The 57,671-nt window shown below is 61.2% G+C and carries 52 protein-coding genes (2 of these 52 running past the window's edge); 34 read left to right on the top strand and 18 right to left on the bottom strand.

The annotated features are described in order from the left end of the window. The 3 genes from ACR30Z_RS13865 to ACR30Z_RS13855 form a co-directional block, all read left to right on the top strand. A protein-coding gene (locus tag ACR30Z_RS13865; protein ID WP_434373095.1) for a VWA domain-containing protein crosses the window boundary here: on the top strand, nucleotides 1–675 show its 3' portion. It extends 1,764 nt beyond the left edge of the window; the window shows 675 of its 2,439 coding nt (coding positions 1,765–2,439); its start codon lies off the left edge, out of view; its stop codon occupies nucleotides 673–675. A 234-nt stretch (nucleotides 676–909) separates the two neighbouring features. Next, nucleotides 910–1,863, top strand: a complete 954-nt coding sequence (locus tag ACR30Z_RS13860) for a hypothetical protein (RefSeq protein WP_434373094.1) — start codon at nucleotides 910–912, stop codon at nucleotides 1,861–1,863. A gap of 328 nt (nucleotides 1,864–2,191) precedes the next feature. Next, nucleotides 2,192–3,091: a hypothetical protein gene (locus ACR30Z_RS13855; protein WP_434373092.1), complete on the top strand. Its 900-nt coding sequence runs from the start codon at nucleotides 2,192–2,194 to the stop codon at nucleotides 3,089–3,091. Between the two features lie 638 nt (nucleotides 3,092–3,729). Here ACR30Z_RS13855 and ACR30Z_RS13850 read toward each other — a convergent pair. Beyond that, nucleotides 3,730–4,509: a metallophosphoesterase gene (locus ACR30Z_RS13850; RefSeq protein ID WP_434373091.1), complete on the bottom strand. Its 780-nt coding sequence runs from the start codon at nucleotides 4,507–4,509 to the stop codon at nucleotides 3,730–3,732. Between the two features lie 537 nt (nucleotides 4,510–5,046). Here ACR30Z_RS13850 and ACR30Z_RS13845 point away from each other — a divergent pair. Together ACR30Z_RS13845 and ACR30Z_RS13840 are read left to right on the top strand one after the other, a co-directional pair. Then, entirely contained in the window at nucleotides 5,047–5,580 is a 534-nt protein-coding gene (locus ACR30Z_RS13845) for a hypothetical protein (protein ID WP_434373090.1), read from the top strand. 98 nt (nucleotides 5,581–5,678) lie between these two features. Beyond that, nucleotides 5,679–6,323 carry a hypothetical protein gene (locus ACR30Z_RS13840; RefSeq protein ID WP_434373088.1) on the top strand — a complete coding sequence of 215 codons (645 nt, stop codon included), beginning with the start codon at nucleotides 5,679–5,681 and terminating at the stop codon, nucleotides 6,321–6,323. A 36-nt stretch (nucleotides 6,324–6,359) separates the two neighbouring features. Here the strand turns inward: ACR30Z_RS13840 and ACR30Z_RS13835 are convergent, their stop codons facing one another. Then, complete coding sequence (locus tag ACR30Z_RS13835) at nucleotides 6,360–7,292, bottom strand: hypothetical protein (RefSeq protein ID WP_434373087.1); 933 nt, start codon at nucleotides 7,290–7,292, stop codon at nucleotides 6,360–6,362. A 113-nt stretch (nucleotides 7,293–7,405) separates the two neighbouring features. Beyond that, complete coding sequence (locus ACR30Z_RS13830; protein ID WP_434373086.1) at nucleotides 7,406–7,711, bottom strand: hypothetical protein; 306 nt, start codon at nucleotides 7,709–7,711, stop codon at nucleotides 7,406–7,408. A gap of 185 nt (nucleotides 7,712–7,896) precedes the next feature. Between ACR30Z_RS13830 and ACR30Z_RS13825 the strand changes: the two genes are divergently transcribed. Next, nucleotides 7,897–8,430: a CHAP domain-containing protein gene (locus ACR30Z_RS13825; RefSeq protein ID WP_434373085.1), complete on the top strand. Its 534-nt coding sequence runs from the start codon at nucleotides 7,897–7,899 to the stop codon at nucleotides 8,428–8,430. A 171-nt stretch (nucleotides 8,431–8,601) separates the two neighbouring features. Here ACR30Z_RS13825 and ACR30Z_RS13820 read toward each other — a convergent pair whose 3' ends face one another. Then, the gene (locus ACR30Z_RS13820; RefSeq protein WP_434373084.1) at nucleotides 8,602–9,048 is read right to left on the bottom strand and encodes a recombinase family protein; all 447 of its coding nucleotides are present in this window, start codon (nucleotides 9,046–9,048) and stop codon (nucleotides 8,602–8,604) included. A gap of 96 nt (nucleotides 9,049–9,144) precedes the next feature. On the opposite strand from ACR30Z_RS13820, the gene ACR30Z_RS13815 reads away from it, so the two are divergent. The 4 genes from ACR30Z_RS13815 (at nucleotide 9,145) to ACR30Z_RS13800 (ending at nucleotide 16,068) form a co-directional block, all read left to right on the top strand. Further along, entirely contained in the window at nucleotides 9,145–10,872 is a 1,728-nt protein-coding gene (locus tag ACR30Z_RS13815) for a hypothetical protein (protein ID WP_434373083.1), read from the top strand. A gap of 1,371 nt (nucleotides 10,873–12,243) precedes the next feature. Beyond that, complete coding sequence (locus ACR30Z_RS13810) at nucleotides 12,244–13,302, top strand: iron ABC transporter substrate-binding protein (RefSeq protein WP_434373082.1); 1,059 nt, start codon at nucleotides 12,244–12,246, stop codon at nucleotides 13,300–13,302. A gap of 4 nt (nucleotides 13,303–13,306) precedes the next feature. Beyond that, the gene (locus ACR30Z_RS13805; protein WP_434373080.1) at nucleotides 13,307–14,905 is read left to right on the top strand and encodes an ABC transporter permease; all 1,599 of its coding nucleotides are present in this window, start codon (nucleotides 13,307–13,309) and stop codon (nucleotides 14,903–14,905) included. Then, nucleotides 14,902–16,068, top strand: coding sequence for an ABC transporter ATP-binding protein (locus ACR30Z_RS13800; protein ID WP_208760011.1), 1,167 nt, complete (start codon nucleotides 14,902–14,904; stop codon nucleotides 16,066–16,068). The genes ACR30Z_RS13805 and ACR30Z_RS13800 overlap by 4 nt, the downstream gene beginning before the upstream one ends. A 5-nt stretch (nucleotides 16,069–16,073) precedes the next feature. Here the strand turns inward: ACR30Z_RS13800 and ACR30Z_RS13795 are convergent, their stop codons facing one another. Together ACR30Z_RS13795 and ACR30Z_RS13790 are read right to left on the bottom strand one after the other, a co-directional pair. Beyond that, nucleotides 16,074–17,423: an HNH endonuclease gene (locus ACR30Z_RS13795; protein ID WP_434373078.1), complete on the bottom strand. Its 1,350-nt coding sequence runs from the start codon at nucleotides 17,421–17,423 to the stop codon at nucleotides 16,074–16,076. A gap of 43 nt (nucleotides 17,424–17,466) precedes the next feature. Further along, nucleotides 17,467–18,555, bottom strand: a complete 1,089-nt coding sequence (locus tag ACR30Z_RS13790; RefSeq protein WP_434373077.1) for a PDDEXK nuclease domain-containing protein — start codon at nucleotides 18,553–18,555, stop codon at nucleotides 17,467–17,469. 60 nt (nucleotides 18,556–18,615) lie between these two features. Here ACR30Z_RS13790 and ACR30Z_RS13785 point away from each other — a divergent pair, with 60 nt between their 5' ends. Together ACR30Z_RS13785 and ACR30Z_RS13780 are read left to right on the top strand one after the other, a co-directional pair. After that, on the top strand, nucleotides 18,616–19,107 hold the full coding sequence (locus ACR30Z_RS13785; protein ID WP_144651562.1) for a DNA alkylation repair protein: 492 nt from the start codon (nucleotides 18,616–18,618) through the stop codon (nucleotides 19,105–19,107). A gap of 67 nt (nucleotides 19,108–19,174) precedes the next feature. Next, complete coding sequence (locus ACR30Z_RS13780) at nucleotides 19,175–20,683, top strand: FAD-dependent oxidoreductase (RefSeq protein ID WP_434373076.1); 1,509 nt, start codon at nucleotides 19,175–19,177, stop codon at nucleotides 20,681–20,683. On the opposite strand, the gene ACR30Z_RS13775 is transcribed toward ACR30Z_RS13780, so the two are convergent. Beyond that, complete coding sequence (locus ACR30Z_RS13775; protein ID WP_434373075.1) at nucleotides 20,680–21,651, bottom strand: hypothetical protein; 972 nt, start codon at nucleotides 21,649–21,651, stop codon at nucleotides 20,680–20,682. The genes ACR30Z_RS13780 and ACR30Z_RS13775 overlap by 4 nt on opposite strands. Nucleotides 21,652–21,731: 80 nt before the next feature. Between ACR30Z_RS13775 and ACR30Z_RS13770 the strand changes: the two genes are divergently transcribed. From ACR30Z_RS13770 to ACR30Z_RS13755, 4 genes are all read left to right on the top strand, one after another. Next, nucleotides 21,732–22,220: a DedA family protein gene (locus ACR30Z_RS13770; RefSeq protein ID WP_144651568.1), complete on the top strand. Its 489-nt coding sequence runs from the start codon at nucleotides 21,732–21,734 to the stop codon at nucleotides 22,218–22,220. 31 nt (nucleotides 22,221–22,251) lie between these two features. Then, nucleotides 22,252–23,055 (top strand): thioesterase family protein, encoded by an 804-nt coding sequence (locus ACR30Z_RS13765; RefSeq protein ID WP_144651570.1) that lies wholly within the window; start codon nucleotides 22,252–22,254, stop codon nucleotides 23,053–23,055. Further along, complete coding sequence (locus tag ACR30Z_RS13760) at nucleotides 23,055–23,813, top strand: lipoate--protein ligase family protein (RefSeq protein ID WP_144651572.1); 759 nt, start codon at nucleotides 23,055–23,057, stop codon at nucleotides 23,811–23,813. The genes ACR30Z_RS13765 and ACR30Z_RS13760 overlap by 1 nt, the downstream gene beginning before the upstream one ends. Nucleotides 23,814–23,879: 66 nt before the next feature. Further along, nucleotides 23,880–26,207, top strand: coding sequence for an FdhF/YdeP family oxidoreductase (locus ACR30Z_RS13755; protein WP_434373074.1), 2,328 nt, complete (start codon nucleotides 23,880–23,882; stop codon nucleotides 26,205–26,207). Between the two features lie 10 nt (nucleotides 26,208–26,217). On the opposite strand, the gene ACR30Z_RS13750 is transcribed toward ACR30Z_RS13755, so the two are convergent. The 3 genes from ACR30Z_RS13750 to ACR30Z_RS13740 form a co-directional block, all read right to left on the bottom strand. Then, on the bottom strand, nucleotides 26,218–26,856 hold the full coding sequence (locus ACR30Z_RS13750) for an MBL fold metallo-hydrolase (protein WP_434373073.1): 639 nt from the start codon (nucleotides 26,854–26,856) through the stop codon (nucleotides 26,218–26,220). Then, nucleotides 26,853–27,938 (bottom strand): S-(hydroxymethyl)mycothiol dehydrogenase, encoded by a 1,086-nt coding sequence (locus tag ACR30Z_RS13745; protein WP_434373072.1) that lies wholly within the window; start codon nucleotides 27,936–27,938, stop codon nucleotides 26,853–26,855. Before ACR30Z_RS13745 ends, ACR30Z_RS13750 begins: the two co-directional genes overlap by 4 nt. A gap of 142 nt (nucleotides 27,939–28,080) precedes the next feature. Then, a complete protein-coding gene (locus ACR30Z_RS13740) occupies nucleotides 28,081–28,338 on the bottom strand; it encodes a mycoredoxin (RefSeq protein WP_017197512.1) in 258 nt (85 codons plus the stop codon). Nucleotides 28,339–28,506: 168 nt separating this feature from the next. Here ACR30Z_RS13740 and ACR30Z_RS13735 point away from each other — a divergent pair, with 168 nt between their 5' ends. Beyond that, nucleotides 28,507–29,253: an SOS response-associated peptidase gene (locus ACR30Z_RS13735; RefSeq protein WP_244296785.1), complete on the top strand. Its 747-nt coding sequence runs from the start codon at nucleotides 28,507–28,509 to the stop codon at nucleotides 29,251–29,253. A 4-nt stretch (nucleotides 29,254–29,257) separates the two neighbouring features. Here the strand turns inward: ACR30Z_RS13735 and ACR30Z_RS13730 are convergent, their stop codons facing one another. Together ACR30Z_RS13730 and ACR30Z_RS13725 are read right to left on the bottom strand one after the other, a co-directional pair. After that, nucleotides 29,258–29,647 (bottom strand): hypothetical protein, encoded by a 390-nt coding sequence (locus ACR30Z_RS13730; protein WP_144651580.1) that lies wholly within the window; start codon nucleotides 29,645–29,647, stop codon nucleotides 29,258–29,260. Between the two features lie 47 nt (nucleotides 29,648–29,694). Continuing rightward, on the bottom strand, nucleotides 29,695–30,231 hold the full coding sequence (locus tag ACR30Z_RS13725; RefSeq protein ID WP_144651582.1) for a TetR/AcrR family transcriptional regulator: 537 nt from the start codon (nucleotides 30,229–30,231) through the stop codon (nucleotides 29,695–29,697). A 52-nt stretch (nucleotides 30,232–30,283) separates the two neighbouring features. On the opposite strand from ACR30Z_RS13725, the gene ACR30Z_RS13720 reads away from it, so the two are divergent. The 7 genes from ACR30Z_RS13720 (at nucleotide 30,284) to pdxS (ending at nucleotide 39,832) form a co-directional block, all read left to right on the top strand. Beyond that, nucleotides 30,284–31,345, top strand: coding sequence for an FAD-dependent monooxygenase (locus tag ACR30Z_RS13720; protein WP_144651584.1), 1,062 nt, complete (start codon nucleotides 30,284–30,286; stop codon nucleotides 31,343–31,345). 83 nt (nucleotides 31,346–31,428) lie between these two features. Beyond that, on the top strand, nucleotides 31,429–31,773 hold the full coding sequence (locus ACR30Z_RS13715; RefSeq protein WP_434373071.1) for a DUF6504 family protein: 345 nt from the start codon (nucleotides 31,429–31,431) through the stop codon (nucleotides 31,771–31,773). Nucleotides 31,774–31,776: 3 nt separating this feature from the next. Next, nucleotides 31,777–35,277 (top strand): DNA polymerase III subunit alpha, encoded by a 3,501-nt coding sequence (locus ACR30Z_RS13710; protein WP_434373070.1) that lies wholly within the window; start codon nucleotides 31,777–31,779, stop codon nucleotides 35,275–35,277. A 131-nt stretch (nucleotides 35,278–35,408) separates the two neighbouring features. Next, the gene (gene thrS / locus ACR30Z_RS13705) at nucleotides 35,409–37,418 is read left to right on the top strand and encodes a threonine--tRNA ligase (RefSeq protein ID WP_144651589.1); all 2,010 of its coding nucleotides are present in this window, start codon (nucleotides 35,409–35,411) and stop codon (nucleotides 37,416–37,418) included. Between the two features lie 19 nt (nucleotides 37,419–37,437). Further along, nucleotides 37,438–38,031 carry an HIT family protein gene (locus tag ACR30Z_RS13700; RefSeq protein ID WP_144651591.1) on the top strand — a complete coding sequence of 198 codons (594 nt, stop codon included), beginning with the start codon at nucleotides 37,438–37,440 and terminating at the stop codon, nucleotides 38,029–38,031. Beyond that, nucleotides 38,021–38,650: a phosphatidylinositol phosphate synthase gene (pgsA, locus tag ACR30Z_RS13695; RefSeq protein ID WP_434373069.1), complete on the top strand. Its 630-nt coding sequence runs from the start codon at nucleotides 38,021–38,023 to the stop codon at nucleotides 38,648–38,650. Before ACR30Z_RS13700 ends, pgsA begins: the two co-directional genes overlap by 11 nt. Nucleotides 38,651–38,905: 255 nt before the next feature. Continuing rightward, entirely contained in the window at nucleotides 38,906–39,832 is a 927-nt protein-coding gene (pdxS, locus tag ACR30Z_RS13690; RefSeq protein WP_020608520.1) for a pyridoxal 5'-phosphate synthase lyase subunit PdxS, read from the top strand. A 61-nt stretch (nucleotides 39,833–39,893) separates the two neighbouring features. Here pdxS and ACR30Z_RS13685 read toward each other — a convergent pair whose 3' ends face one another. Then, a complete protein-coding gene (locus tag ACR30Z_RS13685) occupies nucleotides 39,894–41,906 on the bottom strand; it encodes a M3 family metallopeptidase (protein WP_434373068.1) in 2,013 nt (670 codons plus the stop codon). A gap of 82 nt (nucleotides 41,907–41,988) precedes the next feature. On the opposite strand from ACR30Z_RS13685, the gene ACR30Z_RS13680 reads away from it, so the two are divergent. After that, nucleotides 41,989–43,245 carry a CapA family protein gene (locus ACR30Z_RS13680; protein WP_434373067.1) on the top strand — a complete coding sequence of 419 codons (1,257 nt, stop codon included), beginning with the start codon at nucleotides 41,989–41,991 and terminating at the stop codon, nucleotides 43,243–43,245. On the opposite strand, the gene ACR30Z_RS13675 is transcribed toward ACR30Z_RS13680, so the two are convergent. Both ACR30Z_RS13675 and ACR30Z_RS13670 read right to left on the bottom strand, forming a co-directional pair. Further along, the gene (locus ACR30Z_RS13675; RefSeq protein ID WP_434373066.1) at nucleotides 43,246–44,007 is read right to left on the bottom strand and encodes a type 1 glutamine amidotransferase; all 762 of its coding nucleotides are present in this window, start codon (nucleotides 44,005–44,007) and stop codon (nucleotides 43,246–43,248) included. Then, entirely contained in the window at nucleotides 44,004–45,332 is a 1,329-nt protein-coding gene (locus tag ACR30Z_RS13670; RefSeq protein ID WP_144648407.1) for a Mur ligase family protein, read from the bottom strand. The genes ACR30Z_RS13675 and ACR30Z_RS13670 overlap by 4 nt, the downstream gene beginning before the upstream one ends. A gap of 102 nt (nucleotides 45,333–45,434) precedes the next feature. Here ACR30Z_RS13670 and pdxT point away from each other — a divergent pair, with 102 nt between their 5' ends. The 9 genes from pdxT to ACR30Z_RS13625 all read left to right on the top strand — a co-directional run bounded on the left by pdxT (nucleotide 45,435) and on the right by ACR30Z_RS13625 (nucleotide 55,251). Continuing rightward, a complete protein-coding gene (gene pdxT, locus ACR30Z_RS13665; protein WP_144648406.1) occupies nucleotides 45,435–46,136 on the top strand; it encodes a pyridoxal 5'-phosphate synthase glutaminase subunit PdxT in 702 nt (233 codons plus the stop codon). 3 nt (nucleotides 46,137–46,139) lie between these two features. Beyond that, a complete protein-coding gene (locus ACR30Z_RS13660) occupies nucleotides 46,140–46,895 on the top strand; it encodes a YebC/PmpR family DNA-binding transcriptional regulator (protein ID WP_090821706.1) in 756 nt (251 codons plus the stop codon). A 44-nt stretch (nucleotides 46,896–46,939) separates the two neighbouring features. After that, nucleotides 46,940–47,518, top strand: a complete 579-nt coding sequence (gene ruvC / locus ACR30Z_RS13655; protein WP_144648405.1) for a crossover junction endodeoxyribonuclease RuvC — start codon at nucleotides 46,940–46,942, stop codon at nucleotides 47,516–47,518. 79 nt (nucleotides 47,519–47,597) lie between these two features. Beyond that, nucleotides 47,598–48,242, top strand: a complete 645-nt coding sequence (ruvA, locus tag ACR30Z_RS13650) for a Holliday junction branch migration protein RuvA (RefSeq protein ID WP_434373065.1) — start codon at nucleotides 47,598–47,600, stop codon at nucleotides 48,240–48,242. Further along, nucleotides 48,235–49,311: a Holliday junction branch migration DNA helicase RuvB gene (ruvB, locus tag ACR30Z_RS13645; RefSeq protein WP_144648403.1), complete on the top strand. Its 1,077-nt coding sequence runs from the start codon at nucleotides 48,235–48,237 to the stop codon at nucleotides 49,309–49,311. The genes ruvA and ruvB overlap by 8 nt, the downstream gene beginning before the upstream one ends. Nucleotides 49,312–49,456: 145 nt before the next feature. Next, nucleotides 49,457–49,840, top strand: a complete 384-nt coding sequence (yajC, locus tag ACR30Z_RS13640) for a preprotein translocase subunit YajC (protein ID WP_434373064.1) — start codon at nucleotides 49,457–49,459, stop codon at nucleotides 49,838–49,840. A 114-nt stretch (nucleotides 49,841–49,954) separates the two neighbouring features. Beyond that, nucleotides 49,955–51,706, top strand: coding sequence for a protein translocase subunit SecD (gene secD / locus ACR30Z_RS13635; protein WP_144648401.1), 1,752 nt, complete (start codon nucleotides 49,955–49,957; stop codon nucleotides 51,704–51,706). After that, nucleotides 51,706–52,695: a protein translocase subunit SecF gene (gene secF / locus ACR30Z_RS13630; RefSeq protein WP_144648400.1), complete on the top strand. Its 990-nt coding sequence runs from the start codon at nucleotides 51,706–51,708 to the stop codon at nucleotides 52,693–52,695. Before secD ends, secF begins: the two co-directional genes overlap by 1 nt. A gap of 162 nt (nucleotides 52,696–52,857) precedes the next feature. Continuing rightward, nucleotides 52,858–55,251, top strand: a complete 2,394-nt coding sequence (locus ACR30Z_RS13625; protein ID WP_434373063.1) for a RelA/SpoT family protein — start codon at nucleotides 52,858–52,860, stop codon at nucleotides 55,249–55,251. Here the strand turns inward: ACR30Z_RS13625 and ACR30Z_RS13620 are convergent. From ACR30Z_RS13620 to ACR30Z_RS13610, 3 genes are all read right to left on the bottom strand, one after another. Continuing rightward, nucleotides 55,248–55,856 (bottom strand): hypothetical protein, encoded by a 609-nt coding sequence (locus tag ACR30Z_RS13620; protein WP_434373061.1) that lies wholly within the window; start codon nucleotides 55,854–55,856, stop codon nucleotides 55,248–55,250. The genes ACR30Z_RS13625 and ACR30Z_RS13620 overlap by 4 nt on opposite strands. Nucleotides 55,857–55,956: 100 nt before the next feature. After that, nucleotides 55,957–57,516: a DUF349 domain-containing protein gene (locus ACR30Z_RS13615; RefSeq protein WP_434373060.1), complete on the bottom strand. Its 1,560-nt coding sequence runs from the start codon at nucleotides 57,514–57,516 to the stop codon at nucleotides 55,957–55,959. A gap of 66 nt (nucleotides 57,517–57,582) precedes the next feature. Next, nucleotides 57,583–57,671, bottom strand: partial view of a peptidylprolyl isomerase gene (locus ACR30Z_RS13610; RefSeq protein ID WP_208759931.1) — the 3' end only. It continues 706 nt past the right edge of the window; only the last 89 of its 795 coding nucleotides appear in the window; its start codon lies beyond the right edge, outside the window; the stop codon is at nucleotides 57,583–57,585.

The raw sequence follows: 57,671 nt of genomic DNA, 5'->3' as shown, positions 1-57,671 counted from the left end.
ACCCAGCGGGCAATTCCGCCGGGCCATAATCTGTGCTCCTCGGACCCTTGGTTCGTGCCCGTTACGCTCAAGGACCGGGACTCCTCCGAGAATGTTCACCCAAACACGCAGGGTCACCAGGCCATGGCGGCAGCGATCAACACATGGGCCGGCGTGCAGGGAGGTGATCTGAAGCCCGCTGTCACTTCGGTAGGGGAGAACGCAGTGTGGAAGAAGGCAACGGTGCAATGGTGGCCCACCGAATCCAACATCTATGTTGACCTCAACCAGCCGAATCAATCGGCTATTCTTCCAACGTCGAAGGATTCCTACGGTCGCACCGTCATCCACGTCACAGGAGGCGACCCGCTGACAGGAACCACGATCTTCGTGAAGTCGAAGCCCCTCGTTCTGGGCAGTGTCCAACTGGACGAAAACGGCAACGGCACCCTCACCGTGGACCTGCAGGCGACCGATCTTCCACCAGGCGACCACACCGTTAATGTGCTGGGCACCAATGGTGAAGGAGAACCGGTCGTTGCAACTGTGCCCATATCCCTTGAACAGCCATTTCCGCTGCTCTTTTGGGGTGTTGGACTCCTGGCCATCGTCCTGCTGATTGTCGGTCTGCGGATTCTCGCAAGGGATTCGGCCAACAAGAAGCACGGGGTACCCGACACCCCGCCGACCAGCTGATGGCTACCGCCGCTGCCAGCCATTCACTTGAACGCCCCGACTCGTCATCGGGGTCGTTCCTGCCCGTATTCCGAACGATCCGAGGAGAGTTCATTGTTGCATTTCGCGTCAGCCAGTAAGTCGGCCCACTCGCCTAGGACAGCAGAGGTAGCAAAACTCAACGAACTCCTGGGCGATGAAATCTGGGCATTCAGCAATTGCAGGGTCGAAGCCCCAGGCAAACCAATAGCCGAGGTGGACTGGCTGTTCTACAACACAAGACTGGGCACGATACTTGTCAGCGAGTGGAAGCGCTACCCGGACCATGTCGCGGAGGCCCGGGACACAGGTGCACCGTGGCTGCTGGACGATGGTTCCGAGGAACGCAACCCGATTGAACAGGTGTCCCGCCAGCAAGACACCGTCCGCTGGGCACTTCGAGACCATATAGTCGCCCCCTTCTTTCCAACACAGAAGGCGCACGACCTGCGTGTCATGCAATGCGTCTTCTGCCCACAGATTGATGAGGAGACCAAAAAGGAGCGGCTCCGCTTTGGGAAGTTGTTTTCATCACTCGACGCAATGTGCCATGCCATCGGCAGCGTTACCAGCCCCGAGCCGTTGCTGGTCTCCGAACCGGCGCTCCTCAGGGGGCTTGCCGCCGCCTTGGCTCAGCTGTTCAGGTGCACACTGCCTGCGGTGTTCAACGGAACTGTGAAGCCGGACCAACAGCCCGGACACGATTTACGGTTGTTGCAGCAGATGGCCGCCATCCATGGCCAGATAGCAGAACTGCACGAACTGCTCGCCGAACTGATGCTGTCCGCGGCGGGGGAGCCGTCAACTGAGGCTACCGTGCTTGTTGGTCCACCCCAGGAGATGAGCCCGGCCACTACGAAGCCGGAGTCCTTCCACCAGTTAATCCATGGCCATGTCGCCGAGCATCTGGGCCCCGTCAGCGGTGATCATGACAGGGTTTTGCATGGTGTTGAGAGGTCTTTCAAGGCCATCATGGCGGAGTTGCCTGTTGATAGCTGGGCTTCATTAGGTGTCTTCGGCGGGGCAGTGAAACGTCACATCGAGGGTGAAACCACGTTCACGAATCTGCTGGGAACCCAGCTCTGGAAATGGTGCCTCATAACAGCCGAGTCAAACGGAATCACCGCTGAAGTCGACGAGACTCACCAGCGAATCCGGAAGACATGCTGAACGGGCACCCTGTTGGCGAGAACAGCGACTTGCCGGTGATGGACTCGGAAGGGACCAGGTCGACTTTGCCTTACGCCCTCGATGACACAACTGAGAAAGAAAGCTCCCGATGAAAAGAACTGCGTTACTGCTCGTGCTCCTGTCCACCCTCGTACTGTGCGGGTGCAACGGTGGGTCCGGATTCGCCGGCTCTTCTGACGCCAGCGAGTCCGTTGCGGGCAGTTGGGGCAAAACCATCGTGATACAGCGCCCCAGCATGGATCCACAGCGGCAGCCCTCAAGCCTGGGTGAACCCTTTTCGGAATTCGACCCGACGGCCGAGTACGTCATGACTGACGTCGGAGACGTCGCCTGCACCGGCCTTGCATTCGATAAATTCGGCGGAGCCGTCGGTGGTCTTGCGAAACCCGAGAATGGCAGGTTCTACGCCGTCCAGGTCGAGATGAAAGTTTACGATAACAAATGGATGGACAAGGGAATCGAAATGCTGAATGCCAACAGCTTCAGCTACGTATCGCCGTCTGGAAAAGAGCTCCCTCCTGAGAAGATCGCGACGACTCCGGCATACAACTGCCTCTCTAAGGGGTTCTTGAGCATGTACATCTACGAACAGCAGACCGGTTCAGGCAAGATCGTCTTTGATATTCCCAACGAAACCGGGGGCAAACTCGTCCACCAGAGATACGACAAGGAAAACCTGCCTGAGGAGGAATTTCCGCTCGATCGTTCGCCACGATCTCCTTCTGCCAGCCCATCCGTAGCGACCGCTACACCCAAGCCAGGCGCATCTTCGGCACCATCCAAGCAATCTCCGACACCCAGCACGAGGCCCTCCAGCACTCCCAGCAGTATTTCGGCTCCCGCCCCGAGCGCCAATCTGACGTCCTCACCCCCCAACGGCGCCGTCGCTGAAGGTCTGCGAACAAGCATCGCAGGGACATGGACAGGCACAGTCACTGGAGACTCGTCCAAATACAGTGTCGTAGCCACCCTTAGGGAAACAGACGGTTTCCTGGCCGCGGAAGTCGACTACCCCGAACTTAACTGCAAGACGTCCTGGCGAGAAATTCGCGCCAGCGGTTCCTCGGTCTCTCTAAAAGAAAAGCTGGTATCGGGCCCTTGCGCGGACAACGTCGGCATTGCTCTGACCCTTGACAACGGCACCATCTCCGCCGTATTCGCTGGCTCCACGGCCAGAGACATCCGTGCGGTCCTGACCAGGAAGTAGACCGACTACTCAACTACGCGTGATCAAGTGTCGATGCTTCATCACGGCGTGTTCGTCTGATTCTGATGCAGCACTCTAGGGCACGTTGCCACATTCCACGCCACTGTTTCTGAAGCCCGGCCCATTCATCGATAAGCATCAGGTTGATGGTCGCCGTAAACGGCTCCAACCGCCACCCAACTTCCGGTTGTGCATGCTCATCTCCCCGATAAGCATGCTCATCGTTCATGATGCGCATGCTTATCCAAAACCTATGACACTATGCAGCTCTCGTTCCCAGATCGCAGGCTACAACTTCTTGCTCGCCGGCTCGTCCGCTTGCCCGGCTTTCCGTGGACGCGATGGTCGCTGTACCGAGCCCCCTGACGTTTCCCGTGCCGACGATTTTTTACAATTGGCGGTCAGCCTGAGCCAGCTGTTTCTAACAGGGTGCATTCGCATCTTGGGCTCGTCCACAATTTGCGGGCCGGTATTCGGAAATCGATGTCCAGTCTCGGGACTAACGACGGTATTCTCAGGCTGAATTACAGACATCCGTACGCGCCTCGGGTACATTCGCAGTGGGTGCGGGACTGGATTCAGCAACAAGGCGGTAACCGTCCAGGGCAGTTATGTCGCCTGCCAGGTCCATGTCCAAGCTAGTTTCCGCGGATTTCGAGCGGTTCGATGCGAAACGGCGGTTCGCATGGCCAGACAAGCACCCCATTCCCCAGCCGCGAATTCTCCATATCGAGCACATCGACTCGGGTGACGCCCCCATCAGGTCGCGCCAGTTCGTAAATCCGGCGCTGATGCCAGTGCCCGCAAAAAACGTGCGGAACCCCTAGGGTATCGACGACTTGTCTCAGCAACATCCTGGTGCGGCCGGCGCGTTCCGCCAGTTCAGAGGAAAGTTTGAAGTCGCTGACGAGCGGGACACCTGCGGGCGCGTCATGGGTAATGAGTAGGTCAACGGGGCCGCCCGCAACGAGTCGCTCAGCTTCCTCCAATGTAGGTTCTTCATCCGGCCACCAGTCCTTTCCCTCGGTTCTGTGGCGGAAATCCACGCTAAAGGCACCTCCCAAGCCCCCGACGACCAAACCTTCCACCACGGTGCGTCCACCTCTAGGGAGCACTCGGATATTAGATCGCAGCGTAGCCAAACCGTCGGCCTCAACTACCATCTTCCCCAGTGTGTCCCAATTGTCGTGATTGCCTCCCGACACGACCAGCATGATGCCGAGATCTGCGAGGTACTTATTGAGTTTGGATTCGTATCGTCCGCGTTTGGCCCCTGGCCAATCCAACCCGAAATCACCTACATGGAGCGCAGTACGCACTCCAGCACGAGCAGCTGACCGTACGGACGTCAGCGCCCAGCCTGAGTTGCCATGCCAATCGCCAAATATTGCAATGGGCCTGTTGTCATGATCATGCATCCGTCAAGCATACGGAGAACCGACGTGTTGAGCCTCCGCTGCCTGCTCTGATGAGTAGGCAGTCCGGTGTCGGTGAATCCGCCGGGTTCCACGACGGCCTAAACGTTCCGTTGAGAAGCTGTCACGGGTTTCCCGAATGAGGTCCTGACCAGGATCAGCCCGCAGAAACGCGAACTCATCGCGTGACTGAAGAGCCTTGACACGGGTGAGAAGAGTCGACCTGTAGTCGCGGACACGGTTGTTCCCGTGACTCTCTTCTTAGAGGATCGCCATGTCCAGTGCCGTTTCAAGATCTGAGCACCTTCAGGCAGTCCCGTAAGGCAGGTCAATTGCGGTACACGTCATGATTGCAACGCCCATGATGTGACACGACACCAAAAGCGTGTACCCCCCCGGTAGGGCGCCGGAAGCAGTCTGCATCAGCGGGGTCGCGACTCCCGACGCTGCATTCCCTATCCGTCCTGCATAGGTGAGTGACACGCACTCAATCTCGCTACGCAACCCAATCGGGTAACTGTTGCGTGGTAAACAGGCAACGTGAAGCTAACCCTGACCTACCAAGGCCCGCTACCTGCCAAACAGCGCGGTGTATCACCGATCAAGGCTGACCTGCGAAGAGCCTTCCATCCGCAAATCTCGGCCCAAGTGGAACGGCTTCTGGGTGGCAATAGTCGACAGCACGTGACGACATCTATGGGCGAGTACGAGTTTATTTCCCCGGCGCATTCAAACTTTCATACAGCTGTAGAACTTGACATCCTCATGCTCGCCCCGCGTGGCCGACGGCCAGTGGGGGATACTGATAATCGGCTGAAGACCTTGATCGACGGCCTCACTCGTCCGGCCAATTCCAACCAACTCCAGGGCTTCCGTGCGCCGGACGACGGCGGTGCGACCTATTGTTTGATGGACGATGACAGCCTTGTACAGCGCATTGGCGTAGATAGTCGAACATGGCATGTGCCGCCTATTGGCAGCAGTGATGCTCTGGTGGTCGTCACCGCGACAATCGTACTTAGTGAAACCGTAAATATGGATAGCCCGGTAGGGAACATTTTCTTGGTGCTATGAGCCCGCTTTGAGCGATGTATGCGATTCCCAGTGAGTGAAGACGCAGTGAAATCTATGGTCTAGTTGAGATCATGATTCCTCAAGGACTTCACATTGCCTTGCTCATCGACGCTGACGAACAAGCGCAACGTGCTGCGGACGCAGGCTGGGAAACGGCAAGATGGACTTTCTGGCTTGTCGTCGCGACATTTCTGCTAGTGGCGGGCGCCGTCGCAGCTGCAATATATGCGCGGCGCACGTGGATGGCTGCCCAAGGCCAGCTGGAGGCGGCCGTCGTGTCGGAGCAAGAACGCGAGGCCCGAAATGTGTCAGCTTGGCTAGAGATTAAGCGCAGCACTGTGAGCGTTTTTGTAAGGAACGGGAATGGTGGTCCCGTCTATGACGTAGTTTGCACGCTTGAAGCTAAGACAAGCACGGAAACTAACACGCCTTCTGCAAACGTGGAGTCTTGGAGTCAGATGGCATTGGGGCCGGCATCCGTTGATGACGGGCGCGGGCGAGAGCTGAGAATGAATTTCTCAGAAGAGAGTCTCGTCTTTTCTTATGACGACGCGCACGGCAGGAGGTTCTCAGAAAAGGGAACTACGAAATACGTAGTACTCGACACCCACGACGACTTCAAGTTGTGGGATGGAAGTCCAGATACAACCGGTCTAGCTGTTAGGTTGACGTTTCGGGACTCATCTGGCAAGAACTGGCACCGGGCGTGGACCGGCGAGCTGACGCTGCAGCCAGCAGCCTAACTACGTACGCAGCCCTATACCCTCTGCCCTCTAGTGTCACTGACACATTGCGGCTTTTAGGGAAGGTTCGAACAGGTAATGCTCACGGACGATGTCAGCGGCCACCTCAACCGCATCCATCATTTTTTCCTCGGTCGGCAGGTTCGCTGGGTGAGCGACATTGTTTCGGACCGCAAGCAGGCGTTCTTTCGTGTTTTTCGGAAGTTGAAGACCGATCTTCGTGCTCACATCGACCAAGGGTCCAAACGTCTTCCTATGCATTGCCCACTGGTAGAAGTCCGACGACGTATGGGAACCAACGACTGCCCGCTCCAGAGCGTCACTTAGAGCTGTCTCGGCGGCACTTGCGGCGTCAAACACCGCTCGTCTGAGGTCCCCTTCAGCTGCGCTGCGCTGAGCTGCCGCAATCAGAGCTAGCGGGAAGGGTGCTGAGTCACCGGCGCTTGTCCTGTCCAAGGCAAACCGCCATTGTTCGAGGGTCAAAGCGTACTTCGGCTCCAACCACTCAATCGATGATTCCATCAGAGCTTCATGCTGGATGTCGGTGTTTTGCCAAGTCAGACCTTCAGGGCTAACTATGTCGGTCGTTCCATCTGCTAGGACCGCAAGCCAGTCCGCCAGCCGCGAGATCCAAGCTCTCGCAAGCTTGGGAAATCCAATTGGGTAAGTCGGACGCCCGTCATCCATGTAAGTGTGATCAACGTGCAATACGAGGGATTGGATGGTGCAGTTTCCAGCACCATTCCACTTTCCCCATTGTTGTTCGGAGCTTCCGTATGGCGAAGTTTCGTCCCAAAGGGGAGGGCCCGGCGGCGGAGATAGGCGCGACCGGCGGTACACATCACTGCTGGACCGGTTGGGTTCGCCGGGGAGAAGTAATTCTCCTAGGTGCGTCCCCATGTTCATTGGCAAGCGGCCGCCCAGCACGCGGATTTCGGAGAACACGCCGTATGGAAGCCGTGCAGCCACTAGCTCCCAGTCTTGTTGTTGCCTTGAGGCATCAGAGTCCAACTACTTCCTCAGTTCGTTTGGCTGCGTGGCTTTGTCCGGTTGGATGCTGCCGGTCAATATTGCGGTTGAACCTAAAGAGGGGAGATCTCGACGATTTCGGACGTGTCGCGGCTAGTGACTACGAGTCCGCCTCCGACAACGTCCAAGAGCATCATCCCGCGCTGACCCACCTCTAGCTTGATGATTTTGAGGAGCGGTATGGATTCGGCATCTTTCCTCAGCTCGGACACGCTGACCTTTGCATAATCTGGTGTTGGTTCGAGCTCCCCGACGAAACGGACGATGTGACGAGGCTTTTCCAGGCAGATGAGGTAGTTGCTACCCGTCTTGGTGCGCATTCGAAATGAGCCAGTCATGTCATCCAGTACTTCGAGCATGCAGCTATCCTCCCAGATCACGCACCCGGCTTCGGCGACGTAGGGACCCTGTGTTTGTGCTGCCGGATTACGTATTTGTAGTGGTATCGCCACCAATGTGAAATCTCCGAAACGAGGAAACTGGCCCGGCCTACCCCTGTAGAGGGTGGGCCAGTGCTGCCCTGTGGCCCACCCAGGTGAACAGCGTGGGCTCGGAGACTCCCCAGCCCTCAACAGCACAACCCACCATCACGGCCTCGCTTGTCGTCTTGGCTTTTGACCGTCCGAAGGTCACCAAGACAGCATCGCCGCCGGCACCTGCAGCGCACCCGGGTATGTCCCTTTCCATGTTCCTGGCCAAGTACGAGGGCACTTGCACGATCCTGCCCGGCTACACCACAGCCGAATGCATGGCCATTTTTAGTAGTTACCACTACGATGCTGTCCTCGGCAGGCCGTACAGCTCGCCTGGGGCTAAAGACCTGTGGCCTCAGGAATGGGCCGGGTACGAGAAAATCCCAGCCAGTCAGCCTGCCCAACCCGGTGACGTGGTCACTTGGTCAGGCCGGTACGGGTCCTACCAGGGCGGAGGCTACGGACATGTGGCCATCTTCATTCGCGACAACGGCAACGACACCCTGAACGCCTTCGGCCAGAACCCCAACGCAGCTACTGCGCTCACATTGTCGAAGTCGCGCAGACCGGGCGATGCCGATGATCGTGCTGGCGCGCCATTGTGACCCCTTAAGCGCAGGGACCCCGCGGTCATTGAGGTCGTGGGCAATTTCATGGATCCTTCGCCATCCAGGATACGTTGGCAGAATTCTTTGATGATCACTGCCTCGGCCTCAACAACTGTGGCGTCTTTCAGCTGTCCGTAGACTCGCTGCCCCGCCACGCTCCACTTTTGGCTAGGTCCAATTGCTTCGCTTGATTCTCTCTTGGGATTTTTCGCGCTCGTGGGCCGCCACTGCTCCCACGATGTTGGCTCTCAGCCGGCCCGAGGCGGAAGCGAGATCTGCCTCGCCACCATCCGCCACCGAAGCAATCAGCACGTTCGTAGACAAGGAAAGGGTTATGTACTCCTGGAGTTTAGTCATGTTGCGGTGGAGGCGGTCCAGCGAGTAGACGACGACCACATCAACGGCGCAATCTTGCATGAGCTGCCTGAGCTTGAGATACGACGGACGCTTCTTGAGCCCGCTCGCCGAAATGTCGTTGTCTTGGAGTTCTTCTACGACCTCATAGCCATGCTTCTGGGCGTACTCACGGCAGTCTTTCAACTGTCTGTCGACGCCATGCCCACTGTGTTCCAAGTCCTTGGAGATGCGGGCGTACAGGGCGGAGCGAAGGGTCATGAAAACAGCCTAGGTGGAGGTACCGACAATGCTGTCTCAGCCGGGCTTGTCGTGTCGTCGTGGGCCATCGGAGCGTGGCGCACTAGCCTTTAACTCGTGACTGAGAAGAATGCCGCGGCTGCCAAAAAGATTTCCTATCCGGACGTGAAGGATAAAACCGTAAGGGAGTTGTATGGGACAGCCTTTCGTTGCGGTCGCCCTGAGTGTGGCAAACCGCTTTTTCTCCAGGACAATGAAACAGGCTTTCGTATCCTCAATAGCGCGGTGTCACACATCCACGGAAAAAGCTCCGGAGGCCCCAGATTTATCGTTATGGATCCTGAGGCGAATCGAGCATTCGAAAACTTGATACTCCTTTGTTTGGAAGACCACACCCTGGTGGATGCCAATCCCCAGTGGTTTACGGCAGACATGCTTCGTGGGTGGAAGGCGGCCCAGCTCAGTGAGTGTCAGCAACTCAACTACCAACCGTATGGAAGCCTCTCAGATCAAGAAGTGGAAGAAGCCCAACGGCTGTCAGTTGAGTCGGAAGATGTCCGCTCAGACTCACTACTGAGACTTGTGCGTTGCATCGAACAGCTCCGGCTGGTGTCACTCGACGCTAGAAGTAGGCCCGCAAAAGTGGCGCGAGCATGGAAAGCTGCAAGGGACCAGGTTCGCAATTCTTTGTATGCCTGGGACGACGAAGGTGAGCTGGTCTATGCCGAGCCGCCTCGGGCAGAAACAGAGGAGTATCGTTCCTTGCTGATAGATGCGCTCGGGGAGGCCGGTGGCGAGGTCTCAGGGGTTGTGCAAGCCGCGAAGACGGAGCTGGCGGCCGTTCGAGTGAGCCATAGTTCTGTCGCGGCCTACTGCGATTGGATCTCAAGGGCGATTGACCTAGTCGAAGTCGCATCACGGAGGTGGCCAGCCGCACCGCCCTTCGACGACGATGAGCAGCTTGCCGAATCCCTAAACGGCCTTCAAACAGCCCAAGATGCGCTTGTCAAGGCCACTCGTGGTGAAATGATTCCTGTCCCAATGGTCACGCCTGAGCCCCAGCCGCAGGCGGAGGACGCTGTGCAGGTGCGAGTTGACGAGCACAAGTCACTACTTGAGCGTGCTCGGCCTTTCAACAGGGTGAAACACAAGCCATACGATCCGGAACTCCGTGAGGAACTCGCGAGTTCGACAGCACTCGCTGCCCAACTTCCCGAAACCTCTACTTTCGCGCCGTTCGGAATCACTGCAGCCTCCAGACTTGCCGTGGCTGTTGCAAGGAATGCTGATACCGATGAGCTGACGGGCCTGATTGCCAACGACCAGTTGCGTAAGCCTGTCTGCGCGGCAGTATCTCTGCTGGCAGAGACCTATCGGGAATTCAAAGATACCGAGAAGTCTGACGTCGCGACCGCGGCCGGAGCGGCGATTGTTGAACTTGTTCATGGTGAGGATTGGGCTAAAGCTGATTCTTGGAAAGGTAACGAACTCCATGCAAACCGAATCTTTGGCTTTCTCTCTTCGCTGGCTTCGCCCCATGAGGTCAGACATATACTGTCTGCGGCGTTGGAATCGAACCCTGGCATCATGCCTACCGTAGTCCTCTCATGTGGCTCGTGGATGGAAAGGAGCGATCCTTTACCGCCCCATGATTTGCAGTCGATAGGTCGGACGTACCGGACACGGCCGGAGTGGTTTCCTGCCCAGCAAGTCCTAGGTCTGGCGGAAGAGTGTATAGACGAATTCGCCTCAGGCAGCCAAGATAACGCCGACTTTGCCTCACTCATCCGAGAGATAGCAGACGTCTATGGCGGTGAGTCGGCTCCGGCGGAAACGAACGAGTGAGGGGCCAGGACTAGGGCTGGTTGACTGCGCGCGGTTACATTCCCAGTATTCCGCCGTTTCATGACGTCTCCTTACGTTACGGGTATCGCCTAGTTGCCGCCATTCAAGACTTCGCCCCAAGACGGTGGCGCGCCTAAGATAATTTGGATTCATGTCGCCACCCGAGATCGCAAACCTGTCTATTGCCTTGGTCGCTCTCTTAGTTGCGATGGCAAGTTTGGCGTACGCTTGGCGCACTTTTGCTCTCCAACGCCACTCCACCTCAATCGCTGGGCTCGAATTCCTACACGTTGAGCGTTCCGAAGAGATCACAGACGAGACCACGAACGGCTTATCCGTACGCAAGGTCCGGTCGTACTTCGTTTCTACGATTCTCTCTATCGGTCCCGGTCTCCGCTACGGGGCGACCGGCGCTGTGTGGGGTGAAGGGGAGTTCGAAGTTCTAACCCCTCAGGTTCGAGTGTGGGGACCGGAGCACCCTGGCATCGAGTTTGAACTCAAACGCACGCGCGAGGGCAGCTGGGAGGACGTTTACTGTGGCGTGGTTTGGGAGACTCCTCGGATGTTCAAGAAGGGATTTACGACGCACGGCTATCGCCTCAAGGTCCCGGCCCCTGGTAGTCGAGAGCATGAGTTTTTGGCAGAAGAGTGGATGCCGAGATCTGGCAAATGGCGTGCCCTCAAAAAGGGACGACAGCCGAGCCCGGGCCCACTGGCTGAGGCCTCACACACGGGAGCCTCCTTCAGCACACAGCTCGGACGGCGCTATCCTGACGTCGATTGGCTTGCTGGCTTCCTTGGACCGATGAGGCGCAAGGGCAAAGACCAGGAGTAAGCCTGGGCCTTTTGCGCATTAGCGGCACAGGTACACGCTTTTGCGTACGTGCCACTGATGGGATTACCAAGATCTGTACAGCATGGGGCATCAGGTCTCTGGCATCGGAACTGTACGTTCACTGATTCGGCAAACTAGAGGATCGGGGCAACAAACTTCCAATTTAGACTGGCCACGATGACCCAGTTCACAGACAAGGGCCCCGCGCGATTCCGCTGATCCGTTGATGGAAGTCCTTCCAAGTAGGGCTATGCCTCACATACGTCTGAGAGATCGGAAACCTGCTCGGGATCAGCTGCGGAAGCGGCTGGTCCCGAGTTTTTTATGCTCCGAGCGGCCCGGTGACCGCCAAGCATTCGACATATTAGGTCAAGTAAGACTTGCGTAATTATGGTGATGCTGATCACTTTTGACCCATCCTGCTTTGCAGGTAGGCAAGGCATACCTACTCTTACAGAAGCACGCCTTCCCAACACTCAGGCCTGCACGGACGAAGGTCCCCTAAGAGTTTTTGTTCGCAGAAAGAACCCCCCCCCATGAACATCCCCAAGAAAGCGCTGGCCGGAGTCGCCCTTGCGGCAACCGCAGTACTTGGCCTCAGCGCCTGCGGCTCCAATGCCGGCAGTGCCCCCGTGGCGTCAGGTTCCGCCTCCGGAGGCGCAGTCTCCGGTGAAATCACGGTGTACAACGCCCAGCACGACACCCTGACCAAGGAATGGGTGGATGCCTTCACCAAGGAGACCGGCGTTAAGGTCACCATCCGACAGGGCTCGGACACGGAATTGTCCAACCAGATCGTCCAGGAAGGCCAGGCTTCCCCGGCTGACGTCTTCCTGACTGAGAACTCTCCAGCAATGGCGCAGGTAGAGAACGCAGGGCTTTTCGCCGACGTGGACAAGGCAACCCTTGACCAGGTTCCCGCTGAATTCCGTCCGTCCACCGGCAAGTGGACCGGCATCGCTGCCCGCTCAACCGTCCTGGTGTATGACAAGAACAAGATCAGTGACGACCAGCTGCCCAAGTCGATGCTGGACCTGGCCAAGCCGGAGTGGAAGGGCAAGTGGGCAGCTTCGCCTTCCGGTGCCGACTTCCAGGCAATTGTTGCCGCTCTGCTTGAACTCAAGGGCGAAGCGGCAACCGAAGAATGGCTCAAGGGCATGAAGGAAAACTTCAAGGCCTACAAAGGCAACAGCACCGCCATGAAGGCAGTCAATGCCGGTGAAGTCGACGCCGCGTTGATCTACCACTATTACTACTACGGCGACCAAGCCAAGACCGGCGAAAACTCAAAGAACGTCACCCCGTACTTCTTCAAGAACCAGGACCCGGGAGCTTTCCTCTCCGTCTCCGGCGGCGGCGTCCTCAAGTCCGCCAAGAACGCGGTCGCTGCCCAGGCATTCCTGAAGTTCATCACCGGCAAGCAGGGCCAGGAAGTCCTGAAGAACGGCACGTCCTTCGAGTACGCCATCGCCTCTCAGGTGGATGCCAACGCCAAGCTCGTCCCGATCAAGGACCTGCAGGCCCCCACAGTGGACCCGGCCAAGCTGAACTCCGCCAAGGTCACCGAGCTGATGACCAAGGCAGGGCTCCTCTAGTTCTGTGATCACCGACCTCCCGGCTTCCCGACCACAAGGAACGGAAAGCACGACGACGGCGGGCAAGGGCAAACGCCCTCGCCCGCCTTTCGGCGTTTCCACCGTGTCCATCCTGGCGGTGTTGATAGCCCTGTTTTCGCTTCTTCCGCTGGGCTACGTCGTCTACATGACCGTCGCGACCGGCTGGGACACCGCCGTCGAGCTCATCGTCCGCCCGCGCGTGGGTGAGCTGCTGCTCAACACGATCCTGCTGACCGTCATCACCATCCCGCTGTGCTTGCTGCTGGGGGTCGGTGGTGCGTGGCTGGTGGAGCGGACAACGCTCCGGGGGCGCCGCTGGTGGGCCGTTGCATTGGCTGCCCCGTTGGCTATCCCTGCATTCGTCAACAGCTACGCCTGGGTTTCGGCCGTGCCGTCGCTTGAAGGACTCTGGTCCGGGGTGCTGATAGCCACGCTTTCCTACTTCCCGCTGGTTTACATACCGGCAGCGGCCACGCTTGGCCGCCTGGACCCGGCCATCGAGCAATCCGCCGCCTCCCTTGGGCTGGGTCCGTGGGCAGTGTTCCTCCGGGTGGTCGTGCCCCAGCTCCGCATTGCCATGACGGGCGGGGCCCTGCTCGTTGGACTGCACCTCCTGGCCGAGTACGGCGCCTTCGCCATGATCCGCTTCGACACCTTTACGACGGCGATCATGGTCCAGTTCCAGTCGACGTTCAACGGTGCCGCCGGCAACATGCTGGCCAGCGTTCTCGTGGTCCTCTGCCTTTTCCTGCTCCTCGCTGAAGTGAAGAGCCGCGGTACAGCGCGCTATGCACGCATCGGATCGGGTGCCCAAGGCAAGACCACGCAGCTGCCGCTGGGTGGTTACCAGCTGCCGGCCCAACTGAGCCTCTTGGCGCTCACTGCGCTGGCATTCGGTTTGCCGCTCTGGTTTGTCCTGAAGTGGGTGATGGCAGGAGGCGCCGAGGTCTGGGAGGCGGAGGAATTCCTTCCGGCACTTCTTCAGACCCTCCTGTACGGGGCTGTTGGAGCGGCTGTGACCACTGTGGTTGCCTTCCCCATGGCTTATCTGGCTGTCCGGCACCCCAGCTGGTTCAGCAAGCTGCTCGAACTCTCCAACTACGTCACCAGTTCCCTTCCGGGAATCGTCGTTGGCCTGGCCTTTGTGACCGTCAGCATCCGGGTGGTGCCAGGTGTCTACCAGACGGCAGGAGTCCTCGTTGCGGCCTACGTGTTGCTGTTCCTTCCCCGGGCGTTGGTCAACCTGCGCTCCGGCCTCGCCCAGGCTCCCCAGGAACTCGACGAAGCTGCGCAATCCCTGGGCAAGGCCCCCTTGGTGTCGTTCTTCAAGGTGACGCTGCGGCTCACGACCCCGGCCGCTGCCGGGGGAGCGGCCCTGGTGTTCCTGGCCATTGTCAATGAACTGACAGCCACGCTGCTCCTGGCGCCCAACGGCACACGGACCCTGGCCACGGAATTCTGGAGCAAAAGCAGCGAGATCGACTACACCGGGGCAGCTCCCTATGCCTTGCTGATGATCCTGCTCTCGGCTCCCATGACGTACCTGCTTTTCCAACAGTCCAAGAAAGTAGCCGGACAGTGACAGAACAAGCCCCTTCCCGACTTCCGTCGCCCCGGGTGGCACCCTCCGTGGCCCCGACCACGAACTCACACCTGGACATTTCCGAGGTCACCAAGAATTTCGGTTCCCAGGCTGTCCTTAAAGGAGTGAACCTCTCGGTCGCCCGCGGCGGGACCACCGCCATCGTTGGCCCGTCCGGCTCCGGTAAAACCACGTTGCTTCGGCTCATCGCGGGCTTCGAACATCCGAACACCGGTTCCATCAGCTTGAACGGCCTTCCCGTGGCGGGAGAAGGAGTCAAGGTCCCGGCGCATAAACGCCACGTCGGGTACGTTGCCCAGGACGGTGCACTGTTCCCGCACTTGACCGTTGGACAGAACGTCGCCTTCGGTTTGGATGCCGGCAAGCTCGACGGCGGCCGCCGGGCTGTGCGGGCCCGTGTGGAAGAACTGTTGGACATGGTCTCCTTGGACCCCGCCATGGCAAAGCGACGTCCGCATCAGCTCTCCGGCGGTCAGCAGCAACGCGTCGCCTTGGCCCGTGCGTTGGCCCGCGAACCTGAACTGATGCTCCTGGATGAGCCCTTCTCGGCACTCGACGCTGGCCTGCGGGTAGCCACTCGCCGTGCCGTGGCGAAAGTTCTCAACGCCGCAGGGGTGACCACCATCCTGGTCACCCACGATCAGGCCGAGGCCTTGTCCTTCGCCGACCAAGTGGCCATCATGCGTGGCGGGCGTCTGGCGCAGATCGGCAACCCCTTCGTGGTGTACACCCGTCCGGCAGACCGGGCCACGGCAGAATTCCTGGGCGAAGCAGTCATTCTCGATGCCTGGATGGAGGGCTCCCTCGCGACGTGTTCCCTTGGCGGCATCGCCGTCCGGCGACCACCGGCCCAGGGGAAGGTTCAGCTCATGCTGCGCCCGGAACAAATCCGGATTGCCCCGGACGGACCGATCCGTGGCGTGGTGGTCGATACCGACTACTTCGGCCCCGAAACGACCGTGCGTATCAAGCTGGGCGCGTACACCGCAGAAGACGGGGCGGGGCAGGGCCAAAGCCATCGCTACCCGGGCGGTGGCGAGATCATCACCATCCGGCACTGGAACGCGTCGATCACCAGGCCGGGCACGGAACTTTGCCTCCGTGTGGTGGGTGAAGGAGTGGCTTTCCCTGTAGGGGAGTAGCCAGCTCAGGTGCCACCTGCCGTGACACGCAGGTGGCCCGGCAGGGGAGGAGCTTGGGAACGGTAGCTATGCCCGGTGGGCGTCCGGACTTCCAAGGTATGGACAGAGTCGGTGTCGTTCCGGGCCGGCTCTGTTTTGCTGCTCCAACCCGGGTTTTCTTTAGTGTGGTTGCAGGCTTCGCAAAGTCCGGCGCCGTTGTCCAACGAGGTGGATCCGCCACGACGCCAAGGGACTACGTGGTCGATGTGCCGAATGGGCGCGTCGCAGTACGGTGTCCGGCACAGGTTGTCACGAACCTCTATGATGCGGCGCATTCCCTGCGGAAAGAAGCGGGACCGCGAGTCCTCGGCGATGAGCTCCCCGGTGCCGGGTGCTGTATAGAGGCGGCGAAGCCAAATATGGAAATCACCGTCGGGATCGCCGTGGGCCTTCGTTGTAAATACAAGGTCTCTGGCCCACTGGGCGGGGACAACCCCATAGCCGGTCAGCCGCGCCGGTTCGGAGTCGTTGTCCAGGAGGGTGCGGTCTGTCATCACCAGCTGCAGGTCAATCCCGGAATAGCCGGCGGATGAACCGGTGATCCGCTCAACCAGGGTGTCGGCCATAACCTGCCCCCGACCGCGTTGCTCACCACCAGGACGGGACCGGGCTGAGTCAGCGGCCCGCGTGAGTGCCGCGTAGGCTGCGACGCCTTGGGCTACAGGAAGCAGGGCGGTCAGGATGGTCATCGTGTCAGGTGCCGGCCGCAGACTCACGGTCCTCTCATTCGCGGCACGTGCAGCCCGCTGGGTTACCGAACGCGGATCACGGCGATAGGCTGCGGCTTTCGCAGCGGCAACGATGGCCTTGTCCCCGGCGCCTTCGAAGGTTCCGGTATCCGGCGCGAGCTCTTCATCCACGGCCGCCCGATCCTCATCGGACAAGCAGGCGGTCTCCTTGGCGAGTAGGGTGGCTCTCCACTCATTCAACAGCCCCGCATCCACGGCGGCCATGGTGTGTGGCATCTCCGTGACCAATGCCCGGGCCAAGCCAAGGAGTCGGGAGCCACGGTTTGGGGATTCCCTCCGGGCGGGCGCCACTTGCGCTCCTACACCCTTGCCACGTTCGGAAGCCGGGACTCCGGCCTCAGCCTGCTCAGCGCGTTGGGCAAGGTCGAAGGCCACCGTGATTTTGGCCTGAAGTCCCGAGATAGCCGACTTCATGCCTTCCAGTACCCGCAGTTGGTTGATCAGATCCCGGCTTATCGAGCTGGGAGTGGCTGAGCTTGGAACGGCGGGAAACTCCCGGTCAGAAGGAACCGGCATCAGCGCGGCGCTGACTCCTGCATCCACTGGTCTCTCCGGCTTTCGTCCCATGTTCCTACTCTTGCAGGAGGCACCGACATTATTAGCCGACGAGCTAAGCCCGTAGCCGGGCAGCCTCGCTCGCCAGCTCGGCTTCCAAGGTCTGAATGCTCGGCAGGCTCGCAACCAACTCATCTGGCAACGAGTCGGCCAGGGAAGTCCGCCACTCCGCGATGCCTACAGGCGCGTTGAAACCCCGCAGTGCGTACTCGGCCACTACGCTGTTTTTCTCCTTGCATAGCAGCAACCCGATGGTCGGCTTGTCATCCGGGTGCGCCATGAGATCGTCCACGGCCGCCATATACATGCCCAACTGGCCGAGGAAGCCGGGCTCGAACTTCACCGCCTTAAGCTCGATCACCATGTAGCAGCGCAGTTTCAGGTGGTAGAACAGCAGGTCGGCGAAGAACTCGTCGCCGGCAATCTCCAGCCGGACCTGCTCGCCCACAAAAGCAAAACCCTGGCCCAGTTCCAAAAGGAATTTCTCCACGTGCTTAACCAACTGCAGCTCCAGGTCCCGTTCGGTGTGACGGTCAGCCATGGACAGGAAGTCGAAGACGTACGGATCCTTGGTGGCCTGCTGGGCGAGGTCGGAATCGGCCGGAACCATGGTGGTCTTGAAGTTGGTGATGGCTTGACCGGACCGTTCGTGCAAGCGCGTTGAGATCTGGTGTGTCAATACGTTGCGCGACCATCCGTGCTGGGCGGCCGCCGCCGCGTACCAAAGCCGAGTGGCGGCGTCGTCGAGTTTCTCCAGCAGCGCGATCTGGTGGTACCAAGGCAATGTTGCAAGCGGTGCTTGCAACATTGGGAAGTCGGGCCAGGCCTGCGCGAAGCTCTTCATATACCGCAGGTTCCTGGGGGAGAAGCCCTTAGCCTCAGGGAACCTCGTGCGGATATCGGCGGACAGGCGTGTGACCACTTTGGCACCCCAGCCTTGCTCGGATTCACGTTCCGCCAACTGCCGGCCGATGCTCCAGTACGAATTCAAGAGCTCGCTGTTGGCCGCTGCCATTGCGCGAGTCCGGCCTACTCGGACTTCCTTCGCCACAGTGTTGAGCAGGGCGGGGTACCACTCGGGCATGGCCGACGACGCCGGGACGCCGGGAAATGAGGCCTCGGTGACGAGCTCTTGGGACGGCATATGTCTCCTGTCGATTGCTGTTGTGATCACGCTAGGGAAAGGCACTGACAAAATAGAGGGGTGAGTGCAGCCGGCGAATTTGTGGACTACACGCTCCAGCGTGAATCGTCGTGGGAGAAGGCCGACGAGGCCAGCGAACGCCTCGGCGAGGCCTTGACGGTGTACGGGGCGTCCGTGGGCGCAGTGCGCGGAACAATCCGGGATGCCCTGAAGCGGTACAAGAACCTCAGCCATGACGACATCACCGCCTTAAGCTCTGAACTGTGGGAGGAGCCGGTTTTCGAACGTCGCCTCGCGGCCGTGGTCCTGCTGCAAACCAAGGTCGGCGTTTTGGTGAACACCGATCTGACCCGTATCGAAGGTTTCATCAGGGACGCCGGGACCCGGGAACTGGTGGATCCGCTGGCCAAGGACGTGGTTGCGCCGTTGCTGGCCCGGCTCGAAGGGCTGGCGAAGGACCGCGCTGAGCGCGTTCTGGATCGTTGGGCGACCGACCCGGACCCTGAATTGCGCCATGCCGCGGCCCTTACCGCAGGCCCTTCCACCCCTTGATAAGCATCAACGACCGGCTTAGCGTTTCCCTCAACACATGCCAGTGACTTGAAAGGCAGGTTGTTTGATGAAATCGCTGTGGTTGGATCGCGAATCCCAGTTCACGTCCGACCCGATTCCGGACGAAAAACATTTCGACACGATAGTGGTCGGCGCGGGACTTACGGGCCTGGTGGCGGCACTGCTGTTGTCCAGGTCCGGCCAGCGTGTGGTGGTCTTCGAAGCGCGCACGCTGGGTGCGGTGACCACAGGTAACACCACCGGCAAGTTGAGCCTCCTGCAAGGGGGAGTGCTTTCGGCTCTCCGCAGCCAGTACTCCTTGAAGGTGGTGCTGGCGTACGTGGAGGCGAACAAGACGGGACAGGCCTGGCTCACGCAGTACCTGGAACAGCAGGGAGTTCCCTTCCAGCGCCGGACGGCTGTCACCTTCGCAACAACTAACGACGGCGGCCAGCAGCTCCGTAAGGAAGCAGCGGTTTCGCGCGACGTGGGTTTGGACGTCCACTTCAGCCGTGACCCGGGACTTCCGTTCCCTGTGGTTGAGGCTCTGGAACTGGAAGATCAGGCGCAGGTCCACCCGATGGACGTGCTGGACACCCTGGCGAGGGACATCCGTGAGCACGGCGGCCTCATTGTTGAGGGTGTCCAAGTGCAGAATGTGGGTTCAGAGCAACCCCTGGAAGTCTCCACACGCAAAGGAACCTTCACCGCGGACACCGTAGTGCTGGCCACAGGTACGCCGATTTTGGACCGCGGCCTGTACTTCACCAAGCTTGAACCCAACCGTTCCTACGCCGCTGCCCTTCGGCCACCGGTGGGGACCTCCATCCCGCAAGCCATGTACCTTTCCATTGACGCGCCTACCCGGTCCCAGCGCACCCACCCCACTGCAGGGGGCGAGTTACTCCTGGTGGGCGGCTACGGGCACACGGCTGGCCGTGCATCATCACCGAAACAGCACGTGGACGATCTCCTGGGATGGGCCAACAAGTATTATCCCGGGGCTGAGCTCACCCACACGTGGTCTGCCCAGGACTACCAGGCGACCAACCTCATGCCTTTCTTCGGCAAGCTGCCGAGGGGCCATGGCCGGATCTTTTTCGGCACCGGATACAACAAGTGGGGGATGAGTAACGGTGTCGCGGCCGCACTGTCCATTACCTCCGACATCCTGGGAGGCCAGTCCGACTGGGCGACGGCCATCCATCACCGCGTGACGTCACCCCAAGGCGCCCTCCAGGCCGTGCGGCTCAACGCCGGTACGGCCAAACGAATGATCGAGGACAAGGTTAAGGTCAGGAGTAACCCGGAGATCACGGACGAAACCCGTCCGCCTGAAGGGGCCGGCGTCGTGGGACTCTACAAAGGCGAGCCGGCGGCAGTGTCTACTGTTGAAGGCAAAGTTTGTATGGTGTCTGCCAGTTGTGCCCATTTGGGCGGCTTGTTGACATGGAACGATGCCGAGAAATCCTGGGATTGCCCGCTGCACGGTTCCCGCTTTACGCCGGAGGGCACGTACCTTGAGGGCCCGGCGACGCATCACCTGCAGAAATCGGTGGGTAAGAAAAAGGATTAGCCCAGCCGGTCCACGCGGCGCTGCGCTTGATCCGCGGTGCGGCGCAGTTGCGTTGCCGTCCTTACGGCAAGCTTTTTGTCCGATTCTGCGGCGTCCGTATCGCGGGTGAGTCCGATCAGCTCGGCTTCCAGGGAAGCCAATCGTTTTTTGGCGTCCTCTATTTCGGCTTTGAGCTCGGTTCTGCGGGCATCCAATGTCTCGATGGCAGCCCAGGCTTGAGAGGCGGCTTCTTCGGCGCCTCGAGCTTCTTTGTCAGCTACTTCGAACTCGTTGCGGGCCTCTTCCAGTGCTGCCCGCTGCTTGGCGGCACGCCGCTCCGCCAGAGACGTAGCCTCCTCCTGCGGTACTTTTTTCCTGGTGGCCGACTCTTTGGGAGGGGTTGGTTCCTTACCCTGCGACGGTTCTTTCCCGCTGGGTTTGACCAATTGTTTGGTGGGGTCCTCAGCGTCATTGGTGTCCTCCGGCCCTGCCGCAGCCACAGCATCGGTGAGGTCCACGGACTCGAAGCCACTGCCGCTCAATCCCCTTACCAGGCGGCCTGTCCCTACGGCAGCGCCGGCGCCGGCGTCTGCCATCGCGGCTCGGAGGGTCTGCTCAAGGTCGGTCGCGGCGGCTGCGCTCAGGGGCGCTCCCAGTTCGCTCGCCAAGTCCTTGGCCGCCTTCACGGCTGACGCCAGCTGCCCTTGCCGTTGCTGGCCGAGTTCGCGAAAAGCCTCGGCGTCAGAGTCCTCTTGAGCGGTGCGGAGGGAAACGCCAAAGCGTACGACGCCGTCAATCACCTCGGGTTTATGAACCGCAAGCATGTTGACGGCCCAGGCGCCGGCAGCCGGCTTGGGCAGGCCACTGATCGCCTTCGCCAGTTCCTTGTCGCCACCCTCCTTGGCTTGGCGAACCAAGGCAGAGCGTGAAGCCGTGAAGTCGCGCGGCATGACGGCGTACAACTCCTGGGCGGCATCGCGGAGGTCCATGAACCCATCCTAGGGTTTCGTCACGGCAGTCCTCCGGATCGAGTCGGCACCCGCACGTGGCTTAGGGTAGCCTAAGTCGAGTGGATCAGATCATGAGCTTGCCCTTTGGCGTCGCACTCGCGGCGCTCTTCGCCATTGTCATGATCCGCGTCAACGTCACTTATTGGATTGGTCGGGGAGCCGTTGCCGGGTTCGCCCACACCCGGTTCGGCAGTTCGCTGGAGCGCCCCAAAGCAGCCCGCGCCCAAGCCCTGATTCAGCGTTGGGGACCGTACGCCGTCGTGCTTTCCTTCCTGACTATTGGCCTCCAGACGGCCATCAACCTTGCCGCCGGTGCGGCTCGCATGCCCATGCGCCGGTATCTCCCGGCCGCAATCGGTGGCTCGGTCATCTGGGCCCTGCTGTATGCGACCATCGGGCTCGCCGCCCTTGAGGCCTGGTTGGCGGTAGCCGCAGCGTCGCCGGTGGGTGCGGGGCTGGCTGTCGCCGCCGCGGCCGCCATCGTGGTCTGGGTAGTCACGATCCGACGACGTCGGGCAGCGACCAAATCAGCGGATACAGTGGTCTGAGTTCTACTGCTGGATCGGCGAAAGGCTCGGGTTGACTACTGCATTACCGGAACTGGCGGACGGTGCTTTTTACTACGAATCGTTGGGTGAGGGCCGCTTCCGATCCACGATCCATGCCCAGGGTGCGTGGAATCCGCACGAACAACACATGGCGCCGGCTTCGGGCATCATCGCCGATGCCCTGGTGCGGCACGAACCCAGGGACGACGTTCGCCTGGCACGGATCAGTTACGAAATCCTCGGCCTGATCCCCGGCGGCGAATTCCAGGTCACCACCTCAACGTTGAGGCCGGGCAAGACCATTGAACTGATCCAGGCTGAGCTCTCCGCCGGCGGCCGGGTAGCCATCCGCGCCGCCGCGTGGCGGATGATCACCAGCGACACGAGCGCCGTGGCCGCGGTGGAGGACGAACCCATGCCCGCCCCGGACGAATGCAAGCCGTGGGACGGCGCCAGCGTCTGGCCAGGCGGCTATATCCGCTCACTGGAGATGCGCTTGGCCGAAGGCCACCGACCCGGATCCGGCAGGGTGTGGATCCGGACCTCGCACCCCCTGACAGATCAAGGAGACAGTTCGGACCTTGCCCGGCTGATGGGTTTGGTGGACACAGCCAACGGCATCGCGGCTCGCGTCCCTCCGGGTGAGAACAGCTACATCTTCCCCAACGTCGACCTTCAGATTCACATGTATCGAGCTCCGTCAGGTGAGTGGCTAGGGCTGGACAACAGGGTGTCCTTCGGTGCTGACGGTATTGGCCTGACATCCTCCGTGCTCCACGACGTCAACGGGCCGTTCGGGCGGGCCGAGCAGATCCTTACCTTGAGGAAGAGCTGATGACCGGCGAGCAGCCAAGCCTGACTGTTTACCGCCAGGAGGGATCCATGGGCGCAGCCGAGGATCTCGACTTCGCCCTGGAACTGTTGAAGCGTGCCCGGAGCGGTCAGCAGGGTCCCTGTCTTCGCTTGTATCGGCCGAAGCCTACGGTGGCTTTCGGCCAGCGCGATGCGAATCTGCCAGGGTTCGCTGCCGCCGAGGAAGCCTGCCGCGGGCTTGGCTTCGAACCCCTGGTCCGAAAGGCAGGCGGGCGGGCTGCCGCTTACCACGAGGGCTCCTTGGTGATCGACCATGTTGAACCGCACCCTGACGCGATCGTGCGGGCCAAAGCGCGCTTCTCCGAGTTTGGCGAGCTGCTGGCCGGCGCCCTTCGCAGCGTGGGTGTTCACGCCGCCGTCGGCGAGATACCGGGAGAGTACTGCCCCGGCGAGTTCAGCGTTCACGGTGAGGACCCGGACTTCCCTGCCCATCGCATCAAGCTGATTGGAACTGCCCAGCGGGTAGTCTCCGGAGGTTGGTTGTTCAGTTCCGTGATTGTGGTGGAGAACTCCAAGCCCATCCGGGACGTCCTGACAGCCAGCTACGCCGCCCTTGGCCTGGACTGGGATCCGGCAACGGCTGGTGCTGCCAATGATTTGCTGCCGCACTTGGACGTGAAGACCGTGGAGGACGCAGTGATCGAGGCGTACCGCGGTTACGCGGACGTGGTCGACGGCGACTTCCGGAGTCTTGTGGCCTGGTCACCGCAGCTGCGTTGAGCCGCTGACGTGCCAGGGTTAGTCTGAGGGAATCAGCTACCCCGTCACGCGAATCGCGGTGTCATCATGGGCCGGAAGAAACATCCCATTGAGGATTCGGATGTAGACCTCAGCGTCAGCATCCCCAAGCGATCCGCCGCTGGTTTGCCGAGCCTGAGCGAAACGCTTCCCCATGCCATCGCCTACATGGGACCTTCCAGGGCGTGGAAAACACTGAGTGCTGTCAACCAAAAAGATGGTTTCGATTGCATGAGCTGCGCGTGGCCCGACCCACCGGAACGCAAAGCCGCCGAATTTTGCGAGAACGGCGCCAAAGCCATCGGGTGGGAGGCGGAGCCGCTGCGGATCCCCTCGGATTTTTGGGCCGAGAACAGCTTGGGTTCACTGGAGCGCCGATCGGAGTATTGGCTGGGCCAGCAGGGCCGGCTGGTGGAACCGGTGTACAAAGCCGCGGGTTCGGATCACTACGTCCCCATCCCCTGGGACCAGGCCTTCGGGATCATCGCCAAGGAGCTGAAGGCCCTTGACACCCCGAACCAGGCCACGTTCTACACCAGCGGCCGGACCAGCAATGAGGCCGCTTTCCTCTACCAACTGTTCGTCCGGGCCTTCGGAACCAACAACCTCCCCGACTGTTCCAACATGTGCCACGAGTCCACTGGCGCTGCCATGGGCGAGACCATCGGGGTGGGCAAGTCCGCCATCACCTACACGGATTTCGCCAAGGCGGATCTGATCATCATCATGGGCCAGAACCCAGGTACCTGTCATCCACGAATGCTCACGGCCCTTGAAGAGGCCAAGCAGGCCGGGGCAGAGATCGTTGCGGTGAATCCGCTCCCTGAAGCTGGCCTGATCAACTTCCGGAATCCACAACGTCCGCGCGGACTGATTGGCAGGGGCACGGACCTCGCCGATCAGTTCGTGCAGATCAGGCTCGCGGGCGACATGGCCTTGCTGCAGGCCCTTTCCAAGCGCGTACTCGACGCCGAAAGGGCCAGGCCGGGGACGGTCTTGGACCGTGCCTTCATCGAAGAGCATTGCCAGGGATTCGTGGGCTTCGCCGCACATCTGGCCACTCTCAACCATCGTGATGTTCTCGAAGCCACTGGCCTCGCGAGCCGCGACATCGATGAACTCGCGGCAAGATACCTAAGGGCCGACAAAGTCATCATCACCTGGGCGATGGGCCTAACGCAACATAGGAAGGCAGTGCCGACCATCAAAGAGATCATCAATCTGCTCCTGCTGCGGGGCAACATCGGGAAGCCGGGGGCAGGCCCGTCGCCGATCAGGGGCCATAGCAACGTGCAGGGCGACAGGACCATGGGCATCTGGGAAAAGATGCCACCGTGGTTCCTGGACGCCCTCCAGCGGGAGTTCGGCTTCGATCCTCCCCGGGATCCGGGCATTGACGCAGTGGACAGCATCCGCGGTATGCGTGATGGCAGGATCAAGGTGTTAGTGGCGTTGGGCGGCAACCTGGTCCATGCTGTCTCGGATACCGGGGTGGCGGAGTCGGCTGTGAGAAGGACCCGGCTGTCTGTCCAGATCTCCACCAAATTGAATCGCTCGCACGTGGTGGTCGGTGAGCAAGCACTCATCCTGCCCACCCTTGGCCGCACGGAGATGGATCGGCAAGGCGGCGTTGAGCAGTTCGTCACGGTGGAGGACACTGTGTGTGCCGTCCACCGATCCGTCGGCCCGCTGGAACCGATCGCGCCGGAGGTGCTGTCCGAAGTTGCCATCGTGACGCGCCTGGCCCAGGCTGTCCTCGGCCATAAGGTGCCGGTGGACTGGGCCGGTCTGCGTTTGGACTACAACATCATCAGAGACCACATCTCCCACGTGGTGCCAGGCTTCGAGGACTTCAACACCCGTATCCGGGAGAAGGACGGCTTCATCCTGCCGCACGGACCCAGGGACAGCAGGGCCTTCCCCACCGCCACGGGCCGGGCCATGTTCACGGTTAATGATGTGGAGACCATCCGGGTTCCTGCGGGACGGCTGCTGTTGCAGACACTGCGGTCACACGATCAGTTCAATACCACTACGTACACCATGAATGACAGGTACCGGGGCATTAAGAAGGGGCGCATGGTGTTGCTGGTCAATCCGCTGGACCTGGCTGAGCTGGGCTACCAGGACGGCGGTTATGTGGACGTCCACAGCGAGGCCGACGACGGCGTGGACCGTGTGCTGCCGCAATTGCGTTTGGTGTCGTACCCGACTGCCAAGGGATGCGCAGCTGCGTACTTCCCGGAAGCGAATGTTTTGGTGCCGCTGGATTCAACGGCGGAGGGCAGCAATACACCGGCGTCGAAGTCGGTGATTATTCGGCTTGAGCCGGCTGCCGCCCCGCTTTTCGAGTCAGCAGCCGGCCGACGCCCATGATGCCGTGGACTTAGTGTCCGCGTGCGATCCATTCGTCCAAGTGCGGTTTCTCTGCACCGATGGTGGTGGAATCCCCGTGCCCTGTGCGGACTACGGTTTCCTCGGGAAGTGGCAGGAGCCTGGTCCGGATGGACTCGATGATGGTGGGGAAGTCACTGTAGGAGCGGCCGGTCGCGCCGGGTCCGCCCTGGAAGAGGGTGTCACCGCTGAAAAGGGTGGTTTCCCCGGGCAGGTGGAAGGAGACCGAACCCGGTGAGTGCCCCGGAGTGTGGATGGCCTTCAGCGTTGCCCCGCCAACGGTGAACTCAGCGCCGTCAGCAATTGCGACATCGGGATCGATATCAGGGAACACCGCGCGCCACAGCATCCAGTCGTCCTGGTGCAGGTGGATGGGTGCATTGACGAGTTCCCGGAAGGCCCCGGCGGAGCTGATGTGGTCGTCGTGGCCGTGCGTAAGCAGGATGGCTTTGACCGTCCGGCCGTTGACGGCTTTCACGATCGCGTCCGGGTTGTGGGCGGGATCGATGACGATGCACTCTGCGTCGTCGCCGACGATCCAGACGTTGTTGTCCACGTCCCAGGTTCCACCGTCCAGTGAGAATGTCCCGGAGGTGACAACGCGGTTGATGGTGATGGTGGAGTCGCTCACAGCTCTACCACCGATCGCAGGACGGCGCCGTGATGCATTTTGTCGAAGGCTTCCTCCACCTGGTTGATGGTGATGCGCTCGGTGACGAAGGCGTCCAGGTCCAGCTTGCCCTGCTTGTAGAGATCCACCAGCATGGGGAAGTCACGGGAAGGCAGGCAGTCGCCGTACCAGGAAGATTTGAGGGAACCGCCTCGGCCAAAGACGTCCAGCAAGGGCAGCTCCAGTGTCATCTCCGGTGTGGGGACGCCTACCAGGACAACGGTTCCTGCGAGGTCGCGGGCGTAGAAGGCCTGCTTGTAGGTTTCGGGACGTCCGACCGCGTCAATCACCACGTCTGCTCCAAAACCGCCTGTGAGGGCACGGATCTCTTCCACGGGGTCGCCCGCAGAGGAATCGACAGTGTGGGTGGCTCCCAGGTCCTTGGCGCGTTCCAGCTTCTTGGCGTCGATGTCCACGGCGATGATGGTGGTGGCGCCGGCGAGGGCGGCACCGGCGATGGCCGCTACGCCAACTCCTCCGCAGCCGATAACTGCGACTGAGTCGCCGCGCTTGACGCCCCCGGTGTTGAGGGCCGCACCCAAGCCTGCCATGACACCGCAGCCGAGCAGGCCGACGGCGGCGGCATCGGCGTCGGGGTCTACCTTGGTGCACTGGCCGGCGGCGACCAGGGTCTTTTCGATGAAGGCTCCGATGCCCAGCGCCGGGGAAAGTTCCGTGCCGTCCTCGAGGGTCATTTTCTGGGTGGCGTTGTGGGTGTTGAAGCAGTACTGGGCTTGGCCGCGGTTGCAGGCGCGGCAGTTGCCGCAGACGGCGCGCCAGTTCAGGACCACACGGTCGCCCGGGGCGACGTCGGTGACATCGGGGCCGACGGCGCTGACCACGCCGGTGGCTTCGTGGCCCAGGAGGAACGGGAAGTCGTCGCTGATCCCGCCGAGTTTGTAGTGGAGGTCGGTGTGGCAGACGCCGCTGGTGAGGATGTCAACCAGGGCTTCGCCGGGCCCGGGCTCGGGAACGAGGATCGTTTCGAGGGTTGCGGGTGCGCCTTTGGATCGGACGACTACGCCTTTGACTGCGTGGACCATGGAGTGGTTCCCTTCGGGCTCGCTGAGCGCGGGCCAGGTTTAATGCAGCAGGGCCCGCAACGGATTCCCAATCTGTCTATCACAGGTGGCAGACAGAGCGTGGTTTGTTCCGTGCGGGCCCTCACCGGTGCCGCTGGCAGGTCTATGCTGCCAAACGGTTCTCAACCTCGGAGGCGGAGGGGTTGGTTGCGGCGGTTCCGTCCGGGAAGAGCACGGTGGGAACGGTGCGGTTGCCTCCGTTGAGCTGCTCGACGAGTTCGGCTGTGCCATCTACTTCTTCGATGTTGATCTCGGTGTAGCCGATGCCCTTGGCGTCCAGCTGCTTCTTCAGGCGGTTGCAGTAGCCGCACCAAGTGGTCGAGAACATGGTGATAGTGCCGGAGTCGGGAGTGAAATCCACAGAGCTCTCCTCAGTATTTGTCGTTTGCACGGGGTGGTTCGTTCGTAACAACGGTAACCCGGTGCCGAATAATTCCCGTCCGGCGGCGAAGACGGGTTGCGTCACACGCCCGCGCTGGTGCGTTTTCCCGGGAAAGGGCAGACTGTTCGCATGTGTGGACGTTACGTAATGGCCCGTGCGGTGGGAGACCTGCTCGCCGACTTTGACGCCGAACTTGAGAACGAGATTGCCCTCGAAAAGTCCTGGAATGTTGCCCCGACGGACGCGGTTCCCATCGTGCTGGAACGCCTCATCGATGACGACCTGAAGCGGCAACTCCACGTTGCCAAGTGGGGACTGGTGCCGTCATGGGCTAAAGACCCCAAGGGTGGTGCCCGGCTCATCAATGCCCGCAGCGAGACACTGCTGGAGAAACCTTCCTTCAAGAAAGCTGCCGTAGCCCGTCGGTGTGCGGTGCCCGCGGACGGCTACTACGAGTGGAAAAAGGGGGAGGGCAAGAACAAGCAGCCGTATTACGTCCACCCGGGGGACGGCCATGGCCTGGTCTTTGCGGGATTGTATGAGTGGTGGCGGGACCAGGCGGCGTCCCCGGACGATCCGGGCCGCTGGCTTCTGTCCATGTCCATCCTCACTGCGGACACTCCCACTGCGGAGTCAGCCCGGACGCGACGCAGTGCTTCGGTGTTCGATGAGCTCACTGCGCTCCATGACCGTGTTCCCCTGCCCATGAGCACAGAGACGATGGAAGCATGGCTGGATCCGCGTGAGAAAGACGCCGCGGGGTTGGTGGACATGGTCCGTTCCAGGGCACACGATGCCGCTGCCGGTTGGACGCTGGACGCGGTGGGCGCCGCCGTCGGGAATGTCCGCAACAACTCACCGGAACTGATTGAACCGGTGGAAGGACTGTTCTAAAGGTTCAGAGGGCCTCGGTGACAGGCACGCCGGATTGGAACTCGCGGCCGTCAGCTTCGCTGAAGGCCGTCATGACGTGGCCTTTGCTGAGTCCGTGGATGGCCGATAGCGGGAAGTTCCCGGTGATGATGTTGCCGGAATGCTCCACTCCCTTGATGTCGTAGTTTTCCTCTGCGCTGAGGGAGTGGTTGAACGAATAGAAGGAAATCGCCTCGCCGTTCATGAATTCGATACCGAGCCTGCGCTGCGAGGAATAGTCTTCACTGGCAGCAACAAGGCCCACGACGTAAGCGCCGGAGCCTGGGATGTTGCCGTCAATTTCGAATCGGGCCACGAGGTTGTCGTCCGCGGCGGAGATGTTGACCTGCTTGAGGAGTGCGTCATTGGTGCTCATGCCACAATCCTGCTCTGTGGACCCGCTGCCGTCCACCCCTCGCAGGGTCATCCTTCCAGGAGCCTGCGGATGTTGCCTGTCACGGTCGCCCTGTCCATGACCTGCCCCTTGCGTGCGGTCAGCAAGTGCAGGGCCAGGCCGTCGCTGTAGTCGGAAACGGCTTCAGCACGTGCCCGGGCGTTAGGTATTTCCATCGCTTCGAGCAGCTGTGCCAACGCTGATACCAGCCGCTCGTGCCCGGCGGCGACCACCTCTGGTTGGTCGAGGGCGAACACGAAGCGTGCCCTGGTGAGTTCGGAGTTGTCGTATGCGAGCCCCAAGACGGCTCCGGCGATTTGCTCCGCCAAGCCGGCTGCCGACGTCGGGAATTCCAACTGCCTTTGCTGCAGCAGGAGGCTGTCCAGTTCTTCAACGCGGTCGACGGCGGCACTGACCAGCGTGGCACGGTTGCGGAAGTAGTTGGAGGTTGTTCCGGCGGCGACACCGGCTTGGGCGTCGACGGCCCGGTGCGTGAGGCCCTTGAGGCCCTGGGTGGAAACGACGGCGAGCGCGGCGTCGGCTAACTGTGTTCGTCGGTCGGACATGGCGAAAGTCTAGCTTCAGGACCTACCATCACTACAAATGTAGTAGTACAGTGTGGCCATGGAGAAGGTTGAGATTATCGGTGGGGGAATAGCCGGATTGGCGCTCGCCGGTCGGCTCGACCCCGGCAGGTTCAACGTCACGGTGTACGAGCAGAGACCCCAACTCCCCACGGTCGGAACAACTTTGGCCATGTGGACGGAAGCCCAGCAGGCCCTGTCCGAACTCGGGATCCTCGGAGCCGCGCGGAGACGGGGAGCCATCATCAAAGCCGGCGCCCTCCGCGGCCCCTCCGGAGAACCCATGCTGTCCATGGAAGGGGACGGGCTGATGGGGATCTCCCGACCCGAACTGCTGAAGCTGTTGGACAGTGCGGTGCCGGAGACGGTGACGCGAGTGACCGGAAGGGTGGATCGCCTCCCGCGCCACGCTGAGCTCACCGTCGGTGCGGACGGTGTCAACAGCGTGGTTCGGCGGGACTCCTGGGGTGAACGGAGGGCGGCAAGGCCTACGCCCTTCCTGGCAGTGAGGGGAGTCGTTCCGGGAACCCCATCTCCCAACGACATCGGTGAATACTGGGGTCGGGGGGAAATCTTCGGCTTGGCGCCGGCCGTAAGGGGGACCAACTGGTATGCCTCCTTCCGCTCCGGGCTGGGGCCGGACAAAGTGGACGTCGCAGAAGCGCTTGAAGTGACGCGAAGCCGCTACGCCCACTACTCGCCAGCCGTGCGGGATGTCCTTGACCTCGCCACCCCCGAAATATCGTTGGCCCAACGAATCTGGACCACCCCACCCCTCAGCCGTTACGCACGGGGCAACGTGGTGCTGGTGGGGGATGCCGCGCACGCCATGACTCCCAACCTCGGCAGGGGTGCCTGCGAAGCGCTGATTGATGCAGTGACCCTGGGGCGACTGCTCAACGAACTGCCCTTGAAAGCAGCGCTCGCCGCCTATGACAGGAAACGTGTACTGCGCACCCAGCAACTCCGGCTGGCATCCTCCCTCATGGGGAGCATTGCCCTGGCGCAGGGCATGCAACCTTGGCGCGATGCCTTGCTGAAGCAGGTAGGCAAGCGCGTTTCACGCGCCAGGGAAAGGGCGGAAACTTCGAAGTAGGTTTTGTCAGGGCGTCGGCGTAAACTTGAAATATTCGAACATACTTTCGAATGAAGATACCCCGGCGTAAATGAGGTGTGGATATGGGGCTGTTCAGTGAGTCCGTCGAAGTTATCTGCACGGACACAGGCCAGCCGCAGCAAGTTCAATGGAAAGGGACGCAGTACACGGTCACCAATGAGCCTGTCCGGTGGTACGAACGCCGCCAGTGGTGGCTGGAAGAAAGCCGCGCACCCCTGGGAAGCGGGGCCGGCCTGGTTGACCACGAAATCTGGCGGGTGCAGCTCCAGGCCCCGGGGGAAAAAGAAACCTCCAACGGGACCATCACCCTCGATCTCGTCAGGCACGTAGGAAGCGGACGATGGCGACTGCTCCGCATCCACGACGCCGCACCAGCACGTGCTGTAGAACCCGACGAAGCAGCGTGAACCTTGAGCTTCACCCACCTGCACGTCTCCACTGCCTTCAGCGCACACTACGGCGTCTCCTGGCCCGACGAGCTCGCCCAAACCGCTGCAGCCGATGGCGCCACAGCGCTCGCCTGCACAGACCGCGACGGTCTCTACGGCACCGTCAAACACCTCAAAGCCTGCATGGAGGCCGGCATCGACCCCATTGTGGGGGTGGATCTGGCAGTATTCGACGACGACGGCGACCACCGCACCCAAGTCGCTGGCCGCGTCGTCGTACTCGCCCACGGCAACAACAACGGCGCCGGTTACAGGGCGCTATGCCGACTGGTCTCCGACGCCCATGCCCGCACGTCTGGAAAAGCCGGGGGAGCCGTCCCCGCAGCAGTAACCCGGGGCGAACTCGCCTCCAGAACACTTGACCCACAAACCCTGAAACCAGTATTGACAGTCATGATCGGCCCGGACTCGGATGTCGGGCAGGCAATGGGAGGGCGAAAATACCTCAGGCCCAGAACCCTCTTCAAGCAATGGATCGACGCCATGCCACCGGGCACGATCGTTGCCGAAGCAGTTTCCCACCTCAGCCCACCGGGGGAACCCCTCAGCACAGCCCACGCCGTACGGATGCTCAAACTCGCCCTCGAATACAACGTGCCCGCTGTCCTCAGCAACGCCGTCCGCTATTGCGCGCAAGACGGAGCAGCTACAGCTGACGTCCTCGATTCAGCACGCACCCTGAAATCCCTCCCGGAACTCTCAACCGCCCCCATGCTCCAACCCACCGGCCAGGGCTGGTTAAAGAACGCCCAACACATGCTCCAACTTGGCAAGGAAATCATGAACGCGGCAGGCCAAGGAAAAGCCGACCTCAGCAAGCTGCTCGCAAATACAGAAGCGCTCGCCGACAAATGCCGCATGGATCCCGTCCTGGACATGGGATGGAAGAAACCCGTCGTTCCCGAATCCTCCATCATCGGCATCAACGGAGATCCTATGGTTGAACTGGCCCAGCGGTGTGAAGCCGGAATCACCAAACGCTTCCCCGGGATCAACGGCGAAGCGGAGAAGCGGATGCGCTCGCGGTTGATGCACGAACTCGGGATTATCGGCAGGCTCGGTTTTGCTTCCTACTTCCTTACTGTCGCTGAGGTGTCCCGGATGATCCTCGACATGGGTGTCCGGGTTGCCGCCAGGGGGTCGGGTGCATCCAGCCTGGTGAACTATCTGATCGACATCAGCCAAGTGGATCCAATCCGCCACGACCTCATTTTTGAACGTTTTCTTTCCGGCCGCCGGTCAACCCTCCCTGACATCGACATCGACGTCGAAAGCGCGGAACGGCACAACGTATACCGGAAGATCTTTGATCGGTTCGGAGCGGAACGCGTCACGCTCATGAGTATGCAGAACGGCTACAGGGCGCGTGGTGCTGTCAGGGACGCCGGAATGGCCCTGGGAATGGACGAAGGCGAAATCAGCGATATCGCCAAGCAGCTGTGGAGGTTCTCCGCACGCAAGTTCCGTGAAGCCTTGGTGGAGAAGCCGGAGCTTCGCGACTTTGCTGGGCGTGTGGAACGGGGCGCCTCGGAGGAAAACCAGCAACTGGACCTCTTGGTGGACTTGACCGAAAGGCTGGACCGGCTGCCCCGCCATATCTCCATGCATCCATGTGGAGTGATCCTGGGGGATGCAACGCTCCTTGACCGGACGCCTGTCCAGCCCAGCGGGCTTGGACTTCCCATGAGCCAGTTCGACAAACATGACATGGATCCCATGGGCATGCTGAAGCTGGATGTCCTGGGTGTGCGCATGCAAAGCGCCATGGCATTTGCGGTCCGGGAGGTCATTCGCCTCCATCCTTCCAAAGCAGAGGTGGTGGCTGCCGGTAAGCACCCGGTTGAGCCAGGTGGGACAGGGCCTGATTTCATCGCTGCAGACGGCAGGATCGATCTCAACGCCGTTCCGTTCGACGACGAGCCCACTTATGAGTTGATCCGCAGCACCCATACGCTGGGGTGCTTCCAGATCGAGTCGCCGGGTCAGCGGGAGCTCATCGGAAAGATGGCTCCGCGCGAATTCAACGATTTGATTATCGATATTTCACTGTTCAGGCCTGGGCCCATGAAGTCGGATATGGTCCGCCCATTCCTGGAACACAGGCATGGTTTCGCGCCGGAGATCTACCCTCACCCGGACCTGAAGCCGGTCCTTCAGGAAACCCATGGCGTCACCGTGTTCCATGAGCAGATCCTGAAGACTTTCGATGTCATGACCGACTGCGGGTTGGCGCGGGCCGATGAATTCCGCCGTGCCTTGGGCGATGAAATCCATGAGCCGGGCGTCGAGGTGTACTTCCGGCGTGAGGCGATCAAGAAATACCCGCCTGAAGTAGTGGACAAGGTCTGGGGGACCTTGAAAGCGTTTGGGAGCTTCGGGTTCTGCAAAGCGCACGGTGCTGCCTTTGCCGTGCCTACCTACCAATCGGCTTGGCTGAAAACACATCATCCTGAAGCCTTCCTCGCAGGGCTTTGGGAACACGACCCCGGCATGTATCCCAAACGATTGTTGGTGGCTGAAGCGCGTCGGCTGGGAATTCCCATCCTGCCTTTGGATATCAACCGGAGCCAAGCTGAATACAGGGTGGAGAGGATTCAAGACGGACCTGATCAAGGGAAACTTGGCATCCGCTTGAGCCTTACCGGGATATACGGGCTTTCCGGAGCGGAACTGAAACGGATCGTGGCGGGGCAGCCCTTCGATTCCCTGGCGGATCTCAGGGCGCGGGCGCGGGTAAGCAAGCCAAACATCAAAAGGCTCGCCCAACTCGGTGCTTTCGATGCCCTGCATAAGGATTCCGGAGGAAAAGCGAACCGGGCCGACCTCGTACAGCACCTGCAAGCCCTCCAGGGCAGCTCCACCAAGAAGGCTGCCGACGTGATCGAAGGGCAACTGTCGTTCGCTTTGGGCGATGTTGAGCTAATGAACCTCGCTCCGGAATTACCCGCACCCACCATGGTGGACAACGTCAGGGCGGAGCTCGACCTCATGGCGGTGGACGTCAGCGAGCATCTCATGGACAGCCATCGGCCCTTGCTGGACAAGCTGGGAGTCACCACCGCAGACAAACTCCTGGGGCTGCGCAATGGAACCGAGGTCCTGGTGGCAGGGGTCAGAATCGCGACCCAGACCCCGCCCATGCGTGGTGGGCGGCGGGTGGTCTTCATCAGCATCGACGACGGCACAGGCTGCGTTGATTCAGTCTTCTTCCATGAAGCGCAAGAGCAATCGGGTCCGCTGTTGTTCGGTACCCGGCTTCTGCTGATCCGTGGAACCACCAGGAGGACAGGTCCCAAGGGAATCAGCCTGAGCGCCAGCAAGGCCTGGGATCTCAGCCAACCCGAAACGTTGCCTTTCGCGGAACTCCTGCCTGCCGGAGGAGGACCTCCAGACGACTACACGCACCACGGACCCCTCCACGGCATCTCCAGAAACCTTGCCATCACGGGCCTGGGAAGCTGAGCAGGCAGCTGAATCGGGGAACGGCGCGCTGCTTTGGCCGCCTTCGCCGGAGCAGATACGATTGACGGTGGCTGGCTGTGGTCCCCGTACGCCACAAGCTATGAAGCCTCAACCATGAATAGGAGACACCCGTGTCAGATGCCCAACAGATCACCCTCATCGTCGATGGCGAAGAGACCAAGGTGACGGAAGGGACTACCGGCGCGGAACTCTTCTTCGAGCGCCGCGACGTCGTTGTAGCCCGTGTCAACGGTGTGCTGAAGGACCTTGACCAGGTCCTGCCCGCGGATGCTGACATCGAAGGCGTCACCATCGAATCACCCGACGGCCTCAACGTGCTCCGCCACTCCACCGCCCATGTCATGGCACAGGCCGTGCAGCAATTGCGCCCGGATGCCAAGCTCGGTATCGGCCCTTACATCACGGACGGTTTCTACTTCGACTTCGACGTCGCTGACCCGTTCACCCCGGAAGACCTGCGCCAGCTGGAAAAGATGATGCAGAAGATCATCAACCAGAACCAAAAATTCGTTCGCCGCGTGGTTACTGAAGAAGAAGCCCGCGAAGCCATGGCCAACGAGCCTTACAAGCTGGAACTTCTCGGGAAGAAGAACGACGCAACAGACGCCGTCGAAGGCGTCAACGTTGAGGTCGGCGCCGGCGACATCACCATCTACGACAATGTGGACAGGAAGAGCGGCGAGAGCGTTTGGTGTGATCTATGCCGTGGCCCGCACCTGCCCAACACCAAGATCATTTCCAACGCATTCGCCCTGACGCGTTCGTCCGCTGCGTACTGGCTGGGCAACCAGAACAACCAGCAGCTGCAGCGCATCTACGGAACTGCCTGGCCCACCAAGGATGCCCTCAAGGCGTACCAGGAGCGTATTGCTGAGGCCGAGCGCCGCGACCACCGCAAGCTCGGCGTCGAACTGGATCTCTTCTCCTTCCCTGATGAGCTGGGTTCGGGCCTCCCGGTGTTCCATCCAAAGGGCGGCATCATCCGCAAGGCCATGGAGGACTACTCCCGTCAGCGCCACGTGGATGCCGGCTACGAGTTTGTCTACACCCCCCACATCACCAAGGGACACCTCTACGAGGTTTCCGGCCACCTTGACTGGTACAAGGACGGTATGTTCCCCGCCATGCAGGTGGACGCCGAATTCAACGAAGACGGAACCGTGCGGAAACCGGCCCAGGATTACTACCTGAAGCCGATGAACTGCCCCATGCATAACCTGATTTTCCGTTCCCGTGGCCGTTCCTACCGGGAACTTCCGCTGCGCCTCTTCGAATTCGGATCGGTGTACCGCTACGAGAAGTCCGGGGTTGTTCACGGCCTGACTCGCGTACGGGGCATGACACAGGACGATGCCCACATCTATTGCACCCGTGAGCAGATGAAGGATGAACTCACCACCACGCTGAACTTCGTCCTGGGCCTGCTCAAGGATTACGGCCTGGATGATTTCTACTTGGAACTCTCCACCAAGAATGAAGAAAAATTTGTGGGTGACGACGCCGCTTGGGAGGAAGCCACCCGCACCCTTTCCGAGGTTGCGGCAGCCTCCGGCCTGGAGCTGGTTCCGGACCCGGGTGGAGCAGCCTTCTACGGTCCCAAGATCTCCGTCCAGGCGAAGGACGCCCTGGGCAGGACCTGGCAGATGTCCACGATCCAGTTGGACTTCAACCTGCCCGAGCGGTTCGAACTCGAATATCAGGCGGCAGACGGTACGCGCCAGCGCCCGGTCATGATCCACCGTGCCCTCTTCGGTTCTGTTGAACGCTTCATGGGTGTCCTCACCGAGCACTATGCTGGTGCCTTCCCCGCATGGCTCGCTCCCGTCCAGGTGGTAGGCATCCCTGTGGCCGAGACGTTCAACGACTACATGTTCGACGTCGTCGGCCAGCTCAAGGCCGCCGGTATCCGTGCCGAGGTAGATATCTCCTCGGACCGTTTCCCCAAGAAGATCCGTACTGCCAGCAAGGACAAGATTCCCTTTGTCCTGATTGCCGGAGGTGAGGACGCCGAGGCTGGTGCGGTGTCGTTCCGCTTCCGCGATGGCAGCCAGGACAACGGTGTTCCCGTGGCAGAGGCGGTCCGCAGGATTGTTGATGCCGTCAAGAACCGCGAGAGCTGACGGAACGGACGCATAGACGGTGCAGGAGAACACAGGCGCGGCAGCTGATCTTCCGAGCGACGCCGACGTAACCGATGACTTCGGACTCGCGGGCGTTCCGGACGCATTTCAGCGCCTGTGGACTCCGCACCGCATGGCCTACATCAAGGGCGGGCAGGATCAATTCAAGAACAAGGATGATTGCCCGTTCTGCGTAGGACCCTCCCGTACGGACGAAGAGTCCCTCATCGTCTACCGGGGGAGGACCTGTTATGTGGTGCTTAACCTCTTCCCCTACAACCCGGGCCACCTTCTGATCTGCCCCTACCGCCACGTGCCCGATTACACGGACATCACCGTGGAGGAGACAGCAGAGTTCGCCGAACTTACCCAAACCGCCATGCGCGTGTTGCGGAAGGTCTCGAATCCGAGCGGCTTCAACCTGGGCATGAACCAAGGTGTAACAGGCGGTGCCGGCATCGCCGCGCACCTTCACCAGCATGTAGTCCCGCGGTGGGGCGGGGACGGAAACTTCTTCCCTATCATCGCCCAGACCAAGGCCATCACGCAGACCCTTGACGAGGTCCGCAAACTGGTGGCCGAAGCCTGGCCGGGGGAGTCGAATGCTCAATAGGCATGCGCGCGGCTTCTTCACTTCACTCTTCACACCTCTAGCGCGTTGGCTCCTCAGGATTGGCGTGTCTCCTGACGCCGTGACCATTGCCGGGACCGCCGGAGTGATCCTCGGCGGACTGGTCCTCTACCCGTTAGGCCAGTTGTGGTGGGGTTCCGTGGTGATCGCCTTTTTCGCCTTTTCGGACGTCGTCGATGGAATCATGGCCCGCCTGCAAGGCCGGAGCGGAGGCTGGGGAAACTTCCTCGACTCCACCTTGGACCGGTTGGCGGACGGTGCCATCTTCGCCGGCCTCACTATCTGGTTCTTCACCCACGGTGACGACCCCGCAATCGGAACCGCCGCCGTCGTTTGCCTTGTCTTGGGGATGGTTGTTTCCTACGCGAGGGCCAAGGCGGAATCGCTCGGGTACCAGGCCAGCGTCGGGATTGCAGAGCGGGCCGAGCGGTTGGCCTCGGTGCTGCTGATTGCCGGGCTCACGGGGCTCGGTCTTCCGCCCGTGGTGTTGTTCGGAACGCTGATCCTGCTGGCACTGGCCAGTGCCGTGACCATCGTCCAGCGCATGTCCGCAGTCCGTCGGCAGGCCATCGCCGAAGCCGATGGCGCGGCGGCCGGCTAAGTCCCTAAGGGGCAAAGCTTCACAAGGGAACTGGCATCCGACCAGACTCACTCTCCGGCGGTTGTGCAGTCGCCCTACCATAGCCCTCTTTATTGCCCGTCTAGGCAGTAATGAATGTACTGCCACCATGCAACCTGCGACTACTATTACTAGTACTTGGTCACCTTGACCTGAAAATCCGGTGTGCGCTGATGCGGTCGTGTGGCTGCGCGTGCCCCCGGCATGAAGGTCGTTTATCTACCCATAGGGGTTTTTGTGTCTACACCAGATGTAAGCAACGAAGCCGGTTCGTCCGCGAACAGCGTTACGGGCAGCAGCCGCGTCAAGCGGGGCATGGCTGAGATGCTCAAGGGCGGCGTCATCATGGACGTCGTTAACGTCGAGCAGGCCCGCATCGCCGAGGATGCCGGTGCCGTAGCTGTCATGGCGCTTGAACGCGTCCCGGCCGACATCCGCGCCCAGGGCGGGGTGTCCCGCATGTCCGATCCCGACATGATCGATCAGATCATCGCTGCCGTGTCCATCCCGGTGATGGCCAAGGCCCGCATCGGTCACTTCGTCGAAGCCCAGGTCCTGCAGTCCCTCGGTGTCGACTACATCGACGAGTCCGAGGTCCTGACCCCGGCGGACTACATCAACCACATCGACAAGTGGAACTTCACCGTCCCGTTCGTCTGTGGTGCCACCAACCTTGGTGAGGCTTTGCGCCGCATCAACGAGGGCGCGGCGATGATCCGCTCCAAGGGCGAAGCCGGTACCGGCGATGTTTCCAACGCCACCGGGCACATGCGCAAGATCCGCTCCGAGATCGCCAAGCTCGCCGCCCTGCCCGAGGACGAGCTGTATGTCGCGGCCAAGGAACTGCAGGCCCCGTATGAGCTGGTCAAGGAAATTGCCGCGACCGGCAAGCTCCCCGTGGTGTTGTTCACTGCCGGTGGCATCGCGACCCCGGCTGATGCTGCGATGATGATGCAGCTCGGCGCCGACGGCGTGTTTGTTGGTTCGGGGATCTTCAAGTCCGGCAACCCGGCAGAGCGTGCCGCTGCCGTCGTGAAGGCCACCACGTTCTACGACGATCCCGATGTCATTGCCAAGGTCTCCCGCGGCCTGGGCGAAGCCATGGTCGGCATCAACGTCGACGAAATCCCCCAGCCCCACCGCCTCGCAGAACGCGGCTGGTAAAGAGCAAAAGAAGTACGACGCCGGGCCGGTTACCTTCGAGGTGACCGGCCCGGCGTCGTTCCTACTCCAGCCCGCGGCGCTTCAGCAACGGCTCCAGCTCGGCGTCGCGGCCCCGGAACGCCCTGAACGACTCCAGGGGGTCACGGCTGTTGCCGCGGGAGAGCAGCTGGGACCTGAAGTGATCGCCGTTCGAGCGGGTGAGGCCACCGTTTTCCTTGAACCACTCCACGGTATCGGCGTCCAGGACCTCGCTCCAGATGTAGGAGTAGTAGCCCGCAGCGTAGCCAGCGCCGGCGAAGATGTGTTGGAAGTAGCCGGTGCGGTACCGTGGCGGAATCAAGGGGTGGGCGATGGATGCATCTGCAAGTGCCTTGGCCTCGAAAGCCAGGACATCGTCCGGAACGTCTGCTGCGGAAAGCACGTGCCAGGCAAGGTCAAGCAGCGCAGCGCCCAGATACTCGGTGGTCGCGAAGCCTTCGCCCCACAACAGTGAGTCATTGAGTTTGTCCACGATGCCCTGGGGGAGCGCCTCTCCGGTGGAGTGATGGCGAGCATAGTTGGCCAGGACCTCCGGCCACATGATCCACATTTCGTTGACCTGTGATGGGTACTCCACGAAGTCCCGGGGCACGGACGTCCCGGAAAAGCGCGGATAGGTGACATCGGAGAACAGCCCATGAAGGGCGTGCCCGAATTCGTGGAACACCGTCCGGACTTCATCGAGGGACAACAGCGTTGGTTCGCCCGGAGCAGGCTTGGTGATGTTGAGGTTGTTGATCACCACCGACTGCGTGCCAAGCAGTCGGGACTGTTCCATCAGGGAATTCATCCAGGCACCACCACGCTTTGACTCCCTGGTGTAGTAGTCGCCCAGGAAAAGTCCGATTCCGCTGCCGTCCCCGTCGCGAACCTCCCAGACACGGACATCGGGGTGGTAACCCTCCAAATCACCGCGCTCGTGGAACGTGATTCCGTACAGCTGCGATGCTGCATGGAAGACGCCGTCGTTCAGCACGGTCTCCAGGGCGAAGTACGGGCGCAGGGCCTGCTCATCCACCGCGAACTTCTCCTTGCGGACCCGGGCAGAGTAGTAAGCCCAATCCCACGGCTCCAGTTCGTGACCGGCCGATCGCGCCAGGGCGTTCGCTTCGGCCTGGGCGTTCCGGACGGCGGCAGGTGCCAGTCGGCCCAACATCGCTTGCACATCGGCAAAGTCCGGAGCTGTTTGCCGGTCCACCACCAGCTCCGCGAAGTTGGCGAAACCCAGGAGTGTTGCCTTCTCCGCACGCAGCCGCACCGTGGCAGTAATGAGGTCGCGCACATCCAAGGGGCCACCGTCGGTGCCGCGCGCCAAGGATGCTTCATACAGCCGACGGCGGACGGCCCGGTTTTCCAAGGAAGCAAGGGCAGGCTGATTGCTGGGTTGGATGAGTGTCAGCAGGTACTTGCCTTCGTGTCCGGCCGCCTTGGCGGCCTCCGCAGCTCCGGTGATGGACTCGGCCGGCAAACCCTCCAAGTCCGCGGCATTTTCAAGCAGCAGGGCTGATGCTTTCATGGCTTCCTTGACGCGCTGGCCAAACTCGGTTCCCAGGCGCGAAAGTTCCGCGTTGACGTCCCGTAACCTGCTCTGTCCGGCATTATCGAGCTGGATACCGGACTGGCGGAACTCCTTGAGGTACTCCTCCACGAGCCTTGCTGACTCGGCGCCAAGGTTTGTGGCATCGATGGCAGAGAACCGCTCGTACAGCGTGCGGTTCATGAACACAGCATCCTGATGGGCTGAGAACTTGGGCGAGAACTCCGTTTCCAGCGCCTTGATCGCTTCGGAGGAGTCAGCTGAGACAAGGGTGAAGAAGGCTGCCGCCGCCCTGCTGAGGAGACGGCCGGATTGTTCCATGGCTACGGCGGTGTTGTCGAACGTCGCTGGGGCCGGATCACCGGCAATGGCGTTGATTTCCTGCAGGTGTTCGGCAAGCCCGGATTCCAGGGCCTCGGCATAATGCCCCGGAGTTATGGCGGCGAAGGGCGGTAGTCCATAGGGCAAGGGGCTGGGGCTCATGAGGGGGTTGACCATGAAATGACTCTTTCACGTAAGAAACGCGTCCTCAAGGGCGGCACGCCCGGTTCCACGCTGCTTCAGCCGTAGGATGAAATCCATGGGGAAAATCACATCTTCAGAGGCAGTATCTCGTCCTCTTAAGGCGGCGATGGGACTGGCCGTCCTGGCTCTGGCCGTGACGTTGAGCGCCTGCGGGGTCATTGCTGAAACGGATGACCAGGACCGGAGCAGTGCCGCTTCGGCCCCTGCCACTGAGACGCCCGCGCCGGCGCGTACTCCTGCTCCGAACCCGACTCCGGGCAAAGGCCCAGCGTGCCCCGAACTGCGATGCACCTCCATTACAGTCACCGGCGACATGCTGGTCCATACCCAGTTGTGGCAGCAAGCCCGGGCGGACGCCGCAGCGGCAGGACTGCCGGGCTACACCTTCGTTCCACTTCTGGAAGGACAGCGACGCTACATCGCCAACAGCGATCTCGCCATCTGCCATCAGGAAACCCCGGTGGCAACTCCCGAGGGGCCGTTCTCGGCCTATCCGTCGTTCAACGTGCCGCCTCAGATCATCACCGCGTCCAAGGATGTCGGCTACCAAGCGTGTACGACGGCGAGCAATCACACCATAGACCGTGGAACCGACGGTCTGCTCCGGACCCTGGACGCCCTCGACGCCGCCGGCCTGAAGCACACAGGATCCTACCGAACGGAAGCGGCGTCCAAGGAAATCCTGATGATCCAGACCGATGCTGCCAAAGTGGCCATCATCATCGGGACCTACGGGCACAACGGTCAGATCCCGGAGTACCCGTGGCTTGTGGACGAGTTGGATCCGGCCGTCATGATTGCGAAGGCAACCCAGGCCAAAGCGCTTGGCGCCGACATCGTCTTGGGCGTGATGCACGCCGGAGATGAGTACGCCAGCGAAGCCAACACCCAGCAGCAGGAAGTCGCACATGCTTTGATCGACAGCGGGCAGTTCACCATGGTCTACGGGCACCATACCCACTCGGTGCTCCCGATCGAGAATTACAAGGGCACCTGGATCGTGTACGGGCTGGGCAATGGCGTTACGGAATTGTCCCCATGGTACGTCGTCAACAATGAAGGGCTTCTGGTCAGGGCACAGTTCAGCCAGAATGCCGCGGGCGCCTGGGTTGCCTCGGATTTGGCCTGGGCCCCATCGGTGATCGTCCGCGACCCCTACCGTTGGTGCTCAGTGGCCAGCGATGCCCCGCAGGGTGTATGCGCAACACCGGAGGCTGACGCGGCAACCTATCAGCGCACCAAAGCGGTGGTTGAGTCCATGGGAGCCGCAACCGCTGGAGCCCATGAGCTCCTGATCACCAAGGAAAAGTAGCTACCGCGGACGGCGGGCGGCGTGTTCGCGCGCGAGGCGGGCGTAATCGTCGTCGGGCGCTCCCGGAACGAAGGTGCCGTATTTGCGTTCTGCCGCCGTCCTGATGAGGAAGTCGGCAATGGCAGGGTTCTTTGGCAACAACGATCCATGCAGGTAGCTGGCTACCACGTTGTTGTAGCGGGCTCCCTCATGACCATCCTTGCTGTTGTTGCCCGCGCCTTTGGTGACGGTTCCGAGAGGCTCGACGCCGGGACCGAGCGTGGTCTGACCGCTGTGGTTCTCGTAGCCCAGGATGTCACCGAACTCGGCTGACTTCATGATCACGTTGCCGATCAGCCGTTCATCCGTGCCGTGGGTTTCGACGTCCAGGATGCCGATTCCTGGAATGGTGGGTCCCGTGCTGGTCTTGAAGAACTTCCCGAAAAGCTGGTACAGCCCGCAGATCACCAACATGGGAGCGCCCTCGTCGGCGAGCTGCCTCAGTTGTTCTGCTCGCGCCTGGAGGTCGTCCTGGATAACGAGTTGGCCGCTGTCCTGCCCCCCGCCGCCCACAATGATGTCGACGTCTTCGGGAAAATCGTCGCCAACGTTGAACTCCAGCAGCTCCGGCGTGTAGCCGTGCCATTTGATGCGTTGCTGGAGGACCAGGGCGTTGCCCCAGTCGCCGTAGATGTTCATTTCCCGCGGGTAGAGCTGGACCACGCGGATGGTTCCCTTGCTGGGATGTGTTTCCCGGGGCGTCGGCTGTGTTTCCGAAGTCATGAGACCACCTCAACTATGGTGATTTTGGCGAGTTCGCGGCGAATGGCGAGCATGGACGTGTACGTGCAGAAGACCCGCTTTGGCTTGCCGCGCGAACCGTCGATGAACGTGCGCAGGGCAGCGGTGATGTCCGGTTCCACCACGCCGAAGGGCACCTCGTCGTACTGGAGGCGTAGAGCCATGTCATAGGCCCGGACGCCGGTCAGGACCTCCACGCCGTCTTCTCGAAGGGACTCGAATTCGACGTCCCAGAGCCAGGACATGTCACGTCCGTCCGCGTAGTTGTCATTGATGGCGATCATGGTGGCGTAGCCGCCGGCCGGAAAAGACTTCAGGCCAAGCCGGAAACCGCTTGGGTTCTTAACCAGCACCAATTCAAGCGGCTGTCCATCCACGGTAAGGCTTTCGCCTCGACCGAAGGCGGGCGCCACCTCGCCCAACGCCTTCACAAGCTTCGGAGTGTCAACTGGGCCTGTTCCCAGGACGGCCCGCGCCAAGGACAAAGCGGCAGCTGCGTTGAAGATGTTGTAAACGCCGCGCAGCTTCATGGCTGTGGTGACCGTCTTGCCGTCGAACTCGAAGTCGGCGTCCTGGGCACCTACCCGGCGGAGTACGACGTCGGCGGCCGGCAGGGCGACGATGTCACCGGTTGCGGCAGCAACGGGAGTGCCGGACGGGGAAGGGCCGCTTCCGGTGCGCATCTCGTCATCGTTGGGAAAAGTGCTGCGGAGCGATTCGTCGAGGCCGAAGTAGCGCACGCTGGGGTGGTGAACGGCATCAAGGCCATTGAGGGTGTCGGCGATTCTTGCCACGCGCGGATCCTCGCGGTTCAGGACCACGGTGTCCGTCGTCTTGGAGGCGATGTGTTCCAACAAGCGGGCGGTCTTGTCGATTTCGCCGAAGCGGTCCAGTTGGTCGCGAAGGACATTCAGCAGGAGGCTGAACCGGGGCTGGACCTTGTTAACGAAGTGCACGGCGTGGGCTTCGTCGAGTTCGAGGATGGCGATGTCGGCGTCGAGGCGTCCGCGCCAGTCGACCTCCCCGAGGAGCGATGCGGCCACCCCGCGGGTGAAGTTGCTGCCTGTGCGATTGGTGAAGACCTTCAGGCCTTGGCTTTCCAGGAGTTCCACCACCATCTTCGTGGTAGTGGTTTTGCCGTTGGTGCCGCTGACCACCGCGACGCCGTGGGGGAGTGAAGCCAGCGTTCGCTGCATGAAGCCGGGGTCGATTTTTTCAACCACCAGGCCGGGAAAAGCCGAGCCACCGCCCCGAAGCCGGGAGAGTGTGCGGACCAGCTTGCCGAGGGGGACGCTGAAGGAAAGCATGCTCTGTAATATATCCCAGTTAAGGCATGGAACCCGGCCCGCTGGCGGTACCCCACCGTCATTCGGAACGTTGAGATGGACACAGGCCACTATGATGGTCGAATGACCAAACCCCTTTCCGATGCTTCATCGCGCGTGGGTTCAGGACTCCGGATCGGCGTATTGGCTCTCCAGGGCGACTTCCGCGAGCATATTCACGCTGTGGAGGCTGCTGGCGCCACCGGCGTGGGTATCCGCCGGCCCGCCGAGCTCGACGACATCGACGGCCTGATCATCCCGGGCGGAGAATCCACCACCATCGACAAACTGTCCCGGATCTTCGAATTGCGCGATCCGTTGCAGAAGCGGATCGCGGACGGCCTTCCCGTCTACGGTTCCTGCGCCGGCATGATCCTCCTGGCTGATGAAATCGCAGATCCTGCCACCGACCTCGCAGGAAATCCCCAGCAGACCTTTGGCGGCCTGGACATCACGGTGCGTCGCAATGCCTTTGGCCGCCAGCGCGAATCCTTCGAAACCGACCTTGATTTCAAGGGTTTGGATTTCAGCGCGGGAGAGTCGGGCGTGGATCCTGTTCACGCCGTGTTCATCCGTGGCCCCTGGGTAGAGCGAGTGGGTCCCAACGTCCAAGTCCTGGCGCAGGTTGATCCGGACCACGCCAGCCACACGGCTACTTTGCACGGAGTGGCTAGAATTGTTGCAGTGCGTTCCGGCCAATTGCTGGCCACCTCCTTCCATCCGGAAGTGACGGGGGAGAAACGCGTGCATGAACTCTTTATTCGAATGATCAGAGGAGAAGCGTAAAGCATGTCAGGCCACTCCAAATGGGCGACCACCAAGCACAAGAAAGCCATCATTGACGGCAGGCGTGCAAAGTCGTTCGCAAAGCTGATCAAGAACATCGAAGTAGCTGCCCGCATGGGTGGCCCCGACCTCGCCGGCAACCCTGGCCTGGAACTGGCCGTCACCAAGGCAAAGAAGACCTCGGTTCCCAATGACAACATCGACCGCGCCATCAAGCGTGGTGCGGGCCTCACGGGTGAGGTCGTCGACTACACCGAAATCATGTACGAAGCCCGTGGTCCCCAAGGCTCTGCTCTGCTGATTGAGTGTCTCACCGACAACAAGAACCGGGCTGCCTCCGAGGTGCGCCTGGCCATTTCGCGTAACGGCGGCACCATTGCCGACCCCGGGTCCGTCAGCTACCTCTTCGCCCGCAAGGGTGTAGTCGTACTGCCGAAGAACGGCCTGAGCGAAGATGACATCCTGATGGCGGTGTTGGAAGCCGGCGCCGAAGAAGTCAAGGACAGCGGCGAGAACTGGGAAATCCACTCCGAGCCTTCGGACCTTCAGGCTATCCGCGACGCCCTGAAGGAAGCGGGCATCGACTACGAAACCGACGAAGCCGAATTCGTCCCGTCCATGCAGGTGGACCTCGACGTTGATGGCGCCAGGAAGTTCATGAAGCTCGTGGACGCGCTGGAAGATTTGGACGACGTCCAGAATGTGTACAGCAATGCGGACCTCAGCGAGGAAGTGCAGGCTGCCCTCGACGCCGACTAGGCGGGGCAGCACCTTATTTTGATAACCACCAGGAAGGCCCGGACTTGACTCTTCGCGTATTGGGAGTCGATCCGGGCCTTACCCGTTGCGGAATCGGCGTGGTGGACATCGAGCGCAACCGGCGGGCCACGATGGTTGCGGTCGGCGTGGTAGGTACCTCTGCCGAACTGACACTGGACAAGCGGTTGCTTGTCATTGCCGAAGCCATCGATGAATGGCTGGACCGGCACGAGCCGGACGTCGTCGCCGTCGAACGTGTTTTCTCCCAGATGAACGTCAGCACCGTGATGGGCGTGGCCCAGGCGTCAGGCGTCGTTATTGCGGCGGCGGCGCGCCGCGGCATCCCGGTCGCGTTGCATACACCGTCTGAGGTCAAAGCCGCGGTGACCGGCAGTGGGTCGGCCAACAAGGATGCCGTCACCAAGTTGGTGACAAAGATTCTGCGTTTGGATGCCCCGCCGAAGCCTGCAGATGCCGCTGATGCCCTTGCCTTGGCCTTGACGCACGCCTGGCGTGCCGGAAACGGGATGGGCGCTGCCGGCGGCAACTCCGGTGCGGGTACCCTCACCCCGGCCCAAAAGGCGTGGGCCGAAGCCGAAGCGAAAGCGCGCCGCGCGCGGTGATTGTCGGCTGCCCTTGCTAGGGTATTCGTAGATATGTTCGGATAGTCCGCTTTGGCCGTAAGAATTCAGGAGCCGGGTCTTGATCAGTTTTCTCCGTGGAACCGTAGCCCACGTTGGTTTGTCCACCGCCGTCATTGACCTCAACGGTGCGGGCATGAGCGTCTTCGCCACCCCGCAGACCTTGAGCCACCTCAAAGTGGGTACTGAAGCCAAGCTCTTCACTTCCATGATCGTCCGGGAAGACTCGCTCACGTTGTTTGGCTTTGCGGACGACGACGAACGCGAAGTTTTCGATGTCCTGCTGAGCGTGAGCGGGGTTGGTCCCCGCCTGGCGTTGGCTGTGCTTGCTGTCCACGAGCCTGAGGCGATTCGGGTCGCTGCTCACACAGGTGACGGCAAGGCTTTCACCAAAGTACCCGGCATCGGGCCCAAGGTTGCGGGGCGGATTGTGCTGGAGCTCGCCGGAAAGCTGGTTCCGCATGGCACGGGTACCACTACGGCCCCGGAAAACGCCATCAAGGCCGAATGGAAGCCGCAGGTAGTTGCGGCCATGACCAGCTTGGGTTGGTCCGAGAAAGACGCCACGGTCAGCATCGACAAAGCCATGGCCGATTCTCCCGAGCTTGTGGACGCGGGCAACGTAGCCCAAATCCTCCGCGCCACGCTGCGTTGGCTGGGCCAAGATGGTGCACGCGCCGGCAACCGCGTAGGCAGCCGTGGCTGAACAATCACTCGTCAGCGGGGGAGAGGAGCCGGAGGAGCGGGTCATTGAGGCTGCCCTCCGTCCCAAGAACCTGCATGACTTCGTGGGCCAGCACCGGGTCCGCAAGCAGCTTGCACTCGTCCTTGAAGCCTCGAAGATGCGCGGCCGCAGTGCCGACCATGTGTTGATGTCCGGTCCTCCCGGGCTGGGCAAGACTACCTTGGCCATGATCATTGCAGCCGAGATGAACGCGCCGCTGCGCATCAGCAGCGGTCCGGCCATCCAGCATGCCGGGGATCTGGCTGCCATCCTTTCCTCCCTGTCCGAGGGCGAGGTTCTGTTCCTCGACGAGATCCACCGTATGTCCCGGCCCGCAGAGGAAATGCTGTACATGGCCATGGAAGACTTCCGCGTGGACATCGTCGTTGGAAAGGGCGCCGGCGCAACAGCCATTCCCCTCGAACTCCCACCCTTCACTTTGGTGGGCGCCACAACCCGTGCCGGTCTCCTGCCTGGGCCCCTTCGGGACCGCTTCGGTTTCACGGGGCACCTGGAGTTCTATTCGGTGGCTGAGCTCGAACTCGTCCTTCGACGTTCCGCCGGATTGCTGGACCTGAAAGTGAACTCTGCCGGGTTTACCGAGATCGCAGGCCGGTCGCGAGGTACGCCGCGTATCGCCAACCGCCTTCTTCGCCGGGTCCGTGACTGGGCTCTCGTCCATGGGATTGAGCAAATTGACGCCCGTTCGGCGTCAGCTGCCTTGGACATGTACGAAGTGGATGAGCGTGGCTTGGACCGCTTGGACCGCTCTGTGCTGGAGGCGCTGATTACCAAGTTCAATGGCGGCCCCGTCGGCCTGTCCACGTTGGCGATAGCCGTGGGCGAAGAACCCGAAACCGTTGAGACCGTGGCAGAGCCGTTCCTGGTGCGTGAGGGTTTGCTGGGACGTACGCCGCGCGGGCGCATAGCCATGGCATCCGCGTGGACGCACTTGGGATATGCGGTGCCGTCGGGAGTCTTCGGCCAAGAGACCTTGGCGCTGTTCGGTGAGGATGAAAACCACGCCGAAAGCGTAGATACCGTTGGTTAACACGCCGTGTTCAGGTTTTCCCTCTAGACTGGTATGACGCTCGGCACGTTCGAGTCCTTGATCCATGCGCCCGCTTCGCGGATCTGCCAGGGACGTTGCCGGGAACCAAAACGTAAGTACAGAACGGAACTTCCCTGTGGATCCAATGACCATATTGCTGTTCGTCATGCTTGGACTCTTTGTCTTCATGATGTTCCGCCGCAACAAGAAGACCCAGCAGCAGCAGGCTGAAATGCAGTCCAAGTTCGCTCCGGGCGTCGATGTCATGACCAGCTTCGGTCTGTTTGGCCGCATCGTTTCCATCGACGAGGCTGAGAACAAGGTCGTTATCGAGCTGTCCCCGGGCAACGAGGCCACGGTTCACCGCCAGGCCGTCACCAAGGTGGTCGAGACGACCCCTGAGGAAGCCCCGGTTGTTCCGGACGACGCTTCTTCCCTGACCGCAGCGGAGACTGAAACTCCCGCAGCCGTCGAAACGCCGGAAGAAACCATTGCGCGCCTCAACAAAGAGGACAAGAAGGACAACTAGCATCGTCAACCGCGGCAACACCGCGGAGGACAACTTCTACGGCAGCGGAAAGCCGCCGGCTGACGCTCACCAGCGTGCGCCGGCGGCTGTTCGGCGATAACAGGAAGATCGATAATGGCACGGACCGGCCCCAAAAACTCAGCCCGCAGGGTGCTGACTTGGCTTGGAGCAATATTCGTTGTACTAACCGCTGTCCTGGCTGGCGGAGTGGTGACTGGCAATGCCAGTTGGGCTCCCAAGCTTGCCCTGGACCTCGAAGGCGGAACCCAGATGATCCTCGCCCCCAGGGTGGAGGGTTCCAGCGAGATCAATGAGGAGCAGCTCAACCAGGCAGTTGCCATCATTCGGCAGCGTGTCGACGGCTCCGGCGTGGCCGAAGCGGAAATCAGCACGCAGTCCGGCCGCAACGTGGTGGTTAGCCTTCCGGGTACACCCTCCAAGGAAACCCGGGACCTCATCCAGGCTTCGGCCGACATGAACTTCCGCCCGGTCATCGCTGCGGCCGACCCCGCCGCCATTCCTGTCGAGTCCCGGACGCCGGAAGACCAGCTGAACAAGCCGACAGCGGAGCCGGCCAACGCCAGCGACCCCAATTGGATCACTCCGGAAGTCCAGAAGGAATTCGAAGCACTCGATTGCGTCAATCCCTCCACCGAACGGCGCGACCGCTCCGATCCCGCCAAGCCCCTGGTGACTTGCGAGGCAGCCACCGCCCAGACTCCCGCGGTCAAGTACATCCTTGGTCCGGTTGAGGTCAGGGGGCAGGACATCAGCGATTCCACCTTCTCCCAGGTTCAGGGTGCACAGGGTTCCGTGACCAACTCCTGGGGTGTCAACATCGTCTTCAACGCGGATGCCACCGCGAAATTCAAGGCCGTCACCGAGCGGCTCAACCAGTACTATGTGGCAGCACAGGCGCAGGGTACCGACGATCCCAAGTCCCAGTTCGCTATTGTCCTCGACGACAAAGTAATTTCCGCGCCGCGTTCCCTTGCCGTCATCACTGACGGCCGCCCGCAGATTACGGGCAACTTCACGCAGGCGTCCGCCAAGGCCTTGTCCGACCAGTTGCGCTACGGTGCGCTGCCGATCAGCTTCGAGATCCAATCGCAGGAGCAGATCTCAGCCACACTCGGTGGCGACCAGCTGCGGCTCGGTCTGCTGGCCGGCATGATCGGTTTGTTGCTGGTTGTTGTCTATTCACTCTTCCAATACCGTGCCCTTGGGTTGGTCACCATTGCGTCCCTTGTGGTGGCCGGTGTCCTGACGTATCTGGCGATCGCCATCCTCGGGTGGACCGAAAACTATCGCTTGTCCCTGGCAGGGGTGGCCGGCCTGATTGTGGCCATTGGTCAGACCGCCGACTCGTTCATCGTCTACTTCGAACGCATCCGTGATGAGCTGCGCGAAGGACGTGGACTTGTTTCCGCCGTCGAGAACGGCTGGAAGCGCGCCAAGCGCACCGTGCTGGCCTCCAAGGCCGTCAACCTCCTGGCCGCGTTGGTCCTCTACTTCGTGGCGGTGGGCAACGTGCGCGGTTTCGCGTTCACCCTGGGCCTGACGGCCCTGGCCGACCTCCTCGTGGTCTTCATGTTCACGCACCCCATGCTGCAGGTTCTTGCCCGCACCAAGTTCTTCGGCGAAGGACACCGGTTCTCCGGACTCTCGCCGGACCGCCTTGGCGCCATACCGCTGTACCGCGGCGCCGGCAGGCTTCGGGCTCCGGATGAGAAGCCCAAGCCCGTGCGCGCACGCAACTCCGGCGCCGTGGCTGAAGCCGAACGACGCATGACCATCGCCGAACGGCGCCTCGCCGAGAAGGGCCAGCTGACTGGTACTTCCAACGGCACCAAGGAGGAGAAGTAATGACCACGAGCTTCGCAACCTTCGGCCATGAGCTCTACACGGGCAAGCGCTCGTACAACTTCGTCAATTCCAAGAAGATCTGGTTCATCATCGCGGCGGTGGCCGTGGCCCTCTCCATCCTCATTCCGGTGGCAAAGGGTGGCTTCAACCTGGGAATCGAGTTCCGCGGCGGCTCGGAGTTTACCGTTTCGAACGTGAGCACCACGGATGCAAGCCTGGGCGAAAAGGCCGTCCACGACGTCGTTCCGGGTGCGATTCCGCGCGTCGCCAATGTCGCGGGAAACACCATGCGCATCCAGACGGATCAGCTGACCGATGACGAGACCAACCGCATCAAGGACGGCCTCACAACCGCCTACGGTGTCACGGAAAACGAAGTGACATCCAACTTCGTAGGCCCCACGTGGGGACAGGATGTCACGCGCCAGGCACTCATCGGCCTGGTGGTCTTTGTTGGCTTGGCCGCCATTCTGATGGCGTTGTACTTCAGGACCTGGAAGATGTCGTTGTCCGCCCTGGTTGGCATGCTCGTCACGATGTTCACCACAGCGGGTGTTTACGCACTGAGCGACTTCGAGGTGACGCCGTCGGCAATCATCGGCTTCCTGACCGTCCTCAGCTACTCGCTGTATGACACCGTGGTGGTCTTCGACAAGATCCGCGAGAATACAGCCGATATTTCCACCTCCACACGCCGCACGTTTGGCGAAGAGGTGAACCTTGCTGTCAACCAAACCCTGGTCCGTTCCATCAACACCATGATGGTGGCGGTCCTCCCGGTGGCGGCGATCCTGTTCATCGGTGCCGGTCTCTTGGGCGCGGGAACATTGCGTGACTTGTCCTTGGCGCTGTTCGTGGGCATCCTCATCGGTACCGCGGCCACGATCTTCATCGCTGCACCCCTGTACGCCTGGTTGCGGCAGGGAGAACCGGAACTCGTGAAGCAGGCCAAGAAGGTAGCGCACCGCAGGGCTGAAGTCACGGTCTAAGGTCCCTGCAGCCCAGTGTTTCGCCAAAGAGCCGGTCCCCGCAACAGCGCGGGGACCGGCTCTTTGACTTGCCGCTGTCATCGTCATGTGCTGTCCAGTTGCAGAAGCATTCACTTGCGGGAATAGACTGGGAGAATTAAATCGGTTGTGAGGGGTACTTCTGTGGAAGAACGTGCGACGTCGGCACCACCGGCGGGCGGGGAAGACGGCCGCAGTGCTGTGGCGGTTCCGGCAACGAGCGTGGCTGGACGGACCGCAGGTGCGGTACCGGTCGATACTCCCGGCGTGCGTCCAACCTTTCCGGGGCGGCGTGAGCGCACTCGTTCCCGACTGGCACGGCTCACCGGCCGCGGCGTCGCTCCGTACTCGCCGATCCTTGAGCCCCTGCTGCGGACTGTTCGGGCCAACAATCCCAAAGAAGACTTTGACCTGATCCAGCGCGCCTTTGCCGTAGCAGAGCGAAGCCACCAGGGCCAGAAACGCAAGAGCGGCGATCCTTACATCACCCACCCCGTCGCAGTAGCCACCATACTGGCTGAGCTCGGTATGACGGGTACGACTCTGGCCGCGGCCCTGCTCCACGACACCGTCGAAGACACTCCGTACACGCTCGCTGACCTGACGAGGGACTTTGGTCCTGAAGTCGCCATGCTCGTGGACGGCGTGACCAAGCTGGACAAGGTCAGCTTTGGCGAGGCCGCCCAGTCGGAGACCGTCCGCAAAATGGTTGTGGCGATGGCCAAGGACATCCGTGTCCTGATGATCAAGTTGGCCGACCGCCTGCACAACGCACGTACCTGGCGCTTCGTTTCCGCGGAGTCTTCGTCGCGCAAAGCCCGCGAAACACTCGAAATCTTCGCGCCGCTGGCCCACCGCCTGGGTATGAACACCATCAAGTGGGAACTTGAGGACCTGTCCTTTGCGGCTCTCTACCCCAAGGTGTACGAAGAAATAGTCCGCATGGTGGGAGATCGGACGCCGGAGCGCGAGAAGAGCCTCAGCGTCATCCGCAACCAGATCGCCGACGATCTCCGGACCGCCCGGATCAAAGCCACCATCACCGGCCGGCCCAAGCACTATTACTCGATCTACCAGAAGATGATCGTCAGGGATAAGGACTTTGACGACATCAACGACCTCATGGGGGTTCGTGTCCTGGTCGATTCGGTGCGCGACTGTTACGCAGCACTTGGCACCCTGCACTCGCGATGGAACCCCCTTCCGGGTCGGTTCAAGGACTACATCGCGATGCCGAAGTTCAATATGTACCAATCGCTGCATACCACCGTCATAGGTCCCGGTGGGAAACCAGTGGAGATCCAGATCCGTACCCACGAGATGCATCGCCGTGCAGAATACGGTGTTGCTGCGCACTGGAAGTACAAGGATCAGCCCAACAGGACAGCCCAAGGCCCGGGCAGCCCACGCGACGGCGACATGGGCTGGCTGAGGTCCTTGGTGGACTGGCAGCAGGAGACGTCCGATCCTGGGGAGTTCTTGGATTCCCTGCGGTACGAAATCAACGCCCGGGAAGTCTTCGTGTTCACGCCCAAGGGCGAAGTCATGGCACTTCCTGCGGGGTCCACGCCTGTGGACTTCGCCTACGCCGTTCATACGGAGGTGGGACACCGCACCATTGGTGCGCGGGTCAACGGCAAACTGGTTCCCCTCAACAGTGAGCTGAACCATGGCGACTGGGTGGAGATCTTCACCTCCAAGGCGGAAGGTGCCGGACCAAGCCAGGACTGGCAGCATTTCGTTAAATCGGCCCGTGCGCGCAATAAGATCCGTCAGTGGTTCACCAAGGAACGCCGCGAAGAAGCGATCGACCGCGGCAAGGACATGCTGACACGCGCCATGCGGAAGCAGAACCTCCCATTGCAGCGGCTCATGACTCACGATGCTTTGTCGGCAGTCGCGGAGGACTTCCACTACGTCGACATTTCCGGGCTCTACGCGGGGGTCGGCGACGGGCATACATCTGCCCAGTCCGTCATGGAAAAGCTCATGGAGCAGCTGGGCGGCCATGAAACGCCGGACGAAGACCTCGATGAAGTCAGTATTCCCACGCAGGTTGCCAAGTCCAAGTTCTCTGATTCGGGCGTCATTGTCCGCGGCGTGGGCGATGTTTGGGTCAAGCTGGCCCGGTGTTGCACGCCTGTGCCGCCTGATCCCATCCTGGGCTTCGTTACCCGTGGATCGGGCGTATCCGTCCACCGAACCGATTGCACTAACGTTTCGGGTCTCCGTGACCAGCCGGACAGGATCGTCGAAGTTGAGTGGGCACCCACGCAGTCCAGTGTCTTCCTGGTGGAAATCCAAGTGGAAGCGCTGGACCGGAAGTCCCTCCTGTCCGACGTGACGCGTATCTTGTCCGAAAATCACGTCAATATCCTCGCCGCATCGGTTCACACTTCCAGCGACAGAGTAGCCATCTCGAAGTTCGCCTTCGAGATGGGTGATCCCAAGTACCTGCACCACGTGTTGAACGCCGTGCGCCGCATCGACGGTGTCTTCGACGTCTACCGCACCACAGGCAACCGGCGCCGCAGCTAAGTCGCATCTTCATCAGCCAGTCGCGAAAGCGTGGCCAACGCCCGCTTTTTATGGGGCACTCTTGGTGATGCCTCCACGGCCAGAATGAGGAGGCGCAGCCTGATCCCGAGTTCCTTCCGGTTCAGGAGGCGCCTTAGCGCGGGCAGGGCGCGGTCTTTTTCGACGTGGAGGGCGATGTCCGCGGCCGTACGGAGTGGACTGCTCACCAGCATTCCACCCAGGCTCACGACATCCAGCTGTCCAAGCCGCACCTCATGGAGGCTGCATGGGGTGGTGCCTCGCAAACTGGATATCCGGTGCTTCGCGTCAACCAAGAGCGACAAATGCTCTGGAGGTTTGGCGCAGCCGTAGATCCATGCTGCTGTCAGCCGTCCGGCGACCACCTTGGTGCGAATCCGTTCCGGGACGGTCAGGGCCGCTGCACGGGCACGCAGCCGGTGCGTGACGGCCACACCCGGTGAGGCGTAGCTCTTGCCGTAGAGGGGCAGCAGGATGCCATCCAAGGCCATCCCCTGCAATTCGTGCCAGGTGAAGATTCGGCTGGGGGAGTAGAGCTCAGGGATGACCGGCTCGACTAAGTGCGGGGTGGTTGCAGCGGGGACCATCCATTGATCATTCCGCGCAGCGGCCTAACGAGTACAGGCTCCGTCCCGGTTATGTGGATAACGGGAACGGAGCCTGTATCAAGCGAAACGCAGAAAAGAACTAAGCGAGGTCGCTGGCCGAGCGTTGGATCTGGTCAAGCCAAGCCTGGCGTGCTTCCAAGGCCTCGCGCGCGGCCTTGATACGGCGCTGGTCGCCTGCCTTCTCCGCCTTTTCGAGGTCTTCCTTCAGGCCGGCAATGGCGGTCTCCAGCTGAGACAAGGCGCTGTTGGTACGGGCCTTTGTCTCGGGGTTGCTCCGGCGCCACTTCTCTTCTTCAGCGTCGCGCACAGCGTCCTCCACCTTGCGAAGGCCAGCCTCAATGCGACCCATGTCTGCGCGCGGAACCTTGCCTGCCTCTTCCCAACGGTCCCGGATGGACTGGAGGGCCTTCTTGGCGGCGTTGAGATCGTTGATGGGAAGGAGGGCCTGCGCCTCGGCTACCAGCTGTTCCTTGACGGCCAGGTTGGCAGTGTATTCCTGGTCGATTTGATCATTGGCCGCCTGGCGATTGCTGAAGAATACGTCCTGGGCCGCACGGAACCGACCCCACAGGGCGTCGTCGTCCTTGCGGCTGGCGCGAGGGGTAGCCTTCCACTGGTCCATCAGCCGGCGATACTCGCCGGCAGCGAATCCCCAGTCGGTGGACGAGGACAGTGCCTCGGCCTCCGCAATCAGGGCTTCCTTGGCGGACTTGGCAGCAGAGTTGTTGCTGTCCAGTTGGGAGAAGTAGGCCCGGCGGTGTCGATCAAACACTGTTCGTGCTGAACGGAACCGCTTCCACAGGGCGTCTTCGTTGCTGCGGCCGAGCCGGACGCCGCTCTTCTGGGCAGCCTTCCATGTCTCGAACAGTTCGTTCATGCGGGCGCTGGAGGTCTTCCACTGGATCTGTGCAGGATCCTGGCCGGCAATGGACTCCGCTTCGGCCACGATGGCTTCCCGGGCTGCAAGTTCGGAGGCGCGGACGGCGTCATGGGCAGCCTTTTCGGACTTTTCCAGCTCCACGATCTGGGTGGACAGGGCGTCAAGTCGGGACTCGGCGGAGCGGATGTCGCCCACCATGTTCCGTTCGGCGAGCTGCTCACGCAGATGGGTGACAGTCTTCTGCATGTCCGTTGCGGGTGCCTTGGACTCCACCCGGTGTTCGAGCAGGACCACCTGGGCGATGATGTCGTCGAACTTCCGTGCGAAGTAGCCCAGCGCTTCATCGGGGCTGACGCCTGGGTATTGGCCGACGGCGATTTCCTCACCATCCAGCGTCAGGAAGACGTGGCCGTCACCTTCGGCACGACCCCATTTGGCTGCTTCAGCAAGTGTCGCCGCGGACACTGCCGGAGCGGCAGGCACGACGGCGGCGGGAGCCTTGGGCCGGGCCGCAAACGCTGCGGGGGAAGGCGCCGGAGACGGCGTAGGGCGAGGTGCAGCCGCCGGTGCAGGCTCAGCCACTGCAGCGGGTTCCTCCGCTGCGGAGGCTGCGGGCTCAGCCGGGGTTGGCTCTTCTGCGGTCACGGGCTGTTCTGCAGATACAGGAGCGGACGCTTCCGTACTGTTGGTATCGGTCGCCTCGACTGCTTCTTCGTTGGCCACTGCTGCTGTTTCGTCGGATTTCTGACTGTCTGTCACCGCTAAAAGTCTTTCGCTTGGAGGGACTGCTAAGGTAATGCACCCCGGGCCGGGGCCTGGAGCTGGTTACTTCAGAGAAAACGAGTCTATCGTGACAGGTGCCACAGGGGCGCCGTCGCCGGTGTTTACGCCAGCTTTGAGGCCTGCGGCCGCAA

Origin of the sequence: Paenarthrobacter sp. FR1, from assembly GCF_051106045.1 — a bacterium.
GTDB lineage: Bacteria > Actinomycetota > Actinomycetes > Actinomycetales > Micrococcaceae > Arthrobacter > Arthrobacter nitroguajacolicus_A.
Note: the sequence above shows the minus strand (reverse complement) of the source record. Positions and strands in the feature narration are given on the sequence as shown.

Bases quoted from the DNA above. Each gene is read 5' to 3' on its own strand.
- ACR30Z_RS13620 (WP_434373061.1), bottom strand. From the start codon at position 55,856: ATGGTCCCCGCTGCAACCACCCCGCACTTAGTCGAGCCGGTCATCCCT.
- ACR30Z_RS13775 (WP_434373075.1), bottom strand. From the start codon at position 21,651: ATGGACCTCCGCGATGCCGCCCAGGAGTTGTACGCCGTCATGCCGCGC.
- ACR30Z_RS13810 (WP_434373082.1), top strand. From the start codon at position 12,244: ATGAACATCCCCAAGAAAGCGCTGGCCGGAGTCGCCCTTGCGGCAACC.
- ACR30Z_RS13820 (WP_434373084.1), bottom strand. From the start codon at position 9,048: ATGACCCTTCGCTCCGCCCTGTACGCCCGCATCTCCAAGGACTTGGAA.
- ACR30Z_RS13780 (WP_434373076.1), top strand. From the start codon at position 19,175: ATGAAATCGCTGTGGTTGGATCGCGAATCCCAGTTCACGTCCGACCCG.
- ACR30Z_RS13855 (WP_434373092.1), top strand. From the start codon at position 2,192: ATGACTGACGTCGGAGACGTCGCCTGCACCGGCCTTGCATTCGATAAA.
- ACR30Z_RS13670 (WP_144648407.1), bottom strand. From the start codon at position 45,332: ATGCTTTCCTTCAGCGTCCCCCTCGGCAAGCTGGTCCGCACACTCTCC.
- ACR30Z_RS13685 (WP_434373068.1), bottom strand. From the start codon at position 41,906: ATGGTCAACCCCCTCATGAGCCCCAGCCCCTTGCCCTATGGACTACCG.
- secF (WP_144648400.1), top strand. From the start codon at position 51,706: ATGACCACGAGCTTCGCAACCTTCGGCCATGAGCTCTACACGGGCAAG.
- ACR30Z_RS13830 (WP_434373086.1), bottom strand. From the start codon at position 7,711: ATGCTCGAAGTACTGGATGACATGACTGGCTCATTTCGAATGCGCACC.
- ACR30Z_RS13760 (WP_144651572.1), top strand. From the start codon at position 23,055: ATGACCGGCGAGCAGCCAAGCCTGACTGTTTACCGCCAGGAGGGATCC.
- ACR30Z_RS13745 (WP_434373072.1), bottom strand. From the start codon at position 27,938: ATGGTCCACGCAGTCAAAGGCGTAGTCGTCCGATCCAAAGGCGCACCC.
- yajC (WP_434373064.1), top strand. From the start codon at position 49,457: ATGACCATATTGCTGTTCGTCATGCTTGGACTCTTTGTCTTCATGATG.
- ACR30Z_RS13795 (WP_434373078.1), bottom strand. From the start codon at position 17,423: ATGGGACGAAAGCCGGAGAGACCAGTGGATGCAGGAGTCAGCGCCGCG.
- ACR30Z_RS13755 (WP_434373074.1), top strand. From the start codon at position 23,880: ATGGGCCGGAAGAAACATCCCATTGAGGATTCGGATGTAGACCTCAGC.
- ACR30Z_RS13675 (WP_434373066.1), bottom strand. From the start codon at position 44,007: ATGACTTCGGAAACACAGCCGACGCCCCGGGAAACACATCCCAGCAAG.
- ACR30Z_RS13730 (WP_144651580.1), bottom strand. From the start codon at position 29,647: ATGAGCACCAATGACGCACTCCTCAAGCAGGTCAACATCTCCGCCGCG.
- ACR30Z_RS13725 (WP_144651582.1), bottom strand. From the start codon at position 30,231: ATGTCCGACCGACGAACACAGTTAGCCGACGCCGCGCTCGCCGTCGTT.
- ACR30Z_RS13735 (WP_244296785.1), top strand. From the start codon at position 28,507: ATGGCCCGTGCGGTGGGAGACCTGCTCGCCGACTTTGACGCCGAACTT.
- ACR30Z_RS13660 (WP_090821706.1), top strand. From the start codon at position 46,140: ATGTCAGGCCACTCCAAATGGGCGACCACCAAGCACAAGAAAGCCATC.
- ACR30Z_RS13680 (WP_434373067.1), top strand. From the start codon at position 41,989: ATGGGGAAAATCACATCTTCAGAGGCAGTATCTCGTCCTCTTAAGGCG.
- ACR30Z_RS13715 (WP_434373071.1), top strand. From the start codon at position 31,429: ATGGGGCTGTTCAGTGAGTCCGTCGAAGTTATCTGCACGGACACAGGC.
- pgsA (WP_434373069.1), top strand. From the start codon at position 38,021: ATGCTCAATAGGCATGCGCGCGGCTTCTTCACTTCACTCTTCACACCT.
- ACR30Z_RS13790 (WP_434373077.1), bottom strand. From the start codon at position 18,555: ATGCCGTCCCAAGAGCTCGTCACCGAGGCCTCATTTCCCGGCGTCCCG.
- pdxT (WP_144648406.1), top strand. From the start codon at position 45,435: ATGACCAAACCCCTTTCCGATGCTTCATCGCGCGTGGGTTCAGGACTC.
- ACR30Z_RS13850 (WP_434373091.1), bottom strand. From the start codon at position 4,509: ATGCATGATCATGACAACAGGCCCATTGCAATATTTGGCGATTGGCAT.
- secD (WP_144648401.1), top strand. From the start codon at position 49,955: ATGGCACGGACCGGCCCCAAAAACTCAGCCCGCAGGGTGCTGACTTGG.